Raw genomic sequence first — 57,671 nt, forward strand, 5'->3', positions numbered from 1 at the left:
CCCCCGGGACAAATACGAAGGAGGCCCGGTCTGCGTTTTCCGCAGACACGGGCCTCCTACCTCTGTAGCGGGGACAGGATTTGAACCTGCGACCTCTGGGTTATGAGCCCAGCGAGCTACCGAGCTGCTCCACCCCGCGTCGTGACACCTACCTTACGCCTGCGTTTCGAGCAGGCGCAAAGCAGGTGCCCTTTAGGTAAGCGACGTCACCCTCCAGGCTGGCCGGAGGTCGGGGGCGCACCGGACGCCGGCGGGCTGGCCTTGGCCGACTCATAAGCCTTGGAGGCGGCTTCGAGTGCGGCCAGGGCAGCACCCTGGTCGGCGTAGTTCCCGGATTGCTGGGCCGCGCGGAACTTGACCCAGGCGTCGTGCATGTCGCCCGCGGCCTTGTCGAGCGCCGGGTTTCCGCTGGAGGGCGGCTGCGGCGTCGTCGTGCCCGGCGGCGGAGGCGTCGTGGGTCCGGGGGTGCCGCCGGTCTGCGGCGGTGTGACCCCGGAGCCCGTGCCCGCGCCGAAGACCTGGTCGAGCGCTTCGTTCAGCGTCGGCGCGAACCCGATCTTGGTGCCGTAGGAGACCAGGACCCGCGCCAGCTGCGGATAGCTCAGCTGGTTCCGCTGCCGGATGTAGACCGGTTCCACGTAGAGGAAGCCGTTGGCGACGGGCAGCGTGATCAGGTTCCCGTAGGTGACGGTGACGTTCGGGTTGTTGAACAGCGTCCGGTCCTGCGCGACCCGTGGGTCACTTTGGAATCTGTTCTGGACCTGGACGGGACCGTCCACCTGGGTGGATCCGCTGGCGCCTGTCGGCAGTCTCAGGACGCGCATCTTCCCGTAGTCCTCGGGATCCGAAGACACCGACATCCAGGCCGCCAGATACTGCCGTTGGAGACCGGTCAGCGAACTGGTGAGCTGGAACCGCGACTTGGTGTCGCCCGGCGCGGTGGCCAGGACGTAGTAGCCGGGCTGGTTGGCGATTCCGGAGGCGGACGCGTTCACGCCGCCCTCCTGCGTCGGATCCTGCGGAACGCTCCAGAAGGCCTGCTGGGCGTAGAACTCCGCGGGGTTGTTCACGTGGTACTTCGACAGGAGTTCCCGCTGCACCTTGAAGAGGTCTTCGGGGTAGCGGAAGTGCGACCGCAGGTCCGGCGAGATCTCGCTGCTCGGCTTGACCAGCCCCGGGAAGACCTGCTTCCAGGCGTTGAGCACCGGCTCGTTGTCCTCGACGCCGTACAGGGTCACGGTGCCGTCGAACGCGTCGACGGTGGCCTTGACCGAGTTGCGGATGTAGTTGATCGAGGAGTTCGCCTGACGGGTGGTGCCGCTGAGCGAGTCGTTGGTCGCCTGGCCGAGCTGGGTCTGCTGGGCGTACGGGAAGTTGTTCATCGTCGTGTAGCCGTCGACGATCCACTTGATCTTGCCGTCGACGACCGCCGGGTACGGGTCACCGTCGAGCGTCAGCCACGGGGCGATCTTGGCGACCCGGTCCCGCGGTTCGCGGTTGAACATGATCTTCGATCCGTCGCCGATGGCGTCGGAGAAGAGGATGTTGCGCTCTCCGTACTCGGCGGCGAAAACGAGGCGGTTGAACCAGTTGTCGATCGGCACGCCGCCGGAACCCTTGTAGATGTAGGCGCGGTCGACGGCGGTGTCGTACTCGCCGGGCGCCTGCCCCGCCTTGCCGCCGACGATCGCGTACGCGGCGTCGGTCGCGAGCTCGCCGTAGTAGATACGGGGCTCGTCCACCTTGATGCCCGGCTTGCTCGGGTCGGTCGCCCCCGCGCCCGACGGGTTCTGGGTGTCGCTGGTGGTGGCGATCGGGTAGCCGCCGTCGGAGTTGGCGTCCTTCAGCGCGCGGTCGATCGTGTTGGCCGGCGCGGCGACGAACCCGTTTCCGTGCGTGTAGACGAGGTGCTTGTTGATCCAGTTCGTCTGGTTGCCGGTGAGGCCCTCGGTCTTGATCTCCTTGGCCGCGACGATGTAGTCCTGCGTGACCCCGTTGAGGGTGTAGCGGTCGATGTCCAGCTTGGACGGGAAGCCGTAGAAGTTCTCACGGCCGACGCGCTGGGTGAACGTGTCGCTGAGGACGTTCGGGTCGAGGAGCCGGATGTTCGGGACGGTCCCCTTGTCCGCCTTGATCTCCGCGGAGGTCGCCTCGGACTTGCCGGTGTAGTCCTTGTACTCGACGTTGGTCAGGCCGAACGCCTGACGGGTCGCGTCCATGTTGCGCTGGATCGACGCGGATTCCTTCTCGTTCGCGTTGGGACGCACCGAGAACTGGTCGAGCACCGCGGGCCACGCGACGCCGACGAGCACGTTCGACAGGATCAGCAGCACCAGCGCGATCGCGGGCAGCTGCAGGTTGCGGAGGAACGCGCCGGCGAAGAACGCGACGGCGCAGATCACCGAGATGCACAGGAGGATCAGCTTCGCGGGCAAGACGGCGTTCAGGTCGGTGTAGGTCGCACCGACGAACAGCGGTGCCCCGCGGTCCGAGAGCAGCAGGTTGTAGCGGTCGAAGAAGTACTCGACCGCCTTCAGCAGCACGAAGATGCCGATGGTGATGGCGAGCTGGGCGCGGGTCGGGCCGGCGAGCTGACCGCCCTTACCCGCGAGCCGGATGCCGCCGAAGATGTAGTGCGAGATCAGCGCGCCGAAGAACGCGATGACGACGGAGATGAACAGCCAGCCCAGGAGCCAGTTGTAGAACGGCAGGTCGAAGGCGTAGAAGCCGACGTCGTTGCCGAACTCGGGATCGGTCTGCCCGAACCGGGTGCCGTTCAGGAACAGCTGCACGACCTGCCAGTCGCCCTGCGCGGACGCGCCAGCGATCAGCCCGGTGAGCACCGGGATGCCGATGCCGAACAGGCGGATCCGGCCGACGATCGCCGACCGGTAGCGCGCGAGCGGGTCGTCGTTGCCGGAAATCGGCACGAAGACGGGCCTGGACCGGTACGCGATCATCAAACTGATCGCGAGCGCCCCGCCCACCAGGAGCCCTACGGCGAAGAACAAGATCACACGAGTGATCAACACCGTGCTGAACACCGTGCGGGCGCCGACCTCGCCGAACCACAACCAGTCGACGTAGGTGTCCAGCAGTCTCGCGCCCAGCAGCAGGGCCAGAATGACTACGGCGGCGATGATGAGCAGTATCCGGCTGCGCCGGGACAGCTTCGGCAGGCTCACGGGGGGCCGAGTGGCCACTGCACACGCTCCTGGTTTGGTGAACTTTTCGCGGGGGCGCGCGTCCGCGTGCGTCCCCTGATGCTCTAACTCTACGGATGCCGTCGGAAGTTCCCGGAACCCGCCCAAACCGGACTCGGAAGGCCGCTGCCCGGGCCGCCTGGAACGATGTGCCAATGGCACCGAGTGAGCAGCAGGGCGTGGCCGGCCTGGCCCGCGAAGTCGAGGAGTTCGTCGCCTCCGGAGGATGGGACCAGCCGCCGCAGTTGTTCGCGCTGGTCCCGACCGCGGCGCTGCTGGACGAGCAGCCCGAACTGGCCGGTCAGCTCGACGCGTCGGCCCCGCTGACGCCGGTCGCTCAGGAGGCTCTGCCCGAAGGTGACCTCGGCGAAGCGCTGGCGCAGATCGCGTGGCCCGATCTGGTGCTGGGCTGCGCGCTCGCGCAGGAGATCATCGTGCTGCCGCCGGACGCCGAGGCAGAGCTTCCTGTTGTGCCCGAGACCGACGCCGAACGCCTGCGTCAAGCGGCCGCCGACCACCCGCGCCGGACCGAAGCCCGCCTCGTCGCGGCTGTGCTGCGGGATGGTGCCGGAGCGTGCGTCATGCGGCTTCGCGGTGCCGGCCAGCCCTCCGAACCCGATGACGTCCCCGTCGACGAGATCATCGAGAACCCGGAGCTGGCGCCCAACCTGCTCGAAGCCCTGAAGGCCACCCTGCTGCCCTGACCTGCGGAAAGAGAGCAAGGGACCTTTGCTACCGCCTGCCCAGGCCCGCGGCGAGCGATAGCAAAGGTCCCTTGCTCCCCCGGCGGTCAGCAGGAGGCGGTCGGCCTACCCGCCTTAAGGTTGTCGAGCTGCGCGATCGCCTCGTCCAGCGTGGACACCTTGATCAGATTCAGCCCCTCGGGAGCGGCGGTCTTCGCCTCGGCGCAGTTGTGCGCGGGCACGAGGAAGTCGGTGGCACCGGCCTCGCGAGCGCCGACCACCTTGAACGAGATGCCGCCGATCGCGCCGACGACGCCCTTCTCGGAGATCTCGCCCGTCCCGGCGATATGCCTGCCACCGGCGAGGTCGCCGGGCTCCATCTTGTCGACGATCGCGAGCGCGAACATCAGGCCCGCCGACGGGCCGCCGACGTCCTGCAGCGAGATTTTCACGTCGAAAGGAACGTCGGCACGGTCCACCGCGGTCAGGCCCATGAAGCCTTCCGGCCCATCGGGCCGCTGCGCGAGCGTGAGCGGCACGGTGCGTTCGGCCTGACCATCGGATTTGAAGGTGATCTGGACGGTTTGACCGGGCTTCGTCCCGTTCAGGGCGGCACGCACCTCGGTCGCCTCGGTGACCGTCTTCCCGTTGACCACCAGAAGCCGGTCGCCGGGAGCGAGCACCTTGTCCGCGGGACTGCCGGAGACGATCGTCTTCGCGAGCACCTTCACCGGGAACTTGCGGCGCAGCGCGGCGACCTGGGCAGCGGTCTGCGAGTCCTGCAGCTGCTGGATGTTCTCCTGCCGGACCTGCTCGTTGGTTTCGCCCGGCTTGAAATATTCCTCGCGCGGCGCCAGCGCGTACCGGCCGCTCGCCCAGAGCCCGAGCGCGTTGAACAGCGTGATACCGCCATCGCGCAGGGAGACCGTCGTCATCCGCAGCTCGCCGGAGGTCTGGAAGACCTCGTGCCCGTTGACCTGGATCACGGACTGCCCGGCGGCGTCCTTGCCGAGCGTGTCGTAAGTCGGCCCGGGGCTGATCGCCACATACGGCACGGGGATGAAGAACCCGACCAGCGCGAAGACGACGAACAGCGCGCCGCTGACCAGCAGCGTCCAGCCGCGCCGGGTCAGCCGCCGTTCGGAGCGGTCCTGGTCACCCGCGGAGCCCGCACGGCTCCGCGCTCCTGTGGTCTCCTCCGAGGGCTCTGTCACGCGTGACAGCGTACGGTGACCGTGTTCGCTTCTCGGTGAAGGCCACGCTCATCACTCCACTTGACGAGCTGTGAAACGCGGGACCCGCGTACGGTGGTGCCATGAGCAAACCCCCGTTCGGCTTCGGACCGCCCGATCCCGACAAACGAGGCGAGAACGAGCCGTCGGACTCCGGCGGCCAGCCCTCCGGCGCCGAGGCCTTCAATCAGCTCGGTCAGATGCTCAGCCAGCTGGGCCAGATGCTCAGCCAGGCCGGCAGCTCGACCGGGCCGGTCAACTATGACCTGGCGAAACAGATCGCGTTGCAGAACCTCAGCAGCAGCGGCAGCACCGACGTCCAGCTCGGCTTTTCGTCGTCCAGCGGCGGCGACTCGAGCACGGCCGTCCGTGACGCCGCACACCTGGCGGAGCTGTGGCTCGACGCCGCGACGATCCTGCCCGCCGGAGCCACGACCACGGTCGCCTGGTCCGCGCGTAACTGGGTCGAGAAGACCCTGCCCACCTGGCAGCGCCTCTGCGACCCGGTCGCCCAGCAGGTCTCGGGCGCGTGGGTCCAGGCCCTGCCCGAGGAGGCCAAACAGGCCGCCGGCCCGCTTCTGTCGATGATGGGGCAGATGGGCGGGATGGCCTTCGGCTCCCAGCTCGGCAACGCCCTGGCTCAGTTGGCTTCCGAAGTGCTCACCTCCACCGAGGTCGGTCTCCCGCTCGGCCCCGCGGCCACTTCCGCGCTGCTGCCGGCGAACATCGAGAAGTTCACCGAGGGCTTGGAGCTGCCGACCAGTGAGGTGCTGGTCTTCATCGCCGCTCGCGAGGCCGCCCACCAGCGGCTGTTCGCCCACGTCCCCTGGCTTCGGCAGCGGCTCCTGGCCACCGTCGAGGAGTTCGCGAGCGGGATCTCCGTCGACACGTCGGCGCTGGAGCAGCTCGCGGGCCAGATCGACCCGTCGAACCCGGCCAGCATCGAAGAGGCCATGTCCTCCGGCCTGCTCGAGCCGCAGACCTCGCCCGAGCAGAAGGCGGCGCTGAACCGCCTGGAGACCCTGCTCGCGCTGGTCGAAGGCTGGGTCGACGTCGTGGTGGCCGAGGCCATCGGCGACCGGCTTCCGGGCGCGGACGCGCTCCGGGAGACGCTGCGCCGCCGCCGGGCCACGGGTGGCCCCGCCGAGCAGACCTTCGCCACCTTGGTCGGGCTGGAGCTCCGGCCCAGGCGGATGCGGGCGGCCTCCTCGCTGTGGAAGCTCGTCGGCGACCAGCACGGCATCGAGAAGCGGGACGGCCTCTGGTCCCACCCCGACCTGATGCCGACCGCCGACGACCTCGACGAGCCGCTCGACTTCTCCGAACGCCTCGGCGACGGCGAGTCGACACTCGAAGGCATCGACCCGATCGCCGAGATCGAGCGCACCGAGCGCGAGAAGAACAAGCCCAAGGGCGACGAAGAAGAGAACTGAGGCACGTCAGTCCTCCGCCGCGATGCCCCATCCGGCGGCGGAGGACAGACCCTCCAGGTAGCCGATGGCGCGTTCGGTCTTCGGGTAACGGCGAACGAGCTCCCAGAAGGCCGCGTTGTGGCCTGGCTCCTTCAAATGCGCGAGTTCGTGCACGAGGACGTAGTCCAGCACCCATGCCGGCACCCGGCGCAGACGATCACTGACCCTGATCGTCGCGTCGACCGGTGTGCAGGACGCCCACCTCGTCCTCATCGGCGGTACCCAGCGAACGCTCGCGGGTATCGCCTTCCCATCCAGATACTTCGCCGAGAGCACGGCGCAGCGCGCCAGCAGCGCCTCGTCCGACGCCTTGGGCGGCGCGGCCTGCCGCGGGCCTTTGCGCAGCAGCTTGCGCTGCATCTCGGCAACCCAGTGCTTCTCCTCGGCCCGGGTCATCCGGGCAGGGATCAGCACGACGAGGGTGTCCTCGTCCCAGTACGCGGTGACGGTCCGGTGGCGGCGTTGGCTGCGCCGTACCTCGACCTTGTGTTCGGGAGTGTCCGACGGATTCGTCGTGTCCCGGCCCCTCAATGAGGGCGTCCGTGCTTCGACCACTCGACCACGGTAAGGCCAGTCACCGACAACTCCGAGAGCCGAAAGGTCACAGCCTCCAGTTGTCCACAACGGGGCCAACCTGTGGATAACTCCCGTTTTTCCGGGCGGGTGGACGGCAGCCGGGTGCGATCCTGCGATCATGAACCTTCGCGAACCGGACCTGCGATCGATCATCCTGCCTGCCTTTCCCACCCTGCTTCCGGGGCTGGATGTGCTGGAACGGGGAAACGGCGAGATCCAGATCGGCCTCGACCCCGCACACGCCGTGGTGATCGCCGGCGTCGCCACCGAGGTGGCCGAAGCCCTCCGCGGGCTGGACGGGAAACAGGCCGCGGACGACATCGTGCTCGCGCAGAGCGAACACGACGAACAGCTGCGGGACCTGATGACGGACCTGACGGCCCGAGGTCTCCTGACCGATGCGGGCCAGTCCGACCGGCACCCGAGACCTAGAGTCGAGACAGGGCTCTGGTCGCTTCGCGCCCGCCACCATCAAACGGCCATGACGGCCCGCCGCAAGCGCACCGCGGTGGCGATCCACGGCGACGGCAGGCTGGCGGTGGCCATCGCCGTCCTGCTCGCCAACGGCGGAGTCGGGCACATCGACGTCCGGGCTTCGGGCACGGTTCTCGAAGCCGACCTGGGCTCGGGCTACACCGAAGCCGAAATCGGCTTGCCACGCCGGGACGCGATGGCGCAGGTCGTGCGCCGCGCCAGGGCGAGCACCGTGACGACGCGGCTCTATTCGGACCGCAGGCCGGAACTCGCCCTGCTCACCGACGCCGTGGTGCCCGCTCCCGAAGTGGTCGACGAACTCGTCCGCGACGGGATAAACCACCTGCCGGTCCGCGTCCGGGACGGGGTCGGCATCGTGGGACCTTTGGTGGTGCCCGGCCGCAGCAGCTGCCTGCGCTGCGCCGACCTGCACCGGGCAGGCCGCGACGATTCCTGGCCGAGGGTGGCGAGCCAGCTCGTCGGCCGAGTGCAGCGAGCCGATCTCGGCTCCGTCCAGGCCTGCGCCGCGCTCGCCGCCGCACAGGCGCTCAGGCTCCTGTCCCCGAGCGATCAGGCGCCGCCCGCGTGGAACGCCACGCTGGAGATCGACTTCTTCGACGGCAAGATCCGGCACCGCGACTGGCCGCCGCACACCGCCTGCGGATGCGGCGCTCGTTGATACGGCGAGCGACGTAGCCCACACGCACTCCCTCAACAGGCTGCGCGGGCGCAGTGAATCAAGGCAGAATCGCGAAGGTGACCGACTCCCGCAACGCCGAGGACCGTGAAGCCGCCATCCCCCGCAACGGGGCCGCGCGCACGGCGAAGCTGGCCAGTATCCCGCTCGGCATAGCGGGGCGGGCGGTCGGCGGCTGGGGCAGGCGGCTGACCGGGCAGAGCGCCGAAGAAGTCAACGCGACGCTGTCCGCCAAGGCGGCGGAGCAGCTCTTCGAGGTCCTCGGCACGCTCAAGGGCGGCGCGATGAAGTTCGGCCAGGCGCTGAGCGTCTTCGAGGCCGCGGTGCCGGACGAGATGGCCAAGCCCTATCGCGAGGCCCTGACCAAGCTTCAGGCCGCCGCGCCGCCCATGCCCACCCGGCAGACCCATCGGGTCCTCGCCGAGCAGCTGGGGCGCACCTGGAAGCAGCGATTCGCGGCCTTCGACGACGAGCCCGCCGCTTCGGCGAGCATCGGCCAGGTCCATCGCGCGACCTGGCACGACGGCCGCGAAGTCGCCGTCAAGGTGCAATATCCCGGAGCCGACGACGCCTTGCGGAGCGACCTCCGGCAGCTTCAGCGTTTCAGCAGGTTGTTCCAGGCCTTCGTGCCGGGGACCGAGGTGAAGCCACTCCTGGCGGAGCTCGCCGAGCGGATGAACGAAGAGCTCGACTACCAGGCCGAAGCGCAGAACCAGCGTGCTTTCGTCAAGGCGTTCGAAGGCGTCCCCGGGTTCCTGATCCCTCGCGTGGTCGCCAGCGCGCCGAAGGTCGTCGTCACCGAGTGGGCCACCGGCACCCCGCTGTCGAAGATCATCGCCGGCGGCGACAAGGAGACACGAGACCGCGCCGGCCGCCTGCTCACCGAATTCCATTACTCGTCGCCGGAACGAGCCCGGCTCCTGCATTCGGACCCGCATCCGGGCAATTTCATGCTGACCGCCGACGGCAGGCTGTGCGTCATCGACTTCGGCGGGGTGTCCCGGCTGCCCGAGGGGATCCCGCAGCACCTCGGCGAGATGACCAGGCTGGCGCTCGACGGCGAGTCCGCGAAGCTGATGCGGCTGCTCAGGGAGTCCGGTTTCATCCGGGGCGACGCGGATCTGCAGGCCGACGACGTGCTCGCGTACCTGGCACCGTTCACCGAACCGCTGGCGGGCGACACGTTCCACTTCACCCGCCGCTGGATGCAACGACAGGCAGGCCGGGTCGGCGACACCCGCGGCCGCGACTTCCGGATCGGCCGTTCCCTCAACCTGCCGCCCGAGTACCTGATGATCCACCGGGTGACCGCCGGATCGACCGGCATCCTCTGTCAGCTCGACGCCGAGATCCCCGCCCGCGCGATCGTCGAACGGTGGCAGCCGGGCTTCGCGGCCTGAGAAGTTATCCACAGGGAACGGTGCGACTGAGCCGAAAACGGGTCCGCCCGGGCGAGTTGTCCACAAGTTGGCGGAAGTGGTTCCACCCGGTCGGCCCAGCAGCCATCCTCGAATCATGACCACTACACGAAGCGCCCGACTCATGGCGCTCAGTAACACCAGCGAATCCGGGATCATCACCAGCCGCGAGCTGCGGCAGGCGGGCGTCACCGCACGCTACGCCGCGAAGCTCTGCGGCCCGGGCGGTCCTTGGCGAAGGCTGATGCCGGGCGTCATCCTGTTGCGCGACTCCGCGCCCACCCGGCTTCAGCTGCTGCAAGCCGCTGTCGCGCGGTTCGGGCCGGAGGTCGTCGTGACAGGCGCCGACGCGCTACGCGCACGAGGTGTCGGCTGCCCGCTGACACGGGAGGTCCATCTCCTCGTCCCGGACTATCGGCGCGTGCCGGCGGAACCGGGCATGCTGCCGCGAAGAACCACGCGGATGCCGTCGCCGACCATGATCGACGGCGTCCCGTTCGCCCCAGCGGCCCGGGCGGCGCTCGATCTCGCCCGGCTGGAGCTCGACCCCATGCGAATCGACGAGCTGATCTCGCTGCCGCTGTATTGGGGGCTGTGCACGCTCGACGAACTCAGCGAGGAGCTCGATTCCGGTAACCGGCGAGGTTCGGCCGCGGTACGCGCGGCTCTGCGACGCGTCGATCCCGAGGAGACGTACGCGCATGGGCTGGCGAAGAAGGTCCTCAGCGGCTGCCCGCTGCCCTCGCCGTCGTGGAACACGACGCTCTGCGACAGACGAGGGCGCCCCATCGGCACCGCCGACGCCTGGTGGGACGACATCGGCATGGCGTGGCAATTCCGGCCCCCGAAACAGGGTGCGGCGAATTTTCACCCGCTAGCGCTGACCGCGACGGGGACCGTGCTGGTCCGCTGCACCATCGACCAGCTGAAGAAGGCTCCGCTGGAAGTCGCGGCAGAGCTCGTCAGGGCGTTCGGCGAAGCGACGCGGACGCCGAGACCGAAGGTCCGCACGATCGGCCGGATCGACGCCGCCTGAGGTTCACCAGTACTCGTCCGGCAGCTTTCCTTCGATGTCACGGGTGTGGCGGCGAACGCAGGCGGGGCACATCCAGCGCACGACGTTCTTCTCGCGGGTGGAAACCCAGGCGAGTGTCTGCGCGGGCTCCTCGTCGCCACCGCGGATCCGGCCGCACAACGAGCAAGTGACCTGCTCACTCACGATCGCCGTCCACAATGGATGGTCTTCGCCCCTTGGAGGAACAGATCCCGGCGAGCGCCCAGGAAGGCCGGGTTCGCCGGATCCACCAGCGCGGCCACGGTCTCGTGGTCGTCATCGCCGAGCCGGTCGCCCGCGACCTCGTTCAGCCAGGTCACCCGCTCGATGACGAACTCGCCCAGCAGTTCCGGGCCGGGCGCCGGGTGGTGGATGAGCACCCCGAAGGAATCGACGTCGACGAGGCCGGCTCGCTGCAGCGCGATGTTCCAGCCGTAGGGCATGGAAACCGAGCCGGGGATTCCTGTCCGCATCTCGGCGAACCACTCGCCGCGCGCGGCGAGCAGCCTCTCCTCGAGCCCGGGGCGGCCGATGCCGAGATCCCAGGGGAGGCAGTTGAAGTCCAGGCCGCCCTCCGAGATGGCGACCAGCCCGCCGGGGCGGGCGAGCCGGGCGAGAGTGTCGATGGCCGCCTGCTGATCGGGCAGGTGGTGGACCACGCGGGAAGCCCAGACAAGATCGGCGGCGGGGAGCTTGGCAGGCAACCCCTCGTCAGCCACATCGGCGTGGACCGTCTCGACGATGGCCCTCTCCCCAGCGGCCGCGCTGACGACTCGGCGCGCTTCGGCGAGTAGCTGTTCGGTCGCGTCGACCAGCACAATGTTGGCGCCGGCGGCGGAGAGCTCCTCGGCGAAGAGCACGCTCATCCCGCCCGCGCCGCAGCCGACGTCGAGGATGGTCAGCCCGTCCGGCATCCCCTCCAGCAGCCGCCGAGCCGCTGCCCGCATCGGCTCGGCGTCAAGTGCCTCGGCCATGCGAAGCGAGCGAAGCCGATCTGACCAGTCGATGTCGTCATGCGTGTGTACGGCCATTCATCAAGTGAACACCACGCCGAGCCGCGCCACGTCCCAAAAGGGGAGCGGGGGACCTTTGCTATCGCGGCGCGATAGCAAAGGTCCCCCGCTCCCCCGGAGTGGTCAGGCCTGGAAACGCTCAGCTCGCCGGGTCGCCCACCGGGCGACCTTGGTCCACCTGCGCGCGGCGCGTGGGCCGCTCCGAGCCCGCTGCGCGCGGACTCCCTCCTCGAGGTCTCGTATTCGGGCCCTGGACAGTTCTTCATAAAGCAACATTTCGCTGGTCTCCTCGACCTTGATCTCGTTCAATTCGGTCGGCGCGAGAGTTCCCGTCCGCGCCTCGTAATCCCTGGTGGTGATGAGTTCGACGGTCATGCCGCGGCGCTCCGCTCGACCTTGCGCGCGACCGGGCCAGCCTCGGCGGCGGGCTCGACGACCGCGTTCTTGCGGGGGCGGCCACGGGGCCGCTTCCTCGCGACGACGACGCCGCGCTCGAAGATTTCGCCACCCCAGACACCCCACGGCTCACGCCGCGAAAGGGCGCCCGCGAGGCAGGCGGAACGGACCGGGCAGTCCGCGCAGAACGCCTTCGCTCGCTCGAGCTCTGCCGGCGACTCGGCGAACCACAGGTCCGCGTCGCCCGAGCGGCAGGGAAGCATCGACTCGGGCGAGTCGATGGCGTCGAGCAGGTCGACGACGCCGGCGTCGGCGAAGGGAAGGGCCTCCCCCGGCGCGAAAGCTATGGCCGATGACATAGGTGCACTCCTCTGTGCCGTAACGGATTTCGTACTCACGGTGGAACTGGACAACGCTGAACCCCAATTAGGTTGTGCAGCCAACTTGTTTGTGCAGCAAAAAACACGAAGGCCGCGGATCCGGTAACCGGTTCCGCGGCCTTCGTGAGCCTCTGGTCCTGACTAGGTCAGGAACTTCGCTCCCGTTCGGACAACGGAACACGGAACTGCTTGATGACCGGCAGATCGACGCCACCGTTCACGTACGCCCCACCGAAGGCAGCAGCGTGCGTGAAGGTCTCGTCGGCGGTAACCCAGCGCCGGTTGAGACGCTGAGTGCCGCGGGCGGCAAGGATGCTCACGGGCATGAAGGTGCCCTGGCGCTGTGCCTGCGGGACTTCCGCGACGCAGGACAGACGGGTGCCAGGGTTCGTGAGCTTCATGTTGATCCTCATTTCACTGACACCACCTTTCTCTGTCGCGCGCGAGCCGCCCTGCGGTCTACGCTGTGTTGTAGATGTTCTTCCCCAGACCGGGCGCTTCCCGCCCGGTACCTGCAGGTTATTGCCCCCGGCCGCGCCGGGGCAACTTATTTTCCAGAAAATCCGTCGAAGTTGCGAAGATCGGCTCTGAGCAGCAGGTTCGCCGCGTGGATCAAGCCTGGGACGCGGTCAAGTCTCCACCGAGGCCCGCACGACGTCGAGAACCTCCGCGCCGAAGCGTTCGAGCTTCGTCGCTCCGATCCCGGAGATGGCACACAACGCCGTGTCATCGGTAGGCCGCTGCTCGGCGATGGCGACGAGCGTCGCGTCCGTGAAAACGACGAAGGCCGGCACCTTGAGCTCGCGCGAGCGCTCACCACGCCAGGATTTCAGCTTCTCGAGCAGCTGCTCGTCCACGTTGGACGGGCACCGGGAACACCGGCCGAGCTTGATGTCCAGTGTCTCCAGCAGCGGCCCGCCGCACACGCGGCACCGTGCCTTGTTGCCGGACTGCTTCGGCTGCTGCGATCGGGCGACCCTCGCCGCCGGGTGATCTTCGGGGATGAGGCCGTAGAGGAACCTGCTGCGTCGCCGATTACGGCGATTTCCCGACGTTCTGGCCAAGGCCCACGACAGCGAGAGATGCACTCGAGCACGTGTGACGCCCACATAGAAGAGGCGGCGTTCTTCCTCGATGGCGGCCTCGTCGCCGTCGGCGTGAAGGATCGGCATGGTCCCCTCGGCCAACCCCACGAGGAACACGGCATCCCATTCGAGACCCTTCGCCGCGTGAAGCGAGGCCAGGGTGATGCCCTCCACCGTCGGTGGATGCTGCGCTGACGCCCGCTGTTCGAGCTCCGCCACGAACCGCGGAAGATCCGCGTCTTCGACCGTGGAAGCCAGTTCCTCGGCCAGCTCGACGATCGAAAGAAGCGCGTCCCACCGCTCTTTCGCCGCGCCTCCGGCAGGAGGCTGGTCGGTGAGCCCCACTTTCGCGAGGACCGAGCGGACACGGGTCACCAGCTCGCCGGTGTAAGCGTCGGTCGATGCCATCCGCAGCGCGGACATGGCCTGCCGGACTTCGGCCCTGGCGAAGAACCGCTCGCCGCCGCGGACCAGATACGGGATGCCCATTTCCGCCAGAGCCTGCTCGTAGGCCTCGGACTGGGCATTGACGCGGTAAAGCACCGCGATCTCGCTGGCCGCCACTCCGCTGTCGAGCAGATCACGGATCCTGCGCGCGACAGCCGCGGCCTCGGCGGTCTCGTCGTCATACTCCGCGAACCGGGGGGCCGGACCGGAAGGACGCTGGCCGATCAGCTTCAACCTCGACCCCGCAGGACGGCCGCGTGCGGCGCCGATCACCTGATTGGCCAGTGCCACGACCTCCGGAGTCGACCGGTAGTCCCGCTCGAGCCGCACGACCGTCGCCTCGGGGAACCTGCGTGTGAACTCCAGGAGCGGCCGGGGAGAAGCACCACCGAACGAATAGATGGTCTGGTTGGCGTCGCCGACGACGGTCAAGTCGTCACGGCCGCCGAGCCAGGCGTCGAGCAGCCGCTGCTGAAGCGGAGTGACGTCCTGATACTCGTCGACGACGAAGCAGCGATAACGCTCACGGAACTCCTGGGCCACCACCGTGTGCTCTTCGAGGACGGCCGTGGTGTGCAGGAGCAGGTCGTCGAAGTCGAGGACCTGTGCGGCGTTCTTGACCTTCTCGTAGTTGCGGTAGACCTCCGCGACCTGCGAGGCGGGCGCCGGTGTGTCCCGCTGTGTCCGTGCGGCCACCGCGGGATAGTCGTCCGGCGATACCAAAGAGGCCTTGCTCCACTCGATCTCACTAGCGAGGTCGCGCAGCAGTTCCGTCTCGGTGCCGAGGCCGGCCTTGTTGGCGGCTTGGCTGATGTAGCGGAACTTGTTCTCGAGCAGCTCCCAAGGCCGGTCTCCGACGACCTGAGGCCAGAAATACCGCAACTGGCGGCGGGCGGCGGCGTGGAACGTGAGCGCCTGGGCGGCGTCCACACCCAACCCCCGAAGACGGGTGCGCATCTCCCCCGCGGCGCGGGTCGTGAAGGTGACGGCGAGGACCTGACCAGCGGCGACGTGGCCGGAACGGACCAGGTGGGCGATGCGGTGGGTGATCGTCCGGGTCTTGCCGGTCCCTGCTCCCGCGAGGACGCAGACCGGCCCCCTCGGCGCGCAGGCGGCGGCGCGTTGCTCGGGATCGAGCCCATCGAGCAGGCCTGGACGACTCTTCGGGGACGATGCGCTAACCACGTCCCGATCCTCGCAGAGTGCCCGCCGGGTTCGGCGCAGGGCACGCAGCCGTATCCTGGTCACATGGCGGGAAAGCAGGACAAGGAAGCAGCGAAGCTGGCCAAGAAGGAGAAGCGTGCCGCGAGCAAGGCTCGCCGCGGGCAGATCTTCGAAGCCTTCAAGATGCAGCGCAAGGAAGACAAGGCGCTCATCCCCTGGATGGTCGGATCGCTCCTGGTCATCACCGGTGTCGTGTTCGGCATCGGGTTCATCTTCGACGTCCACTGGGTCTTGCTGCCGCTGGGCATCCTGCTCGGCGCGCTCGCCGCTGTGATCATCTTCGGCAGGCGGGTCCAGAAGACCGTGTACTCGAAGGCCGACGGGCAGCCGGGCGCCGCGGCGTGGGCGCTCGAGAACATGCGAGGCCGCTGGAAGGTGACGCCGACCGTGGCGGCCACCACCCAGCTCGACGCCGTGCACCGCGTTCTCGGTGGTCCTGGTGTCGTGCTCGTCGCCGAGGGTGCGCCGCACCGCGTGAAGTCCCTGCTCGCGCAGGAGAAGAAGCGCGTGTCCCGCCTGATCGGTGAGACACCGATCTACAACGTGATCATCGGCAACGAAGACCAGCAGGTGCCGCTGAAGAAGCTTCAGAGCCACCTGATGAAGCTGCCGCGCAACCTCAAGCCCGCCCAGGTCGACGCGCTCGAAGCGAAGCTGGCCGCGCTCGGCAGCCGCGGCGCCGCCATGCCGAAGGGCCCGATGCCCGCCGGCGCGAAGATGCGCAACGTCCAGCGCACCATTCGTCGCCGCTGACGAAACGAGGATCAGGGGTCCTTTGCTACCGCCGCGTGCGGTAGCAAAGGACCCCTGATCCGTATCTGGGTGAAAATTGTCGGTGGGTGGTCGCATGATCACTGTGTGGACAGAACCTCGAGCGCCCGGCAGAAGGCGCTGGCAGCGATGTTCCCGGACGGTGTGGCCGCCCGGGCGAAACTTGTCGCCCTCGGGCACTCCCACTCCTCGATCTCGCGCCGTTGCCGCGAGGGCGGCCCGTGGCGCCGTCCGATCCCCGGTGTCATCCTCTTGACCAACGCCACGCCGACCAGGCACCAGCTCTTGAAGGTCGCACTGACTCACGCGGGGCCGGAGGCGATGCTCACCGGAGTACAGGCAGCAAGGTTGTACGGGGTCCGAAGACTCCCGCCAGAAAGACGGGCGCACACCCTGATCCCTCACCGGAGCAAGGTCGCCACCTGGGGATTCGCGGTCGTAGAGCGAACAATCCATTTACCGGAGCCGGTGGAGATCGATGGGTTGCCTGTCGCTCCTCTAGCCCGAGCCCTCATCGACGCAGCTCGACGTATGGATGAACTCAAGTCGGTACGGGCGATGATCCACGACGCGGTCCATCGTGGGCTATGCACTCCCGAGGAACTTCGAGACGAGCTGGCCCAGGCCAGCACGATCGGCTCCGCGCTCCCTCGAATAGTCGTCAACGCACTCCAGGACGGCGTCGACTCCGCCGTCGAGCAGTGGCTGAAATCTGCGGTCGAGCGCAGCGGCTTGCCCAAGCCCGTGTGGAAGGCAGAGCTACGGACTCCCGACGGAGTGGTTGTCGGGGTCGCCGATGCCTGGTGGCCGCAGGTCGGCGTCGCACTGCAAGTCCGCTACGACGAGGTCGCTCTCGAAACGGACAAGGTGGCCGAGATGCCGGCCCTCGTCGCTGCAGGCCTCATCGTCGTACAGGTGAGTCCGGGCCGGCTGCGTGACGAGCCGCTGGTGGTGATCCAAGACCTGCGAGCAGCCCACCGCCGCGCCCGACAACGACCGCCTCCAGATCTCGGGAGCGTCCCTGCGGCTCCTGCTGCCTAACCACTGCCAGTCCGGCTGCCGGCTTCTTCCGGCGAGAGCAAAGGTCCCTTGCTCCCCATCGGGGGTCATCGCATACGGATTACAACGGTTCCGGTCAGCTGGTCGAGCCAGCTTCGCCCGTCGATGTTGCGGATCGCGGCTGGAATGATCACGAAGGTCAGCGCTCCCCGCACGACGGCACGCCACACTCCGACCATTTGCGCACCGTCGAGCCTGGCGACGCGGATCCCGACCACTGCCATACCGGGGGTGAACCCGAAGAAGGCTGCGGGAATGATCGTGATCGCCGCCCAGACGCCGACCGACCAGAGGTTGAAGGTCTGCATGACGGCCGGGTCCTGAAGGCTGGGCGTCACGAAGAGGGCGGTGACCAGCGAGGCGAGAACGAGGTCGATGAGCAGCCCGAGAAGGCGCGCGCCGCCGCCCGCTACCGAGCCGACACCCGATTGGGGCAAGCCGAGTCGCTCACCACGCCACCGCTGCGTACCCTCGCCACCGGCCGTCGTCTCGTCGCCGGCTCCGGGCAGCCATTCTCCGGTCCATCTCGCCACCCATCCAGGGTATGCCGGTGGCGCGGGCCACATTCGCCCTGGTCGACTACCCGATATCGCCGCCCCGTTAACACCGGCGAAACATACGGGTGACGGTCGGGCAACACCGCGCTCTTAGCGTGAGCCGAAGAGAGTACTGCCGCCGGCAACGAACGAGAAGGAGTCACCGAGGGTGCCCACTACTCCAGACGACATTCAGCGCCTTATCGCCGACGAGAACGTAGAGGTCGTCGACGTCAGGTTCTGCGACCTGCCCGGCGTTATGCAGCACTTCACCGTTCCGGCGAAGGCGTTCAACGAAGAAGCCTACGAAGAAGGCCTCGCCTTCGACGGCTCCTCGGTGCGTGGTTTCCAGTCGATCCACGAATCCGACATGCTGCTCCTCCCGGACCCCGAGACTGCGCGTATCGACCCGTTCCGCAAGGCGAAGACGCTCTCGCTGAACTTCTTCGTGCACGACCCGTTCACCCGTGAGGCGTACAGCCGCGACCCGCGCAACATCGCGCGCAAGGCCGAGCAGTACATCTCCGAGTACGGCGTCGCGGACAACGTGTTCTTCGGCCCCGAGGCCGAGTTCTACATCTTCGACTCGATCCGGTTCGACTCGGCCGAGCACGCCTCGTTCCACGAGATCGACTCCGTCGAGGGCTGGTGGAACACCGGTGCCGACGTGCCGGGCGGCAACCAGGGTTACAAGACGAAGTTCAAGGGCGGCTACTTCCCCGTCCCGCCGGTCGACCACTTCGCCGACCTGCGCGACGAGATCGTCCGCAACCTGCAGGGCTCCGGTTTCGAGATCGAGCGCGCGCACCACGAGGTGGGCACCGCCGGCCAGACCGAGATCAACTACAAGTTCAACACGCTGCTGCACGCTGCGGACGACCTGCAGCTGTTCAAGTACATCGTGAAGAACACCGTGTTCGCCGCCGGCAAGACCGCGACCTTCATGCCGAAGCCGCTCGCCGGTGACAACGGCTCGGGCATGCACTGCCACCAGTCGCTGTGGAAGGACGGCACGCCGCTGTTCCACGACGAGTCGGGGTACGCGGGTCTGTCCGACACCGCTCGCCACTACATCGGCGGTCTGCTCAAGCACGCGCCGAGCCTGCTGGCCTTCACCAACCCGACCGTCAACTCGTACCACCGGCTCGTACCGGGTTTCGAGGCCCCGGTCAGCCTGGTGTACTCGCAGCGGAACCGGTCGGCTTGCGTCCGTATCCCCATCACGGGCAACAACCCGAAGGCCAAGCGTGCCGAGTTCCGGTGCCCGGACTCGTCCGGCAACCCGTACCTCGCGTTCTCGGCGATGATGATGGCCGGTCTCGACGGCATCAAGAACAAGATCGAGCCGCCGGAGCCCATCGACAAGGACCTCTACGAGCTTCCGCCGGAGGAGGCCCAGAACGTCAAGCTCGTCCCGGGCGACCTCGGTGCGGTTCTCGACACGCTGGAAGCCGACCACGACTACCTGCTCGAGGGTGGCGTGTTCACTCCCGACGTGATCGAAACGTGGATCTCCTACAAGCGTGAGAACGAGATCGACCCGCTGCGGCTGCGTCCGCACCCGTACGAGTTCTCGCTGTACTACGACGTGTGATCGTGCGGTAGGAAACACCAAGAGCACGCCGGTGGTGAGGTGCGGAATCGCCCTCACCACCGGCGTTTCTTGTTTAAGCTAGGTAGTAGGTCTACTCCGAAGTGGAAAGAACCTTCAGGTCGACGCCCGCTCGCTCGATCCGGCCACGCGGGTCGTCCACCAGTTTGCGTCGCTCGAGGTCCATCAACCCCAGCGTGCACGTGATCTCTGCCGAGAGAGTGCCGTCGACCTTGTAGATGTTCGAGTCCATGTGGAACGTCTTGCCGGTGCCGAATTTGGCGTCGCAGGTCACGTCGACGACATCGCCTGCCCGAAGCTCGCGCCGGAAGACGATGTGGGATTCGAGCAGCACGAAGGCAAGATTCGCATCACGCATACCCGCGTTGAGGCCGCCGGCGAGTTCCATCAGCTCAAGTCTGGAGACCTCACCATACGAGTGGTAAACCGCATGGTTGAGGTGGCCGAGGGTGTCCAGCTCGTAATGACGCACCTTGATCCGGGTGCGAAATGGCTCGCGCACAGTCACCGGTCCACTGTAAGCGCCACCCACCATCCGCGACGCCGAGTGTGAGCAAGGGACCTTTGCTACCACCTCGTCCGCTCCTGACAAGCGGTAGCAAAGGTCCCTTGCTCCTTACCGCAGGTCAGAGCAGTCAACCTTGGTAGAAAAGGGTCTCCACGACCGCATGGGCGCGTCGCGTCGTCCGCCGGTAGGCGTCGAGGAATTCGCCTGGATCATCATCGGCCGAGTAGCCGAGCACTCGGGCGACCGCAGCGAGGTCACGACCGGAGCTGGGAATTTCGTCGACCGCCTTACCCCGGACCAGCATCCCGGCGTTACGGACGCGCGTCGCCAGCAACCAGGCCTCGGTCAGGGACTCGATCTCGGCGGGCTCAGCGAGCCCCGCCTCCGCCGCGGCCTTCAGGGCCTCGATCGTCGAAGTGGTCCGGAGCCCCTCGACCTCATGTCCGTGACGCAGCTGCATGAGCTGCACGGTCCACTCCACGTCGGCGAGCCCTCCACGGCCGAGTTTCGTGTGCCGGGTCGGGTCGGCGCCCTTGGGCATCCGTTCCGTTTCCACACGCGCCTTGATCCGCCGGATCTCCCGCACGCGAACCGCGTCGAGGCCCGCCTGCGGGTAGCGAATGGGGTCGATCATCTCGATGAACCGTGCACCGAGATCATCGTCACCGGCGATGAACCGAGCACGGAGCAGCGCCTGCGATTCCCAGACCTCTGCCCACCGCCCGTAGTAGCTGCGGTAGGACTCGAGGGTTCGCACCAACGGCCCGCTCCGCCCCTCCGGACGGAGATCGGCGTCGACAACCAGTGCTGGGTCGGGGCTGGGGGCACCGAGGATCTTGCGGACCGTCTCAGCGACGGAGGAAGCGAACTTCGCTGCTTCGGAGTCCGACACACCCTCGACGGGCTCGCACACAAAGAGAACGTCCGCGTCGGATCCATAGCCGAGTTCGGCCCCGCCCAACCGCCCCATGCCGATGACGGCGATCTTCGCGGGAGTTTGGCCGAGCTCGGCCTGGCGCTGGCGAAAAGCAGCCGCCAAGGCACCTTGAAGCACGGCGACCCACACACTGGACAGCGCCTCGCACACTGCTGGGACATCGAGCAACCCCAGTAGATCCGCCGACGCGATCCGGAGCATCTCGTGCCGGCGCAACGATCTCGCGGCCGCGACCGCGGCGTTCAAACCCGGCTGACGCCGCACGGCGGCTCTCAGTGAAGTGGCCACTTCCGCCGAGGTACGGCCGGCCAGCCGCGCTGGATCACCGAGCAACTGCAGTACTTCCGGCGCTCGGGCCAGCAGGTCGGGAACCAGACGTGACGTGCCGAGCAGGAACGCGAGCCGCTCGACGACTGCGCCCTCGTCCCGAAGAACCCGGAGGTACCAGGGCGTTGCCTCGAGCGCTTCCGAGACCTTTCGGTAGGACAGGAGTCCACGGTCAGGGTCCGGGGTGTCGGCAAGAAGGTCCAACAAGACCGGCAGCAGGGCTTGCTGGATGGCCGCCCGACGGGACATTCCCGCAGTCAGTGCCTTGATGTGCTGCAAGGCCCCATCCGGCGCGGCGTAGCCGAGCGCGGAGAGGCGGCTCTCAGCCTGTTTCGTAGTCAGCCGTAGCGCTTCCGTCGGCACGTTCGCGACCGATTGCAGCAGCGGCCGGTAGAAGAGTTTCTCGTGAAGACGCCGGATGTTCTGCAGATGGCGGCGGAACTCCGCCACCAACACGTCCCCTTCGCTTCTGCCTCGGGCCGGCCGCACGCCGCTCGCCCTCGCGATCGTTCGCAGCTCGCTGACGTCCGAAGCGGCAGGGAACAGGTGCGTACGCCGTAGCCGGCGAAGCTGAAGCCTGTGCTCGATGGTTCGGAGAAACTCGTAAGAAGATGCAAGCTCCGCAGCGTCCTTCCGGCCGACGTAACCGCCGTCTCCCAGGGCAGCGAGTGCGTCCAACGTGGACGGGGAACGCAGCTCGGCGTCGATCCGGCCGTGGACCAGTTGCAGCAACTGCACGGCGAACTCGACGTCGCGCAGGCCGCCGCGCCCCAGTTTGAGTTCCCGTTCGGCGTGCGCGGACGGCACATGGCCTTCGACGCGGCGCCGCATCTTCTGGACCTCGGGAACGAAGTTCTCCCGATCGGCCGCAGCCCACACCTTCGGGGCGACCATCTCCGCGTACTGCCGTCCGAGCTCGGCGTCACCCGCGACCGGCCGCGCTTTGAGCAATGCCTGGAACTCCCAGGTCTTGGCCCACTTCTGATAGTAGGCGGCATGGCCATCGAGGGTCCGGACCAAGGCGCCCGCCTTGCCCTCCGGGCGCAACGCCGCGTCGACCTCGAAACATGCCTTGTCGACCACTCGCATCATCGTGCTGGCCAGTCTCGTGGAGACCGAAAGATCTCCATCTCCGACGAAGATGACATCCACGTCGCTCACATAGTTCAGCTCACGACCACCGCATTTGCCCATCGCGATCACGGACAGGTGACCTTCGGCAGCGGCGCCCACCTCGGCCTCCGCGACCAGCAGCCCAACCGTCAGCGCGGCCTCGGCCAGCATCGTGAGCTGGGCCCCGATCTCGGCATAAGGCGGCTGGTGGAGGCCGGGTTCGACCAGGTGTCCGAGGTCGGCCGCGGCTATTCCGAGCAGCAGTTCGCGATAGCCGACGCGAAGAGCCTGCTCCGACTCGAGCCCTGTGAGCAGATCACCGTCGGGTCGCAGATGGTCGAGAAGACTGCTCACATACTGCTCCGGGGCGATGTTCTTCTCGCCCTGGAGGGTCTTCCAGCAGTCGGTGTTCGCGACCAGGAAGTCCGCGAGCGCACTCGAAGTGCCCAAAACACCAAGCAACCGGCCGCGGAAGGTCCGGTTGGTGCGAAGCGCCTGGTCGAGCTCATTCCAGGTACCAGGGTCGGCTTCCCTGATCCGGTCCAGTCCGCTCAGGGCGAGGTCGGGATCCGCCGCACGGGAAAGTGCCGACATCACGTCGGCGGCGGAGCCGTCCGGGCCGGATTCAGTCCACCAACCGGCAGCACGCAGCTGCCCGTCGGCTCGGGGGTCGGTGAAGCCGTATCTCGCCACGGAAGCGGTCGGCCTGGCGCGCTCAACCATCGGCTTCCACCGTAGTCGCCCTTCCGCCCGAGGCCGGACGGACGCGCAAGGGAGCAAGGGACCTTTGCTACCGCGTGGAGGCGGTAGCAAAGGTCCCTTGCTCTCCTAAGCGGCGATCCTGCCGACTTCCTGTTCGGGAACGGTCGGGACTGGGCTCGCGAAGCTGCCTGCGTTGACAGGACTCCGCCGCGAAAGAAGGTAGATCCCGATGCCGATCGCCAGGCCCGCGACACCGACGGCGATCGTGCCCACCGTGCCCGTCGAAGTCACAAGGCCGGCCGCGGCACCGACGATGGCGGCGGCGGGAAGTGTGAACAGCCAGGCGGCCACCATGCGGCCGGCCGTGCGCCAGCGAACCGGTGATTCGTTCCTGCCCACACCGGAACCGACGATGCCGCCGGAGCAGACGTGGGTCGTCGAAAGCGGGAAGCCGAAATTCGTCGAGGCGAGAATGACCGCGGCCGAACTGGTCTGCGCGGCGAAGCCCTGCGGACCATCGATATCCGTTAAGCCCTTACCCAGCGTGAAGGTGATACGCCAGCCACCCAGGTACGTGCCGAGCGCGATCGCCAGCGCAGCGCTGACGATCACCCAGAGTGGCGGCCCCGCGCCGGCGGGGAGGGTTCCGGCGGTGATCATCGTCAGCGTGATGACGCCCATGGTCTTCTGCGCGTCGTTCGTGCCGTGGGCGAGCGAGACCAGCGAGGCCGAGATGATCTGGCCGACCCGGAAGCCGGCGGTGCGACCGCGGCGGACGAAGATCCGATAAACGAAGTACGTCACGATCATCGCGACGAGACCGGCTAAGACCGGCGACAGTGCCGCTGGGACCAGCACCTTCTCGACGATCTTTCCGAAGTGGACGGAGTCCGTTCCGGCCGACACCCAGGTGGCGCCGATCAGTCCGCCGAACAGCGCGTGGGACGAGCTGGACGGTAGCCCGACGAACCACGTGATCAGGTTCCATACGATCGCCCCGACCAGGCCGCCGAACACGATCGCCGGCCCGATCTTGGAGTCGTCGACGAGTCCATTCGAGATGGTCTTGGCCACCTCGACCGACAGGAAGGCTCCGACCAGGTTCAGGACCGCGGAGATCGTCACCGCGACCTTGGGACGCAACGCCCCGGTGGCGATCGACGTCGCCATCGAGTTGGCCGTGTCGTGGAACCCGTTCGTGAAATCGAAAATTAGGGCCGTGACGACGACGAGCACGACCAAGACTGAGGGCTCCACCCCGACCTCCGAACCCTTCGAAATTCCCTCCGCAAGGTACCTGACGGCACGACCCGGGTGTTAATAACCCATACACATTTGAGACATAGGTCGTTAAGCCATCGGCAATGTACGTTGACGGTCCGCAGCCGGGGCGAGGTCACCGGACACCAGACGGACGAAGCGGTGGGCGAACGGCCGCCAGGTTTCGGTGATGTCAGCATGCACTCGAGCAAGGTTTTCCGGGGTCAGTACGTCCGGCCGGGTGAGTTCTGCCATTTCCGGCGACTGTCGCGCCCATTCGAGGACCACCTCCGGCGTCGTCTCGATATGGAACTGGACACCGTAGGCACAACGGTCGAATCGGAAGGCCTGGTAGGCGTACCGCGGCGAGGAGGCGAGAAGCTCGGCGCCCGCAGGCAACCGGGTAATCGCGTCGTTGTGAAACTGCAGGACGTCCTGCATCAGCGGTAAGTCCGCGAAGAGCGGGTCGGTCCAGGCAGCGTCCTTCTTGGACACAAGGCTGGGACCGACCTCTGGTCCTTGATCACCTGTGGCGACGCTGCCGCCCAGCGCCACAGCCAGGAGCTGGCCACCGAGGCAAATCGCGAGCGTCGGGATACGCGCGCCCGCGGCCTTCGAAAGAAGCTTCCGCACGTCCGCCAGCCACGGGTGTTCGCCGTCGTCGTTGGCGCCCATCCCGCCGCCGAGGCAGACGACACCGGCGTAGCCATCGAGATCGGCGGGGAGCGTCTGATCGGGCAGCAACCGGATGTCGAGCTCGGCGCCGGCCTCGGTGAGCCAGTCACCGAGAGGGCCGATCGGATCTGATGCATCCGGCTGGATGACGAGCAACTTGGGAGCGGTCACGTCCCCCAGCCTACGACCGCTGGGAGAGCGGGGGACCTTTGCTACCGCTCGGGGTGGCGGTAGCAAAGGTCCCCTGCTTTCTTGTCAGCAGGCGCAGCGGGGAGTGGGCGTCGAAGTGATAGCGGGTACCGCGGCGTCCCGGTCGACGGGATAGCCGGCGGCTTGCCAGGCGGTGATGCCACCAGAGAGGCGCTTGACTTTGAAGCCGAGCTGCGCGAGCTTCAGTGCCCCCTTGCTCGCGGCGTTGCAGTGGATGCTCTCGCAATAGCAGACGTAGACGAGTTCGCTGTCCATGCCGCTGACCGACTCGGCGGTCATCTCCCGATACGGGAGGTTGATCGCGCCCGGGATGCGAGCCGACGCGAAGGCTTCAGGGGCCCGGGTTTCGACGACCATGTACCCCTGCCGAGAACCAGAGGTGAGGTCCCGGACCAGGTCATCTGGGTCGACCTCGAGGGCGAGCTCGGCGCGCAGGTGCGCGGCCGCGGTCGCGCTGTCCAAGGCCGGAAACATGAGTACGCGGGGTTCGGTCGTCATGCCTCAATCCTGCTGGCCGGTGATCGTCCACAACATCGGATAATCCAGGTCTTTCCGGCGGCTAGCCTGGAGTTTCCTGGCGGGCACGACGATCAACCTGGAGTTCTGTGAACCTCGACGATCTCGACTGGCAGCTACTCGAACTGCTCCAGTCCGACGGCCGGCTGACCTTCTCGGAACTCGGTCGGCGCGTGTCGCTGTCCGCGCCCGCGGTGACCGAGCGGGTTCGTCGGCTCGAGGAGAAGGGGATCATCACCGGATACTCGGCCAACGTCGACGTGACGAAGCTCGGATTACCGATCGAGGCGATGGTGCGGGCAAAGGTGCGCAGTTTGGACACGTCCCGCTTCCGCGAAACCATCCTCGCGCTTCCCCAGGTGCTCGACGCCGATCACGTCACGGGTGACGAGTGCTGGCTGGTGCGAGTCGCCTGCCGGAGTACTGCGGAGTTGGAGGAGCTTGTAGAGCGGATGCAGCGCTATGGGGAGACGACGACTTCTCTTGTCTTCTCGTCGCCTGTTCGGCGCCGCGCGGTAGGCCGGCGGAACTGCTGAGCGCGGCGCGGGGAGCAAGGGACCTTTGCTACCACTTGGCGAGGCAAACATGAAAAAGGGTCCAGGCCCCGGGAGAACTCGTGGTTCTCGACCGGGGCCTGGACCCTTTTTTTTAAGGTTAGTCCGGCGGTGTCCTACTCTCCCACAACCCTTCGGTTGCAGTACCATCGGCGCTGTCAGGCTTAGCTTCCGGGTTCGGAATGGGACCGGGCGTTTCCCTGACGCTATAACCACCGAAACACTGTGAAACACCCACACACGCTCACACGTTGTGTGTGGTTGTGTGNACCTCAAACGAGGTTCAAATACATAAGCTCTACTGGCTTAGTTCACTAGCACACTGTTGAGTTCTCAAGCAACACGCTTTGCTTCAAGCGATATTCACAAGCTTTTGGTCGAGCATGCCGAATCCTACGTTGTTAGCCGTAGGGGGTCGGCGGCCGCTCGTGGGCCGACGCTGAACATTACCTGGTCCGGTTCGCGGTGTCAACCCGCTCGGCCCTGGTTCCTTGCCTCGGGGCTTTCGGCCCCGGCGGCCCGGTGTTCCTGGCGACGAAGAGAAGATTACATGCCCCGGAACCCCCTGAAAACAGGGGGGTCACTTAACGACATCGCCGCAGGTCAGCCGGTACGTATCACCGTCATCCGACGGTCTTCAGGTAGCGGGGCGGTTTACGGGCGGGCGCGACGCGTTCGAAGTCGGCCGCGTAGGCGAGCACCCGGGCGTCCGTCCACTGCCCCGCCATGAACGAAACACCGACCGGGAGCTCGCCGACGAAGCCGGCGGGCACGGTCACCGCGGGGTAGCCCGAGACGGCGGCCGGCGTCGACGACGGGATCACGTCGTTGTCGCCGGTCTTGCAGTCGGTCTTCCAAGCGGGCGGATTCGTGGGCGCGGCGATCGCGTCGAGGCGGTACTTCGCGAGGGTCTCGTCGATCGAGCGTTTCGCCAGATCGGTGAGCTCGCGGCGCATGGCCTGGTAGCCGGGGTCGGACGGGCCGGGCGCGGCGAGCGCCTGCTCGAAAAGCTCCTGTCCGGCGAAGCAGGTCTGCTCCAGCGGATCGGACCTGTTGTAGGCGATCAGCGCGGCGAGGTCGCGCGGGCCTTCGGGGCGCGTGGCCAGGTAGCGATCGATGTCCCGGTGGAACTCGGTGAGCAGGGCCGGGAACTCCAGTTCGCCGAGCCTGGCCTGATACGGCGGCGTCACCTCGACGACCTCGGCACCCGCTTTGACCAGCGAATTCCTGGTCTTCGTCATCACCGCGTCGACGTCCGGGCCGAGGACCGGCAGGCGCCAGAGACCGATCCGGGAACCCTTCAGCACACCGGGCCGGAGGTACGCGGCGTAGTCGGTCGGCTGATTCGGCGGGTACGCGCCGGTGGCCGGGTCGCTCGGGTCGCGGCCCTGGAGCGCGGACAGGGTCAGCGCGACGTCGACGACGTGCCTGGCCATCGGGCCGGCGGTGTCCTGTTCGGCCGAGATCGGCACCACGCCGGTTCGACTGACCAGGCCGAGGCTCGGTTTGTGCCCCACCGTCGCGGTCATCCCGGCCGGGCAGACGATCGAGCCGTCGGTCTCACTGCCGATCGCGACCTGGGCGAGTGACGCGGCGATACCGGCGGCGGATCCGGCGGACGACCCACAAGGGTTGCGATCGAGCACGTACGGGTTGTTCGTCTGCCCACCGACGCCCGACCACCCGGACGTGGGTTTGGCGGCGCGGAAGTTCGCCCATTCGGACAGGTTCGCCTTGCCGAGGACGACCGCGCCCGCGTCACGCAGACGGCGGATCAGGGCCGCGTCCTTCGCGGGCTTGCCGCGCAGCGCGCGCGAGCCCGCCGTCGTCTGCATGGAGCGGGTGTCGACGTTGTCCTTCACCAGGACGGGGATGCCGTCCAGCGGTCCACGGGTCTTGCCGGCGCGACGCCGGACGTCGCTCTCCACGGCTTGCGCGATCGCGGCCGGATCGACCGTGATGACCGCGTTCACCTTCCGGTCGACCTTGCGGATGCGATCGAGATAAGCCGAGGTCAGACCGACCGCGGTCAGCCGTCCGGCGGACATCCGGGCTTGGAGCGCGGGGATGTCGGCGGAGTCGAGATCGAGTGGCTTCCCGGTGGCGGACGCCGCCGGCGCGGCACTCGCCGCGATGGCCGCGGCGACCAATGTCGTCAGAACTCGGAACACCGGTCGCCGCACCATCAGGTCTCCTTCGTCTAGAGAACCGGAAGCAGGGTCCGCAGCTCGTACGGGGTCACCGCGCTGCGGTAGTTATCCCATTCAACACGTTTGTTGCGAAGGAAGAAGTCGTAAACGTGCTCTCCGAGCGCTTCGGGCAGAAGTTCCGATTTCTCCATCTCCGCCAGCGCCTCCCCGAGGTTCTGCGGGAGCTGGGCGTATCCGGCCGCGCGGCGCTCGGCGTCCGAGAGCTGCCAGATGTTGTCCTCGGCGGGAGGCGGGAGCTCGTAGCCCTTCTCGATGCCCTTGAGCCCCGCGGCCAGGATGACCGAGTACGCCAGGTAGGGGTTGCACGCGGAGTCGAGCGTGCGGATCTCCACACGGCGTGACGACGCCTTGCCCGGCGAGTACATCGGCACCCTGACCAGCGCGGAGCGGTTGGCGCGGCCCCACGAAACGGTCGTCGGGGCCTCACTGCCGCTGATCAGGCGTTTGTAGGAGTTCACCCATTGGTTGGTGACCGCCGAGATCTCCTTCGCGTGGTGCAGCAGCCCCGCCACGAAGGCCTTGCCCGTCGCGGACAGCTCGTACGGGTCTTCCGCGTCGTAGAAGGCGTTGCGATCGCCCTCGAACAGGCTCACGTGGGTGTGCATCCCGGAACCCGGCTGATCGGTGAACGGCTTCGGCATGAAGGTCGCGCGGACGCCTTGGGTGAGCGCGACCTCCTTGACCACGTAGCGGAAGGTCATCACGTTGTCGGCCATGGTCAGCGCGTCGGCGTACCGGAGATCGATCTCCTGCTGACCGGGCGCGCCCTCGTGGTGGCTGAACTCGACCGAGATCCCCATCGCCTCGAGCGTCTCGATGGCGTGGCGGCGGAAGTGCGTCGCGGTCGCGTGGCTGGCCTGGTCGAAGTAGCCACCGTTGTCCGCGGGCTCGGGTTCACTGCCGTCGTCCGGCAGGTTGGAGAGCAGGAAGAATTCGATCTCGGGGTGGACGTAGCAGGTGAAACCCGCTTCGCCCGCCTTCGAGAGCTGCCTGCGCAGGACGTGCCTGGGGTCCGCCCAGGACGGGGAACCATCCGGCATCGCGATGTCGCAGAACATGCGCGCCGAGTACGGGCCGCCGTCCGGGGTCTCCCAGGGGAGGACCTGGAACGTGGCGGGGTCGGGCTTCGCGACCATGTCGGACTCGTAGACCCGCGCGAATCCTTCGATGGCCGACCCGTCGAAGCCGATCCCTTCACTGAAGGCGCCCTCGAGCTCGGCGGGCGCGACCGCGACCGACTTGAGAAACCCCAGCACATCCGTGAACCAGAGCCTGACGAAACGGATGTCGCGCTCTTCCAAGGTACGGAGCACGAACTCCTGCTGGCGATCCATGGCCGCACCCTAACGAGAACGTGTTAACGACATGTTTCGCGACGCGCCGTTCGGCCGGAAGTGATGGATCACCCCACGAGGACCGGTTCGGGTTTGGCCGCCTTGGTGATCGCCAGCGAAGCGACCGAAGCGATCACGGCGAGGCTCGCCGCGATGTACCAAGCGAGCGCGTAGCTGCCCGAGGAATCGCGGATCGCGCCCGCGCCGAAGGCCGCGAGACCGGCGCCGAGCTGGTGGCTGGCGAAGACCCAGCCGAAGACGATCGGCCCGGCTACGCCGTATTGCCGGACACAGAGCGCGACCGTGGGCGGAACCGTCGCCACCCAGTCGAGACCGTAGAAGATGATGAACGCCCACATGCTCGGTTCCACCGTTCCGCTCAGCAGTTGCGGGAGGAGAGCGAGCGAAACACCGCGAAGGGCGTAATAGACGCCGAGGAGGATCCTCGGATCGACGCGGTCGGTGAGCCAGCCGGAGGCGATCGTGCCGACGACGTCGAAGATCCCGACGAGGGCGAGCAGTCCGGCGGCGGTCGTCTGCGGCATGCCGTGGTCGTGCGCCGCGGGCACGAAGTGGGTGCTGACCAGGCCGTTCGTCGTGGCACCGCAGATCGCGAAGCCGACGGCGAGCAGCCAGAACGTCCTCGTGCGCGCCGCCGAGCCCAGCACCGAAAGCGCGCGGCGGACGGAACCACCCGTGCGGGTGGCAGGGGCGACTTCGCCGGGCTCCGCGCCGTAAGCCGTCATTCCGATATCGGACGGGTGATCGCGGACCACCAGGAGAACGACGGGCACGACGGCCAATGCGGCGATGGCGATGACGAGCGACGCCGTCCGCCAGCCTTCGTCGACGGCGAGGTTCGCCACGATCGGGAGGAAGATCAGCTGGCCGGTGGCGCCCGCCGCGGTGAGGACCCCGGTGACGACGCCGCGGCTGCGGACGAACCAGCGGGCGGCGACCGTCGCGGCGAAACTCATCGCCATCGAGCCGGTGCCGACGCCGACCAGGACGCCCCAGCAGAGGATGAGCTGCCAGCTCGCGTTCATGAACACCGTGCCGCCGGCGCCGATCGCGACGACGAACAATGCCGTCGAAGCGACGCGTCGCATGCCGAAGCGCTCCATGAGAGCCGCGGCGAAGGGCGAGAAGAGGCCGTAGAGGACGAGGTTCACGGAGACGGCCGACGCGATCGTCGCGCGCGACCAGCCGAACTCGTTGTGAAGCGGGTCGATGAGCACGCCGGGGGCCGCGCGGAAACCGGCGGCGGCGAGCAGGGCGATGAATGCGGCGGCGGCGACGAACCACGCGCGGTGGAGCCGGGTCTCGGATTGCACGGGTACAGCGTCGTGGGCGGCGGCGCTGCGCGAAAGCGGCCGGAAGGACACTGTGCGAAAGATTCGGGCCAAGCCATAGGCTTCGGTCATGCGCTGCCGTCACCTCGTGCCGGCGCTGCTGCTCACGATCGGGCTCATCGGCGGCTGCGCGGGGTCTCCCCCGCTGCCGCCTGCCCAGGACTATGTGAGCGCGGCGGCCGACTCCCTCGTCTCGTTGCGCAGCGTGCGGTTCACGCTCGGGGTGAACGGTGTCGTCACCGGCCTGCCCGTGCGCGGGCTCGACGGCGAAGTCAGCCTCGACGGTGGCGCGGTCGGTAAGGCCGACCTGCAGGACGACTCCGGGCGGCGGAAGGTCGAGTACCGGCTGTCGGGCTCGGAGATCACGCTCAGCGGGCCTGGCGGGAAGCAGGTGCTGCCGGCTTCGGCGCCGTATACGCCTGAAGCGATGCTCGGGCCCGAAGGCGGGCTTCGGCAGCTGCTGACCGGGGCGACCGACCTGCGGGGCGAGCGGTGGGAGCGGGTGCAGGACACCGAGTCGTTCCGGATCGCCGCGAAGGTGCCGGCCGCGGTGATCGGCGCGATCGTGCCGGAGATCAGGTCGGACGTGTTCGTGAAGCTGTGGATTTCGCGGGACGAGCCACGGCGGCTGGTGCGGGTGTGGCTGCAGGTGCCGCCGACGAGGCCGGAAGAGTTCGCGGTGATGCTGGAACTGGCGTTGACCAGGCACAACGCGGTGGTCGTCGGGCCGGGGCGGTAGCAAAGGTCCCTTACTCCCCGGCTAGGAGCAGCGGGTGTCCGGAGCGGGAAGAGCGCCGTCGATCAGGTAGGCGATGCCCGCTCGGTCGACGCACTCGTTCCCGTCGAGGAACACGGTGTGCTGCGCTCCCTCGAACGTGAGCAAAGCTCCCTTGAGGTCCCGCGCCAGGTTCACCCCGGACGCGTACGGGGTCGCGGGGTCGTCGGTGGTCGAGATGATCAGGGGCTTCGGCAGGCCGGTGATGTCCGGTTTGTGCACCTCCGAGGTGGCGGGCACGGGCCACACCGAGCAGATGTCGAGCTCGCTCATGTCCGGGGTGCCACCGGCGAGGAACGGCGCGCCCTGGAGCATCCGCTGGTGGGCGCCTTCGATGACCTGCCTGTCGGCGATCCGCGTGCTGTCGACGCATCGGACCGCGAAGTACACGTCGAGGATGCCGGTGTACCGGCCGTCCGTCTCGCGGCCGTAGTAGTTGTCCGCGAGCGCGACCAGGGTCTTGCCGCTCCCCCGCTTCAGCTCGGCGAGCCCGTCGTTGAGGAACTTCCACGCGTCCTGCGAGTACAGCGCGGCGCTTGTCCCGGTGATGGCGTCCTCGAAGGAGAGCTTGCGGGTCCCGGCGGGCACCGGTTCGGTTATCAGCGGCCGCACCAGGTCCTGGAACGCCTTCGTCACCGCGCCCGCGTCCCGGCCGAGCGCGCATTCCGCGCGAGCGGCGCACCATTTGCCGAATTCGGCGAAGGTGTTCTGAAACCCGGCCATCTGCGTGACCAGCGACTCGGCGGTGTCGAGTTGGGGATCGACCGCACCGTCGAGAAGCAACGCCCGCACTTTGTCCGGATAGGCCTCGGCGTAGGCGGTCCCGATCTGCGTGCCGTAGGAAAAGCCCAGGTAGCTGAGCTTTTCGTCGCCGAGAGCCGAACGCAGGACGTCGAGATCGCGGACGACGTCCCTGGTCCCGATGTTGGCGAGGAGCTCCGTACCGTGCTTCGTGCGCTCGGCGCACTTCGCGGCGTACGCCTTGGCGTCAGCGAGCTGCTTCGCGACACCGTCGGGCGTCAAGTCGCTTTCCGAGTCCTCCGCTCGGTCCGCGTCGCGTTCGGCATCGGTGAGGCAGACGAGCTTCGGCTCGCTGGTCCCCACTCCACGCGGATCGAAGCCGACGATGTCGAAGCGTTCGGCCAGCGCCGCCGCGGGCCGGGACTTCGCGATCCGCGCCGCGGCCGAGACGCCTGAGCCACCGGGGCCGCCCGGGTTGAGCACGAGGGAGCCGATCCGCCTGCCGGTGTTCTTCGTCTTGTGCCGGAGGACGCCGATCGAGATCGTCTCGCCGTCCGGCTTCAGGTAGTCGAGCGGCACGGTGAGCTTCGCGCAGTCGAACGCCTTGTCCGTGTGGGACGCGCACGCACCCCACGCCAGCTTCTGCTCGGAGTACTTCTCGAGCGCCTTCGGGTCCGGAGTGGGTGAGGCCGTGGTGGTCGGCGACGGCGCCGGCTGCGGCTGTTGAGGCTGCTGCGTCGTGCACGAGGCGACGAGCACGACGGCAACGAGCACGGCCGGGACGCGGCGAAGGCTCATCTCGCGATCTTCGCAGCGTCCCGGCCGCTCATGGGCCCTTCGCGCCGAACTCGTTACTTGGCGGCGCAGCGCGTGCCCTCGTCCGGCAGGGCGCCGTTCACCAGGTAATCGATGCCGATCCGGTCGACGCACGACACGCCCTGGAGGAACACGGTGTGCTGGTTGCCCTCGAACGTGAGCAAAGCTCCCTTGATCGCTTTCGCGAGGTTGACGCCCGCCTGATAGGGGGTCGCCGGGTCGTTCGTCGTCGAGATGACCAGCGTCTTCGGCAGCCCTTCGACATTCGGCTGGTGCGGCTCGGACGTGTTCGGCACCGGCCAGAAGGCACAGGCGTCACGCGCGGAACCGTCCGGCCTGCCGTCGTCGAGGAACGGCGCCGCCTCCGCGTACCGCTTCTGCGCGTCGAGGATCTTCGCCGGATCGGTGACCCGCGGGTCGTCGACGCAGCGGATCGCGACGAACGCGTCCTGCGTCGTCCCGTAGCGGCCGTCGGCGCCGCGTTCGTTGTAGAGATCGGCCAGCTTCTCCAGCCCGTCGCCGCGCTGGCGCTTCAGGTCGTTGAGTGCGGAGTTCAGCGGTTCCCAGAGATCTTCCTGGTAGAGGGCCTGTATCACGCCTGTCGTCGCGTCCTCGTACGACAGCTTCCGGCCGTCGCTGACCGGCACCGGGAAGTCGATCAGCGGGCGCACCAGATCCTGGAACGCCTTCGTCATGCCGGCGGCGTCGCGGCCGAGGGCGCAGTCCTCGCGCGCGGCACACCAGTTCGAGAACTCCCCGAACGCCTTGCCGAAGCCCTGCCCCTGCGCGACCAGCGACTCCACCGCGTCCTGCTCCGGGTCGACGGCTCCGTCGAGCACCAGCGCGCGGACGTTCGCCGGGAACGCCTCGGCGTAGGCGGATCCGATCCGCGTCCCGTAGGAGTAGCCGAGGTAGCTCAGTTTCGGTTCGCCGAGGACCGAGCGCAGGATGTCCATATCCTTGACGACGTCACGCGTGCCCAGGTTCGCGAGCATCGCGGCGCCGTGTTCGGTCCGCTCGGCGCACTTCGCCGCGAAGTCCTGGGACTCGGTCTCCTGCTTTTTCACTCCCTCGGGTGAGCCGTCGGTCTCGCTGTCGTCCGCACGGTCCGCGTCGCGTTCGGCGTCGGAGAGGCAGCGGATCTGGGGCTGGCTCGCGCCGATACCCCGCGGGTCGAAACCGACCATGTCGAAGCGTTTGCCCAGCTCGTTCGTCGCCGTCCGGGAGGCGAGACCGGCCGCGGCCTGCATCCCGGAGGCACCGGGGCCGCCGGGGTTGACCACGAGCGCGCCAATCCTTTCGTCGGTTTCCAGCGCCTTCCGGCGCAGCAGGCCGAGCGTGATCGAGTCGCCTTCGGGTTTCGCGTAGTCGAGCGGGACGGTCAGCCGCGCGCACTGTGCGTCCTTCACTCGAAACGCCGCTTTCGCGTCATCGGATGTCGCGTAGGGTGCACAGTCGGCCCAGGTCAGGCTCTGTCCGTAGAACTTCTCGAGTCCGGCGGGCACCTGCCCGGTCGGGGCGTGCGACTCGGTGGCCGGAGGCGGCGGCTGGGTTCTACCCTCTCCCGACGAGCACGCGGCGACGGTGACCGCGAGCAGGCCGGACAGCGTGATCGCGGCGAATCGACGGGCACGGGACCTGGCGCTGACATGAGTGGACACGGTTGGATCGTGCCATCGGCCGTGGAACTCGGCCGCACCACCACCGCGTTGGTGGTACGGGTGCGGACGGCAGAAGAACAGACGGGAGCACAGGGGTGGCAGCACTGATCAGCCGGGTGGGCAAGAAGCTGCGCCGGATCATCCAGCGGCCGGGCAGCGTCGAGCTGACCCGCTACGAAGCGCTGCTGCCGGCCATCGAGAAGCTCGAGCCCGAGTTGGAGAAGCTCTCCGACGAGGAGCTGACAGAGCGGGCCGGCAAGCTTCGGGAAGCGTCTTCCTTCGGCAACGACCAGCTGATCGAGGTCTGCGCGCTCGGTCGCGAGGCCGCGCGGCGGGCGCTCGGCGAGCGTGCCTTCGACGTCCAGCTGCTGGGCACGATGGGCCTGCTCAGCGGGCATATCGTGCAGATGGAGACCGGTGAGGGCAAGACGCTGGCGGGTGCGCTGGCCGGTGCCGGGTACGCCCTGCGCGGGAAGCACGTCCACGTCGTCACGGTGAACGACTACCTCGCCCGCCGTGACGCGGAGTGGATGGGCCCGATCTACGACCTGCTCGGCGTCTCCGTCGGCTGGGTCGAGCCCGCGCACTCCCGCGACGAGCGCCGCGAGGCGTACGCGAAGGAGGTCACGTACGGCGCCGTCAGCGAGATCGGCTTCGACGTGCTGCGCGACCGGCTGGTGACCCGCGAGGAAGACCTGGTCCAGCGCGAGCCCGAGGTCGCGATCGTCGACGAGGCGGACTCCGTGCTGGTCGACGAGGCCCGGGTGCCGCTGGTGATGGCGGGGTCGATCGACCACACCGACGCCGACGAAGAGGTCGCGAACATCGTGCGGCGGCTGCGGCTCGGGCTGCACTACGAGACCGACGCCGACGGCCGCAACGCGTGGCTGACCAAGGCGGGCGCTTCGGTGGTCGAGAAGGCCCTCGGCGACGACATCAACCTCTACGACGAGACGGGTTCGGACAGGCTGCCCGCGGTGAACGTGGCACTGCACGCGCACGCGCTGCTCACCCGCGACGTCGACTACCTCGTGCGTGACGGCAAGGTGCAGCTCATCAACGCCGCCCGCGGCCGCGTCGCGGAGCTGCAGCGCTGGCCGGACGGCCTCCAGGCGGCCGTCGAGGCGAAGGAGCAGGTCAAGGCGACCGACCGCGGCGAGATCCTCGACTCGATCACCGTGCAGGCGCTGCTCGCGCGGTACCCGGAGGTCGCGGGGATGACCGGTACCGCGGTCGCGGTCGCCGAGCAGCTGCGCGAGTTCTACAAGCTCGAGGTCGCGGTCATCCCGCCGAACACGCCGAACATCCGTGAGGACCAGGAGGACCGGATCTTCGGATCGCCGTCGCAGAAGCTGCGCGCGATCGAGGAGGAGATCCGGCGGGTGCACGAGACCGGGCGGCCGATCCTCGTCGGCACCCAGGACGTCGCCGAATCCGAAGAGCTGGCCGAGAAGCTGGCGAAGGTCGACCTCGAATGCGTCGTCCTCAACGCGCGTAACGACGCCGAGGAAGCCGCGATCATCGCCGACGCCGGAAAGAAGGGCGCGGTCACCGTCTCGACCCAGATGGCAGGCCGAGGCACGGACATCCGGCTGGGTGGCAAGGACGGCGAAGGCCGCGACGAGGTCGTCGAGCTGGGCGGCCTGCACGTGATCGGCACCGCCCGCTACCCGTCGAGCCGGCTGGACGGCCAGCTGCGCGGCCGGTCCGGACGCCAGGGCGACCCGGGCAGCGCGGTGTTCTTCGCCAGCTTGAACGACGAACTCGTGCTGTCGAACGCGCCGGACATCCCCGAGGGCATCAGCTCCGACGTGGGCAGCGGCGAGATCGTCGACCCGGCGGCGCTGCGGCAGATCAACCACGCGCAACGTGTGGCCGAGGGTGTCGACCTGGAGATCCACCGGAACACCTGGCGCTACACGCGGCTGATCGAGCGGCAGCGCGGCGAGCTGCTGGAGCACCGGGACAAGGTGCTTCGGACGAAGCACGCGGCGGAGGTGCTGGAGAAGGCGCACCCGGAGAAGTTCAAGGAGCTTTCGGAGGCCGTCGACGACGAGGCCCGCGTCGAGCAGCTGTGCCGGGAGGTGCTGCTGTTCCACATCGACCAGCTGTGGTCCGACCACCTGGCGTTCCTGACCGACGTGCGGGAGAGCATCCACCTGCGGGCGCTGGCGCGGGAGACGCCGATCGACGAGTTCCACCGCGCGGCGATCCCCGAGTTCCACAAGATCATCCCGGAGGCGGCCGAGCGGGCGGCGAAGACGCTCGAGGAGGCCGAGATCACCGAGAACGGGATCGACCTCGGCGACGCGGGCGTGCGGCGGGCGAACACGACGTGGACCTACCTGGTGCACGACAACCCGTTCGACTCCGACTTCGAGCAGACCATCAAGAAGGTGCGGAGCATGATCAAGCGCAAGTAGCGCGCGGGGAGCGGGGGACCTTTGCTGTCGCTTCTCTCGACGTTGAGAGAAGCGACAGCAAAGGTCCCCCGCTCTCTTTTTCGGCCCGGCCGGACCCAGGTGGGCGATTCGGCACATCCGGTCGTCCCCGCGGACGCCGGTGGGTGAGAATGTCGGCATGCCGNCCCACTCGACGTTGAGAGAAGCGACAGCAAAGGTCCCCCGCTCTCTTTTTCGGCCCGGCCGGACCCAGGTGGGCGATTCGGCACATCCGGTCGTCCCCGCGGACGCCGGTGGGTGAGAATGTCGGCATGCCGCAACTGCGCATCGCACTGGCCCAGGTCAACACCACCGTCGGGGACCTCGAAGGCAACGCCGAGCTCACCGTCGAGTGGACTCGCAAAGCCGCCGAAGCAGGCGCCCACATCGTTGTCTTCCCGGAGATGTCCCTCACCGGTTATCCCGTCGAGGACCTCTCCCTCCGCCCGACTTTCGCCTCCGCCTCGAAGCAGATGGTGGACGTGCTCGCACGGCGGCTCGAAGAAGCCGGCTGCGGTGAGGTGCTCACCTACATCGGCTATCTCGATCTGGACGAGGCCGGCCCGCGTGACGCGGCGGCCGCGCTGTACCGCGGCGAAGTGGTCGCCCGCCAGTTCAAGCACCACCTGCCCAACTACGGCGTCTTCGATGAGCACCGCTGGTTCAAGCCGGGCCACGACCTCGAGGTCGTCCGCTTCCACGGTGTCGACGTCGGCATGGTGATCTGCGAGGACGTCTGGCAGGACGGCGGCCCCATCTCCGCGCTGGGCAAGGCCGGCGTGGACCTCGTGGTCGCTCCCAACGCTTCGCCCTACGAGCGCGCGAAGGACGACATCCGCCTGCCGCTGATCGCGCGCCGCGCGGCCGAGGCCGGGGCGCCGCTGGTGTACACGAACCAGATCGGCGGCCAGGACGACCTCGTCTTCGACGGCGACTCGATCGTGGTCGGCGCGGACGGACGGCTGCTGGCGCGCGCGCCGCAGTTCGTCGAGCACCTGCTCGTCGTCGACACGGACCTCGAGTCGGGCGGGCACACCGCCGAAGGCGAGTTCGAGGGCCTGCGGGTGAAGCGCCGCGTGCTCAGCGAGGAGCCTGTCCCGGCGTACACCCCGCGTACCGAGTCCGCGATCAGCGAGCCGCTGTCGGACGAAGCCGAGGTGTGGCACGCGCTCGTCGTCGGCCTTCGCGACTACGTGCACAAGAACGGCTTCTCGTCAGTGACGTTCGGCTTCTCGGGCGGCATCGACTCCGCGGTCGTGGCGGCGCTGGCCGCCGACGCGCTGGGCGGCGACAACGTCTATGGCGTTTCGATGCCTTCGGAGTACTCCTCGGAGCACTCGAAGGGCGACGCCGAAGACCTCGCGCGCAGGATCGGCGCGCACTATCGCGTCGAGCCGATCGCGGACATGGTCAAGGTCTACGTCGAGCAGCTTCAGCTGACCGGCCTCGCCGAGGAGAACATTCAGGCCCGCGTCCGCGGAATGCTGCTGATGGCACTGTCCAACCAGGACGGTCACCTCGTGCTCGCCACCGGCAACAAGACCGAACTCGCCGTCGGCTACTCGACGATCTACGGCGACGCCGTCGGGGCCTTCGCGCCGATCAAGGACCTGTTCAAGACGCACGTCTGGCACCTGGCCAAGTGGCGCAACGCGGAAGCCGAGAAGAACGGCGAAACCCCGCCGATCCCGGAGAACTCGATCACCAAACCGCCGTCGGCGGAGCTGCGGCCGGGTCAGCTGGACAGCGATTCGCTGCCCGACTACCTGATGCTCGACGACATCCTCGACGACTACATCGAGGGCGACCGCGGTTACGTCGACCTGGTCGACGCGGGCTTCGAACCCGAGACCATCGACCGCGTGGTGCGGATGGTCGACAAGGCCGAATACAAGCGCCGCCAGTACCCGCCGGGCACCAAGATCACCTTCAAGGCGTTCGGGCGGGACCGGCGGCTGCCGATGACCAACGGCTGGCGGGAGGGCACCGTCGTGACCCGCTCAGCTCAGCGCGACCTGCTTCCCCGCTGAGTTCGTCAGCACGGCCACCAGGCCGGGCTTCGTGTCACGCCGGACGAGCATGTCCATCCCGAGCGCGCGGACCGCGGATTCGACCGCGGCGGGCTCGGGGTGGACGCCGGTGACCATGAGCAGCGGGATCGACGGGAGCCCCCGCGTCGTCGGATGCGGGGTGCTCCCCCAGTCGATGAGGAAGGGCGCGAGTCCGTCGAGATTGCCGGCGCCGGTGAGACGCCAGGTCAGCAGTTCGCCGTCGTCGGTGCTCCGCGACATCTCGGACGCTTCGCCCGGGTCGTAACCACGTTCACGCGCTTCGGCTATCGCTTCGTCGATTCCTTCCACCCGTGCGGCCCAGGTGACCAGGGCGGGCGCGGTCAGCTCGTCGATACCGAACGGGCGCGGCCCGATGTGCTCGGGCTGGTCCGGGTCGGGGCCGACCACCTCGAGATAGGCACCGGCGCCCAGATCGGCCAGGTAGTTGGCCGTACCGAACCCGACATGCCTTCCGCCGCGTACCGGCGTGACGCCGGTCAGCTCGGCGACGCGCGCGACGGCCTCTTCGAGGTCCGGCCCGGCGTAGACGAGGTGATCAAGCACGAGGTCGCTCATGTGCATACTCCTACCGCAGCCACGGCTCCGGCGGCACCGCGGCATGGCGGTGAACCCGAAACTGTCGGTCCGCTCTCGTACCCTGGGCACATGACGGCACCGGGCTATTCCGTGTTCGGCACCGCGATCGGCGACTGCGGCATCGCGTGGAGCGAACGCGGGGTCGTCGCGGTCCAGCTCCCCGAGGGCAGTGAAGAGAAGACGAGGGCGCGACTGACCGCGCGCCTTCCCGAAGCGACCGAATCCACACCGCCCGGCGAGATCCAGCGCGCGATCGACGGGATCGTCTCGTTGTTGGACGGCAAGCGCACGGATCTCACCGGCATCGGCCTCGACTACGAAGGAGTACCGGACTTCCACCACCGGGTCTATGAGTTCATCCGCACCATCCCCGCGGGCAAGACCCTGACCTACGGCGACATCGCGAACATCCTCGGCATGCCCGGCGGCGCGCAGGCGGTGGGGCAGGCGATGGGCCGGAACCCGTTCCCGATCATCGTGCCGTGCCACCGCGTGCTCGCCGCGGGCGGCAAGGACGGCGGTTTCTCCGCGCGCGGAGGGGTCGCCACCAAGCGCCGGATGCTGGTCATCGAAGGCGCTTTGGCGGACGAACCGACCTTGTTCTAGTCGCCTTGGGCAGGTGACCAGGGCTTGAGCCATGGCGTCTCCGGCCAGCCTTCCGCGGCGGCCATCAGCGGGATCGCCGTCGCGCCGTCGATGTGCTCGCGGATGATGTCGGCGTGCCCGGCGTGGCGTGCGGTCTCCTCGATGAGGTGGAGCAGCACCCAGCGGACCGACCACGCGTCGACGTCCTGCGGATACCAGGGCACGCCCTTCGGCACCGGGACCGGCTGGCCGAGGTCGGCTATACCGGCGATGACGTCCGCGGTTCGGCGGGCGACCTCGTCGTAGCGCGCGAAAACGTCTTCGAGCGTCTCGCCGTCAGCCATCACGTAGCCGGCTTCGTACTCCTTCATCGCTTCGTCCATCGGCTTCGAGGGCTTCTGGAGCAGGATGTCGATCCAGCCGTCTTCCGTGAACGCGGTGTGTTTGATCAGGCCGCCGACGCTCAGCGAGCTTCTGGTCGGGACGGCTCTGGCCTGTTCTTCGGTGAGGCCGTGCGCCGCGATCCGCAGGACTTGGCGCTGCTGCTCGAGGTAGGCGAGGAGACCTTCGCGCTCGTCGGCGACCGGGGGAACGTTTCCAGCCATGGTGGCTCCTTCCGTTAGGAAGGGGATCATGGCATCCGGCACCGACTTGCTGGGGCGATTCGGCCAGGAAGAGAGCAAGGGACCTTTGCTATCACTTGTCTCGACGTTGAGAGAAGTGATAGCAAAGGTCCCTTGCTCCCCCGCTATCCCTGCGGACGGACGAACGGGAACAGCACCGTCTGCCGGATCGACGCCCCGGTCAGCATCATCAGCAGCCGGTCGACGCCGATCCCGAGACCACCGGTCGGTGGCATGCCGTGTTCGAGCGCGAGCAGGAAGTCCTCGTCCAGCTCCATCGCCTCGACGTCCCCGCTCGCCGCGCGCAGTGACTGGGCCTCCAGCCGCCGCCGTTGTTCGAGCGGGTCGGTCAGCTCGGTGTAGGCCGTGCCGACCTCGGAGCCGAACGCGATCAGATCCCAGCGTTCGGCCAGCCGCGGATCCACGCGATGCTGCCGGGTCAGCGGCGACACGTCTGTCGGGTAGTCGGTGTAGAACGTCGGCAGCACCGTCGCGCCTTCGACCAGGTGCTCGTGCGCCTTGAGCACGAGATCGCCGTGCCCGGCCTCCTCGTTCACCGGCACTCCCGCCGCGCGGCAGAACCGCTGGAGATCGGCGACCGAGGTGCTCGCGTCGATCGTCTCCCCTAGCGCCGCCGAGACGGCTTCGTGCACCGGGATCACCGGCCAGTCGCCGGAGATGTCGTACTCGACGACCGTCCCGTCCGGACCCGGACGGCGAACGACCTGCGCGCCGTACGCGGCCTCCGCGGCACACTGCACGAGTTCGCGCGTCAGCGCCCGCATCGTGTTGTAGTCGGCGTACGCCTGGTACGCCTCCAGCATGGTGAATTCGGGGTTGTGCGTCGCGTCGACGCCTTCGTTGCGGAAGTTCCGGTTCAGTTCGAAAACGCGCTCGACGCCGGCCACGCACAATCGCTTCAAGTAGAGCTCGGGGGCGATCCTGAGGTACATCCGCATGTCGTAGGCGTTGATGTGCGTGATGAACGGACGCGCGTTGGCGCCGCCGTGCACGGTCTGCAGCATCGGCGTTTCGACTTCGAGGTAGTCGCCCTGGTGCAGGCGTTCCCGCACCGCGCGCACCACGGTCGAGCGCATCCGCAGCATCGCCGTCGAGTCCGGGTTCACCGCGAGATCCAGGTAGCGCTGCCGCACCCGCGTCTCCGGGTCGGTGAGGCCCTTTCGTTTGTCCGGCAAAGGATGCAGGCTCTTCGCCGTGACGGTCCATTCGTCGACGAGCACGGAGAGCTCACCGCGCCGGGACGTCACGACCTGCCCGCTCACGCCGACGTGGTCGCCGAGGTCGACGCCACGCCGCCAGCCGCTGGGGTCGAGCACGGAAGCGTCGAGCATCAGCTGGATCTCACCGCTGAAATCCTTGACCCGCGCGAAACACAGCCCGCCGAGATTACGCATCGCGAGCACCCGCCCCGCGACTCGGACCCGATGACCGGTGTGGGTGTCCGGGCCCAGATCACCGAACTTCGACACGACGTCGCCGACCTGGTCCTCCCGGGCGAATCCGACCGGATAGGGGTCGATCCCGGCTTCCCGCAGGCGATCCAGCTTCGCCATCCGCACCCGGACCTGATCGGGGCGCCGCACCTGTTTCGGCGCGGGAGTGGCCGCGTTCGCTTCGATGCGGTGGACCTCGGCGACGAATTCGTCGGTGACGGTCTCCAGTTTCAGCGCACGTCCCGACCGTCCCGTCGGGACGAATCCTTCGAGCGCACCGGCGACGATGCCGACCCGCGGCAGCCGTCGAGCCGAGGAGTAGCACAGGAAACGCGGTTCCCAGCCGGGGCCGTACTTGGCATTCGACCGGTAGAGCGATTCGAGCTGGAAGAAGCGCGACGCCATGCTGAGGACGCCACGCCATGCGCGCAGCACCGGGCCCGCGCCGATCCGCTCCCCCTCGGAGAAGACTGCGCGGAACATCGCGAAGTTCAGCGAAATCCGTTGTGCGCCAAGGCGCGAACTCGCCGCGACGACCTCCGCGACCATGTATTCGTTGAGCCCGTTTTCAGCGTCGCGGTCGCGTCTCATCAGGTCGAGCGACAGGCCGCGACGGCCCCACGGCACGAACGACAGCATGCCGCGAAGTTCGCCCTTGGCGTCGTACGCCTCCACCATCACGCTGCGACCGTCGCTCGGATCACCGAGCCTGCCGAGCGCCATCGAGAAGCCGCGCTCGGTTTCCGCTCCGCGCCACTGCTGCGCGTGCAGCAGGAGCTTGGCCATTTCGTCGGCGGGGATTTCGCTGTGCCGACGGACTTTCGTGGTGTATCCGGCCCGTTCGATCCGTTTGACCGCTTGCCGGACCGAGCGCCTTTCCGGCCCGGCGAGGCTGAAGTCGCGGACGTCGAGGACGGCTTCGTCACCTATTTCCAGCGCGCGCAGGCCCGCGTCTGCGTAGACCTTCGCGCCACGTTCACTCGCGCCGAGCACACCGGGCGTCCAACCGTAGGTGCGCGCTTCGTTCAGCCAGGCGCGGACCGCGTCGGGCCAGGCGTCGGGATCGCCGATGGGGTCCGCGCTCGCGACGCTGGTGCCCGCGAGCACGCGGTAGGCCACGGCGGCGCGGGCGTTGGGCGAGAAGACGACGCTCTTCTCGCGCCTGGTGGCGAAATAGCCCAAAGAGTCGTCTTCGCCGTGTTCGGCAAGAAGACGGCGTACGCGCAGTTCTTCCTCGTCTGTCCTCAAGCGACGGCTACGTACGCCTCGGAAGAGCGTGTACAACGCGGCCGTCGCGACGGCTGTCGCGCTGAGGTCGAGAACGAGGTCGAGCCAGGCCGGGCCTTCGCCGATGCCGACCCTGCGAAGCTGGATGTTCTCGCCGGTCGTGTGGTTGACGACCCAGGCGAAACGCTCCCAGGTGTCGGCGAGACGACCGGGAAAGGCTTCGCTCAAGCCCCAGCCGACGAGGATGACCGCGGCCAGGCCACCGAACAGGACGGTGAGTCCGTCGCGCCACGCGCCGGGCGCCAGCCGGGCGGGGAACGCCGGGCGCAGGCTCCAGAGCAGCGCGATCATGCCGAGGGAGATCAGGTCGGCGATGGCCAGCACCCACACCTGGTGCGGAATGTGCCGGACCTGCCACGGACCGAGTTTCAGCAGTTCGGGCCACCACAGCAGCGCGGCCTGGAAGGCCAGCGTCACCGCCAGCCCACCGACCTGGAACAGCAGCAGCGTGTAAAGCGCGGCGCGTTTGCGGCGGCGGAGCGCGGCGCCGAGGACGACCAGCAGCAGGACGATCACGAGGCTCGCGTTCGTCGGGATGCTCAATGCCGAGAAGGCGATGTCACCCGTCCTGAGCACCGGCCCCTTCACCCCGCCGGCGAGCAGGAGGATCACCGAGAACACGGCCGCGAGCTGCACGAGGGTGGCGACGATCCCGCCCGCCCTCGCCTTCCACGGCGCGACTCGGCGCACTGGGTTTGCCATTCTGGTCCTTCGCGGTACACACAGGAGATCGACAGCTGTACTTACTTGACGTCACACAACCCTGCGTGGTTGTCAACGATCATCATCCTCTGGTCTGAATTTCCTCATTCGCGGGTGTGACGGCGCTGTGTGAAGCTGGTCGCAGGGCCTTGGGACGGTCATATCGGCATGTCAGGCTTGGCCTGTTCAGCTCCACGACCCGGGGACCTCATCGAGGCCTCGAGGGAAGGACGGTCGACAAGGATGTCTGCCACCGAAAAGGATTCCGGCGAGCTCGCGGCTCCGTACGGGACCGGCGCGGCGCCCCAGGCCACTTCTGGGAAGAAGGTCCGCGTACATCATCTTCGTGACATGAAAGAGCGCGGCGAAACGTGGCCGATGCTCACCGCCTACGACATGTACACCGCCGCGCTGTTCGACGAAGTGGGCATTCCCGTGCTGCTCGTCGGGGATTCCGCGGCGAACAACGTCTTCGGTTACGACACTTCGCTTCCGGTGACGGTGGACGAGCTGCTGCCGTTGGTCCGGGCGGTGACCCGATCGGTGAAGCGGGCGCTGGTCGTGGCCGATCTGCCGTTCGGCTCGTACCAGCTCTCGCCGCAGCAGGCGCTGGAAACCTCGGTGCGGTTCATGAAGGAAGGCCGCGCGCACGCGGTGAAACTCGAAGGCGGGCGGAAATTCGCTCCGCACGTCGAGGCGCTGACGTCGGCCGGCGTCCCCGTGATGGGACATATCGGATTCACCCCGCAGAGTGAACACAATCTGGGCGGCTATCGAGTCCAGGGACGCGGCGAAGCGGCCGAAGCGCTGCTCGCTGACGCGCTCGCCCTGGAGGAGGCCGGCGCCTTCGCGGTCGTCATGGAGATGGTGCCGGCCGAAGCGGCGAAGCGGATCACGCACGAACTGAAGATCCCGACCGTCGGCATCGGCGCCGGGCCGGATTGCGACGCGCAGGTGCTCGTCTGGCAGGACATGGCCGGGCTTCGACGCGGCAGGACCCCTCGCTTCGTGAAGAAGTACGCCGACCTCGCCGGCGTACTGACGGGGGCCGCGACGGCGTTCGCGGAGGACGTCCGGCGAGGCGAGTTCCCGGCTCCGGAGCACTCGTTCCACGACTAATCCGCCTCTGACCTGCTAAAAGAGAGCAAGGGACCTTTGCTACCACCCCGCCCGCCGGGGAGCGCGGTAGCAAAGGTCCCTTGCTCCCCCGGCGGTCGCCGTGTGGATTTCAGGTCGTCCAACACACAGCCAGTCAGCACCGCACTCCACGTCCCGTCAGAGGGCGGTAGCAAAGGTCCCTTGCTCTCTTTTCCGGAGGGCCGCGCAGGGCGACCCTCCTTTAGTTGTTCACGTATATGAACTTCAATCATGTCCTTGACGCGCATTCGTAAAGAGGCTTAACGTCTAGCCCGTCGCCGCCACGACCGAGCTTCGATCCCTCGACGAGGAGGACCACGGATGCGTGTTCGTGAGCGGGTTCTGGCCATCGCGACCGGTGCCGCCCTGCTGTCCACGCTGGCGGCGTACCCCGCACAGGCCGCGACGGTCCGCGTAGGGACTTCGGAGCAGCTCACGGCGGCGCTCGCTTCGGTCACTCCAGGAACCGTCATCGAACTCGCGGCCGACAAGACCTTCACGGGCAACTTCAAGGCGGCGAAGAGCGGCACGTCCAGCAGCCGCATCACCCTGAAGGGGCCGCGAAGCGCGGTCATCAAGGCCTCGGCCGGGCGCACGCTGGAGCTGACGGGCAGCTACTGGAACCTGACCGGCTTCACCCTCACCGGTGGCCAGAAGGGCCTGATGGCGACAGGCGTCAAGAACACCGTCGTCGACGGCATCAAGGTCACCGGCGTCGGCCACGAGGGCATCCACTTCCAGTACACGAGCACCGACAACGTCGTGAAGAACTCCGAGGTGACCGACACCGGCCGCGAGTACGCGGGCTACGGCGAAGGCATCTACTTCGGCTCCGCGAAGGGCAACTGGCCCGGCGGCACACCCGACCGGAGCGACCGCAACAAGGCGCTGAACAACAAGATCGGCCCGAACGTGCGAGCCGAGTCGATCGACATCAAGGAAGGCACCACCGGCGGTGAACTGCGCGGCAACGTCTTCGACGGCACCGGGCAGAGCGGTGAGCACTTCGCCGACAGCTGGGTGGACATGAAGGGCAACAACTACGTGGTCGCGGACAACCGGGGCAGCAAGGTCTTCGTGCACGACGCGAATTACGGCGGCTTCGAGGTCCATGTCCAGCTCGACGGCTGGGGCCGCGGCAACACCTTCTCCGGCAACACCGCGGACGTGCAGTCCAGCTACGCGTACGGCTTCTATCTCGTGAAGGCCGCGACGGGGAACAAGGTCTGCGCGAGCAACAAGGTGACCGGTGCCGGGAAGGGATTCGCGAACGTGGCCGCCACGGCGGGCTGCTGACGCGACCGAAGACCGGGGGCCCGCTCAGCCCGGCGGCGGGGGCGGGCCCCCACCCTTCGGACACTCGCCGATTCGGGCAGAGTGTCCTTATGGACGACCTGTACCCGCCGATCCACGTGCGCGCCGAGGGCATGCTCGACGTCGGCGACGGGCACCGGATCTACTGCCAGGAAGCCGGGAACCCGGACGGCAAACCCGTGGTCGTCCTGCACGGCGGCCCTGGTAGCGGCATCTCTTCGATGGCCCGGCGGCATTTCGATCCCGAGGCCTACCGGATCATCCTGTTCGACCAGCGCGGCGCCGGCCGCAGCACTCCGCACATCGGCACACCGGACGTCGACCTGTCGGCCAACACCCTCTGGCATCTCGTGTCGGACATGGAAAAGCTGCGCGAACGGCTGAATCTCGACCAGTGGCAGCTCTTCGGCGGTTCGTGGGGCGTGACTCTCGCCCTCGCCTACGCCGAAACCCACCCGAGCCGCGTCAGCGAGATCATCCTGCGCGGCGTCTTCACCGTCCGCCGCAGTGAACTCGACTGGATCTACAACGGTGGCGCGGCGAACCTCTTCCCCCTGGAGTGGGAAGCGTTCCTCGCCCCGATCCCCGAGGACCGCCGCGACGACCCTCTTTCGGCTTACCGCGAGCTCGTCTATCACCCCGATCGGGCGATCCGGGAGCGCGCCGCCATCGCGTGGAGCGCCTGGGAAGGCGCGATCGTCTGCCTGCGCCCGGATCCGGCCTTCCGCAACCAGTACGCGTCACCGGAGTTCGCGGTCACGTTCGCCCGGCTGGCGCTGCACTACTTCTGCCACGGCGCGTGGCTCGAGGAAGGGCAGCTGATCCGGGAGGCCGGGAAGCTCGCCGGGATTCCCGGTGTCATCGTGCAGGGACGATACGACGCGGTGTGCCCCCCGGCGACGGCCTACGAGCTGCACCGCGCCTGGCCGGACTCGAAGCTGGAGCTGGTGGAGGCGGCCGGGCACGCGGTGACGGATCCGGGGATGCTGGCGGCGCTCAAGGCCGCGACGGATTCCTTTCGGTAGATGCGGCTACAACCGGCCGCCCGAGGTCGTGTCGCCGGAAAGCCGCTGCGCCAGATACACCGGCACCGTCGACGCCAGGATCAGCACCGCAGCCACGACGTTGACGATCGGCGCCTGGTTCGGCCGGAACAGGTTGTTCAGGATCCAGATCGGCAGGGTCTCCAGCCCGGTCCCGAGGGTGAACGTCGTGACGATGATTTCGTCGAACGACAAGGCGAACGCCAGCAGGCCGCCCGCCAGGAGGGCCGAACGCAGCATCGGGAAGGTCACCAGCCGGAACGTCGTGAGCCCGTCCGCGCCGAGGTCCATCGACGCCTCTTCGAGGTTGCCGCCCATCCGCCGCAGGCGCGCGACGACGTTGTTGAACACCACCACGATGCAGAACGTGGCGTGCGCGACGATCGCGGTGAACAGGCCGAGGTCGATGCCGAGGATCGTGCGGAAGGCGTTGTTCAGCGCGATACCGGTGACGATACCGGGCAGCGCGATCGGCAGGATGATCAGCAGCGACACCTGATTGCGGCCGAAGAAGCGGTACTTCTGCAGCGCGAAGGCCGCCATCGTGCCCAGTACCAAGGCGATCGCGGTCGCGGCGAGTCCTGCTCGGACACTCGTCCACAGCGCGTTCAGCGCACCCTGGTTCTCCGCGGCCCGGCCCCACCATTCGAGGGTGAAGCTCGACGGCGGCCAGCCGAAGGTGGTGTCCGCGTTGAACGAATTGAGCAGGACCACCAGCAGCGGGAAGTAGATCACCGCGAGGCCGAGCACCAGCGCCGCGAGCAGAAGGTATTTGGTCGTCCGGGAAAGCCGCATCGCGCGCTCCTACAGGTTGTCCAAGGCGCCCGTGCGGCGCACGGCGGCGAGGTAGGCGAGCATGATCACCACGGGTACGGTCGCGACGGTCGCCGCGAACGGCAGGTTGTTGGCCGCGCCGATGTTGTCGTAGACGACGTTGCCGAGCATCTGCGACGTGCCGCCGACGATCTTCACCGCGATGTAATCGCCCAGCGACAACGAGAACGTGAAGATCGAACCGGCGACGACGGCCGGGAAGGTCACCGGCAGCACCACCGAGCGGAACGTCCGGAACGGCCGGGCGCCGAGGTCACCCGAAGCGTCCACCAGCGAGTTCGGCAGCCGTTCCAGGCCCGCGTAGATCGGCAGGATCATGTACGGCAACCAGAGATACGACAGGGTGATCACGGTCGCGAGCACGCCGTAGCCGGGGGTGTCGAGGCCGAACGGGTTCAGCAGCCAGTGCAGCACCCCGTTGCCGGACAACATGGTCCGCCACGCGTAGGCCTTCACCAGGTAGCTCGCCCACAACGGCGTCATGACGGCGATGACCAGGAGGCGCCGCGCCCGCGGCGAGGCGAATTTGGCCATGTAGAACGCCATCGGGAAGGCGATGATCGCGGTGACCACCGTGACGAGCGCGGCGATCCCGACCGTCCGGAGGGTGATCGTGCGGTACACCGCGTCGCTGAAGAGGGTGACGAAGTTGTTCAGCGACCACTCGGTCACGACCTGGCCGGTGAAGACGTCGGTACTCCAGAACGCCGTCACGAACAACGCGGCCAGCGCGCCGAGGTAGGCGAGGCCGAGCCACAGCATCGGCGCGGAGAGCAGGATCCCCAGTCGCAGCCTGGGTTTGCGGTACAGGAAGGCGGAGGTTCTCCGCCTCGGCGAATCGAGGGTGGTCGTCATCGTCTCCACCAGATGAGGGATGGGACCGGGAGCGGACGGCGTTGGGGGGCACCACCGTCCGCTCCCGGAGTTCGGGAGGTCAGCCCTTGATCTCGGTCCAGGCGCGGGTCCACTCGCCGTAGTCCTTGCACTTGACGTCGGTGCGGCCGTCGAGGCACTGCGCGATCGGCGTCGTCCAGTACTGGATCTTCGAGGCGTACGCGGCGTCACCGGCGTGGAAGGTCTCGCAGTGCGCCTTGTTCTTGGTTTCGGCGCACGCCTTGGGGTTCGACGGCGATTCACCGAAGTACTCGGCCACCTGCGCGTTGGCCTTCGGGCTGACGATGTGGTTCAGCCACTTGTAGGAGCACGTCTTGTGCGGCGACTTCGCGCCCACCATCCAGGTGTCCGACCAGCCGGTCGCGCCTTCGGACGGCAGCACGGATTCGACCGGCGCGCCTTCGCTCTTGGTCAGGTTCACCGTCACCTGCCAGGCGGTGCCGACGACGGCGTCGCCGCTCTTGAGCGCCTGGCTCTCCTTCAGGTAGTCCGACCAGTACTCCGCCACCATCGGGCGCTGCTGCTTGAGCAGGTCGACGGCGGCCTGGAACTGCTTGTCGTCCAAGGCGTACGGGTTCTTGATGCCGAGTTCGGGTTTGTGCGTCTGCAGGTACAGCGCGGCGTCGGCGATGTAGATCGGCGAGTCGTAGGCGGTGATCTTGCCCTTGTACGGGCTGTTCGCGTCGAACATGACCGACCACGACGTCGGCGCCGGGTTCACCTTGTCGGTGCGCCAGGTGAGCAGGTTCGCGCCCCAGCCGTGCGGCACGCCGTAGGACACGTTGTTCACGCTGTTCCACGGACGGTTCTTGAGGAAGTCGAAGACGTCGGCGTAGTTCGGCACGAGCGCGGTGTTCACCGGTTCGACGTCTCCGGACGCGATGAGCCGCAGCGAAGCGTCACCGGAGGCGGAGATGACGTCGTACTGCCCGGTCTTCATCAGGCTCACGGCCTCGTCGGAGGTGCCGAACGCCTTGACGTTGACCTTGCAGCCGGTCTCCTTCTCGAAACCGGTGACCCAGTCGACGGCCGGGTCGTTGGAGCCGTTCTCCGCGTAGCCGGGCCAGGCCAGCACGTTGACCTGGCCTTCCGGCTGGCCGAGCTGCGCGAGCGCGTCGAGCTTCGGCGCGGTGAAGCCCTGCCCGCCGGGCGCGGCCGCGGTCGAACTGGATCCGGAGGTTCCGCAGGCGGCCACGAGCAGGCCGGCGCCGAGCAGGCCGGCGAGCGCGAGTTTCCTGTTCTTCATTGAACAACCTTTCGGTACAGGGGAGGACTAACCGGCTTCGGGGACGCGGAAGCTGTGTTCGTGCCGCCAGCTCAGGCGGACGCGGCCGCCCTCGAAGTCCGCGGGTTCGGCGGTGTTCTGCCGGACCACGGAGAGCTGGCCGCCGGCGTCGAGGGTGACCTCGTAGCGCACGGTCGCGCCGGCGTAGACGGTGTTGGTGACGGTGCCGGTGGCGCTGGTTTCGCCGACCTCGGCGGTTTTCGAGAGATCGGCGTCGATGCGGATCTTTTCGGGGCGGATGCTGAACACACCGGGTTTGCCGATGATGTTTTCGGCGCCGCCGCCGCTGAGCAGGTTCGAGGTGCCGACGAAACCGGCGACGAACGCCGACGCGGGCCGTTCGTAGACCTCGACCGGTGAGCCGACCTGTTCGATCCGGCCGGCGTTGAACACCGCGATGCGGTCGCTCATCGTCAGCGCCTCGTCCTGGTCGTGGGTGACGAAGATGAAGGTGATGCCGACGTCGCGCTGGATCTGTTTCAGCTCGGTCTGCATGGTGTGGCGCAGTTTCAGGTCGAGGGCGCCGAGTGGTTCGTCGAGCAGGAGCACCTTCGGCCGGTTGACCAGTGCCCTGGCGAGCGCGACCCGTTGCCGCTGGCCGCCGGAGAGCTGGTCGGGTTTGCGCTCGCCGAACTCGCCGAGCCGGACGGTGTCGAGGGCGTCCTTCGCGCGTTGACGGCGCTCCGCGCGGGGGACCCGCTTCACCCGGAGGCCGTACTCGACGTTCTGCTGCACGGTCATGTGCGGGAAGAGCGCGTAGTCCTGGAAGACGGTGTTGACGTCGCGGTCGAAGGGCGCGAGACGGCTGACGTCGCGGCCGTGCAGTTCGATCGTGCCCGCCGTCGGGAGCTCGAAGCCGGCGATCATGCGGAGGACCGTCGTCTTGCCCGAACCGGACGGGCCGAGCATCGAGAAGAACTCGCCGGGCGGGATGTCGAGGTCGACGCCGTCGACCGCGTGGACCTGGCCGAACTCCTTGCGCAACCCCCGCAGGCGGATGGCCGGAATGTCGCCTCCACCTGCGGAAGTGATAGCAAAGGTCCCTTGCTCCCCCGCGGCGGTCGCGGGCGCTTGATGCGGCATGGCGTGCCTTTCGGTGGTCGTCACAGCGCACTCATCACGTGCTTGACGCGGGTGTAGTCCTCGAGGCCGTACAGCGAGAGGTCCTTGCCATAGCCGGACTTCTTGAAGCCGCCGTGCGGCATCTCGGCGACCAGCGGGATATGCGTGTTGATCCACACGCAGCCGAAGTCGAGCTTTCGGGCCAGGCGCATCGCCCGCTGGTGGTCGGTGGTCCACACCGACGACGCGAGCGCGTACTCGACGCCGTTGGCCGCGGCGAGCGCTTCGGCCTCGGTCTCGAAGCGCTGCACGGTGATGACCGGGCCGAAGATCTCCGTCTGGCTGATCTCGTCGTCCTGCCGGACGCCGGAGATCACCGTCGGTTCATAGAAGTACCCCTCGTCGCCCTGCCGCTTCCCTCCACAGTGGACTATCGCGTGCTCGGGCAGCCGGTCGACGAACCCGGCGACCCGTTCGAGTTGCGCGGCGTTGTTGAGGGGGCCGTAGGTGACCGACGTGTCGTCGGGCTTGCCGGTGGAGGTCGCCCGCGCCTGCCGGGTGAGGGCGGCGACGAAGGTGTCGTGGACTTCGTCGGCGACAAGGACCCGCGTAGCCGCCGTACAGTCCTGGCCCGCGTTGAAGTACCCGGCGGCGGCGATGCCCTCAGCGGCCGCTTCGATGTCGGCGTCCGCGAAGACCAGTACGGGCGCTTTACCGCCGAGCTCCAGGTGTACGCGCTTCACGTCCTTCGCGGCCGACGCGGCGACCTCGATCCCAGCGCGCACGGAGCCGGTGATGGACACCATCGCGGGGATCTCGTGCTCGACGAGCGCGCGCCCGGTGTCGCGGTCGCCGCAGATCACGTTGAGCACGCCTGGCGGCAGGAATTCGGCGCAGATCTCGGCGAAGAGCAGGGTCGACGCGGGCGTCGTGTCGGCCGGTTTGAGCACCACGGTGTTCCCCGCGGCGAGGGCGGGCGCGATCTTCCAGACCGCCATGAGGAGCGGATAGTTCCACGGCGTAACCTGCGCGCACACGCCGATCGGTTCTCGGCGGACGAAAGAGGTATGCCCTTCCATGTACTCGCCCGCCGACCGTCCTTCGAGGACACGCGCGGCCCCCGCGAAGAACCGCAACTGGTCGACCATCGCCGGCAGTTCTTCGGCCGCGGTGAGCGCGACCGGCTTGCCGGTGTCCGCCGATTCGACGAGCACGATCTCTTCCGCGCGGGCTTCGACGGCGTCCGCGATCTTCAGCAGCGCGAGCTGGCGCTGCGCGGGCGTGGTGTCGCGCCAGGTTTCGAAGGCGGCGGCCGCGACCTGGAGCGCGCGGTCGACGTCTTCGGGGCCGGCGACGGCGGCGGTGCGGTACGGGCGGCCGGTGACGGGATCGACGACGTCGGCGACCTGGCCCGACGCGGATCCGATGTACTCACCGCCGATGAAGTGCTTCAACTGCTGCACGAGAGCTCCTGGCTACTGGGCCTGGGGGCGTGAGGCGATAGCAAAGGTCCCTTGCTCCCTTTTGGGGCGGCGAGGGAGCTAAAACATATAAGTCCAGATGTTAAATGACAAGACGATGGGGCAAGATTGCCTCCATCGGGTAGCGGTACGGGCGAAGGGCCACCATGCGTAAGGGGATGTCGCACAGCGCGCGATCAGCGATGTTCGCTCCGCTCGACCAGATCGGCCGGGCGGAAGCGGTCACCGCGCGGCTGGTCGACGCCATCACTCTCGGGCTGCTGGCCGACTCGGAGCAGCTGCCGAGCGAAGCCGAGCTGGCCGCCCAGTTCGGCGTCTCCACCGTGACGGTGCGCGAAGCGCTCGTGGCCTTGCGACAGCAGGGCCTTGTCGAGACGCGACGCGGCCGAGGCGGCGGAAGCTTCGTGAAGACGCCTGCCAACCCTTCGGCCGCTTCGTGGCGAGAGCGCCTTCGCACGGTTTCGCTGTCCGAGCTTCGCGACGTCGGCGATCACTACCTCGCCATCGCGGGCGCCGCGGCCAAGCTCGCCGCCGAGCGGAGTTCGCCCGAGGACGTCGAGCGGCTCGAACTGGCGACCGAGGACATTCGCACGGCCACCGGCGCGGAGGCGTCGCGCGCCGAGCGCCAGTTCCATCTCGAAGTCGCCGCGGCGGCCCAATCGCCACGGCTGACCAGGGAAGAAGTGCAGTTGCAGAGCGAACGAGGCGGTTTGCTGTGGTTGCCGCTCGAGCCGCACGGCACCCGCGAGAACGCCTACGCCGAACACCGCGCGATCGCCGCCGCCATCGCGCAGGGAGACGGCGAGCTGGCCAGGAAGCTCACAGAGGAGCACATCCTCGAAGCGATAGACCGGCTGGCGGACGTGCATTTAGACCTTCTGGCCCCTTAAGCTGCGGCATCCGCGCATCCGAGGTGAGCATCGTGAACGACACACCGTCCGCCGGTTCCGAGGTCGTGGAACAGGTATCCGCCCTGGTCGAGGACGTCTTCGGCCGGCTGAAGCCGCTACTGGCCGGCGCCGAGGGGCTCCTGGCCGCCTCCACCGATGCCACCGCCGAAGACCTGACCCGCCTCCGGCCGCAGGTCTTCGACGTCCTCGGCGGCCTGGTCGTCGGCGCCGGATTCATCAGCGCGCCGAACGCGCTGGCCGATCAGGAATTCGGCTTCGAATGGTGGACCGAGACCGGGGACGCCGAGCCGGCGCAACTGGTCATCAGCCTCGATCCGGGCAGCGAGAACTTCCTGGACTACACCAGGCAATCGTGGTTCACCGTCCCGCGTGACACCGGCCGCCGCCATATCAACGGCCCGTACGTCGACTACCTCTGCACCGACGAGTACACGCTGACCTTCACCGTCCCGGTCCAGCGCGACGGAGAGTTCGCGGGGGTCGTCGGCGCGGACATCTACGTGCGCGAGGTCGAGCGCCTGCTGCAGCTGAAACTGCGCGCGCTCGGCGGCCGCGCGGCACTGGTCAACGCGCAGGGCCGCGTGATCGTGTCGAACAACGCGCGCCAGGCGACCGGATCGCTGGTCCGCGACGTCGACGTCCCGGCGTGGTGGTCCGCCGGTGCGGAGCCGGTCACGACGGAGACCGGCACGCACCTGCGACGCTGCGGAGACTCGCCGATCGCCCTGGTCAGGTCCGAGCGCTGACCTGCAACGCGAGCCAGAATTCGGCGCGCACCCCGGGGGAATCGAGATCACGGCCGGTCAGTTCGGCGACCTTGCGCATGCGGTTGCGCAAGGTGTGCCGGTGGACGCCGAGCCGCGCGGACGCCAGATCCCAGTGACCGTGGTGTTCGAGCCAGCAGGTCAGCGACGCGACGAGCTCGCCACGGCCGGTCTCGTCATGGTGCCGCAGCGGAGCCAGCAGGCTGTCCGAAAATGCTTGTGCCGCTTGGGAATCGACCATCTCCAGGAAGCCGCGCCTGGCGTGCTCGGCGAACCGGACCAATGGCGAACGCTCGGCCTTCGCCGCTTCCGCCGCCTGTTTCGCCTGCCGGAGCCCCGCCGGGAAGTCCACTGTGGACACCGGATCGGACAGCCCGGCGTGCAGCCCGCCGATCCGGGAAGCCTGCCGGGCGACGGTCTCCACGTCGCCGAGCGCGATCACGAACGTTCCGGACTCGCCGAAGAACACCTTGTCTCCGGAAGTCTCGGCGTCGAGCGCGTCGGCGAGCGAGCGGCGCGCACCCGCGGGGCCTGCGACGGCCAGCACGGACCACGGCGCTTCCGGGACAACGCCCCAGAGTGACTTCATCGTGCGCGTGGCGAGTTCGGCCTGCCCCGCGGCGAGCAGGTCGCACAGTCCCGACCGCAACCGCCGCAAGGCTCCGCTGTGCTCACGGTTCTGCTCCAGGGCAAGGGAAAGCAGCGACACCGCGGTATTGACGATGTGCTGCCCCGCGGCGTCGAGCGGCTCACGGGTGCCGACGGCGAGCACGCCACGCGCCCGAGTGTCGAGCGTCTGCAGGACGACCTCGTACTCCCCCGCCACCGTCACCAGCGTGCCCGCGCGCAGCCGCGCGAAGTCGTTCTGGAGTTCGTCGGCGAAGGGCCGCGCAGAGGGCGAAGCCTCGGTGACCGCACCGGACGAGTCGAGCAGGAGCGCCCAGCCGTCGACCAGCTTCGCGAGTTTGCGCACCACGCCGCCGGGGCCGCCCTTGCCGACGGCGGTCCTGGTCAGTTCCTGCTGTCCCTTGCCGGTGCGCACGAGCGAGGCGTATTCGTCGGCGGCGACCGCGCGGGACACCGCCCGCGTGATCGCGATGAACGGCGTCTTCCTCGGCACTTCGAGCACCGGAAGCCCGACCTCTTCCGCGGTGTCCACAAGCGACTGAGGAATGCTCTCGTGGCTGAGCCCGACCCCGAAGCCGAGACCCGCCACGCCAGCGTCGACGAGCCGCCGGATGTATTCGGGCGAGGTGGTCTCGTCGAGGGCGAGGCCGGTGGTCAGCAGCAGTTCGCCGCCTTCGAGGAAGGCCTGCGGATCGGTCAGTTCGGTGGGGTGCACCCAGCCGATCGCGCGGCCGAGCCCCGCCTCGGCCGCGCGCACCCGCAGGCCGAGTGGACGTTCAGCCACGAGAGCGGCGAGGGTCAGTGCCATGTTGTCCAACTCTACGCCTCGATATCGACAAGATGTCGAGCTGACGCGGGCCGGGCGGGCTCCCATTCTGGAGGGCGACCCCGTCCCTCGCGTCCGCAGGAGTCTGGCCGTGACCGTCACCACCGAAACCCAGCGCAGGCTGCGCACCGAGATCCCCGGCCCCGCCTCGCGCGCCCTGCAGGAGCGACGCGCCGCCGTCGTCGCCGCGGGCGTGAGTTCGGTGCTGCCGGTCTACGTCACCTCGGCCGAAGGCGGCCTGCTCACCGACGCCGACGGCAACGTCCTGATCGACTTCGGTTCCGGCATCGCGGTGACCAACGTCGGCCACGCCGCCCCCGCCGTCGTGGACCGCGTCCGTGAGCAGGTGGGCCGGTTCACGCATACGTGTTTCATGGTCACGCCGTACGAGGGATACGTCGAGGTGTGCGAAGCACTCGACAAGCTGACGCCGGGCACCCACGAGAAGCGTTCGGTGCTGTTCAACTCCGGCGCCGAAGCCGTCGAGAACGCGGTGAAGATCGCCCGCGCCGCGACCGGCCGCCAGGCGGTCGTCGTGTTCGACCACGCCTACCACGGCCGCACCAACCTGACGATGGCGCTGACCGCGAAGTCCATTCCCTACAAGCACGGTTTCGGCCCGTTCGCGCCCGAGGTCTACCGCGTACCCGGCTCGTACCCGTACCGCGACGGCATGTCCGGCCCCGAGGCGGCGCGGATCGCCATCGACCGCATCGAGAAGCAGATCGGC

The 57,671-nt window shown here is 67.9% G+C and carries 48 protein-coding genes, 1 tRNA gene and 1 rRNA gene (1 of these 50 running past the window's edge); 19 read left to right on the forward strand and 31 right to left on the reverse strand.

The window, feature by feature from the left end; genetic code table 11:
- Positions 1 to 65: 65 nt before the first annotated feature.
- Both ACXIZN_RS27035 and ACXIZN_RS27040 read right to left on the reverse strand, forming a co-directional pair.
- A tRNA-Met gene (locus tag ACXIZN_RS27035) sits at positions 66 to 139 on the reverse strand.
- Between the two features lie 67 nt (positions 140 to 206).
- Positions 207 to 3,203, reverse strand: a complete 2,997-nt coding sequence (locus ACXIZN_RS27040) for a UPF0182 family protein (RefSeq protein WP_457957719.1) — start codon at positions 3,201 to 3,203, stop codon at positions 207 to 209.
- A 155-nt stretch (positions 3,204 to 3,358) separates the two neighbouring features.
- On the opposite strand from ACXIZN_RS27040, the gene ACXIZN_RS27045 reads away from it, so the two are divergent.
- A complete protein-coding gene (locus tag ACXIZN_RS27045) occupies positions 3,359 to 3,907 on the forward strand; it encodes a PPA1309 family protein (protein WP_126737729.1) in 549 nt (182 codons plus the stop codon).
- An 86-nt stretch (positions 3,908 to 3,993) separates the two neighbouring features.
- Here the strand turns inward: ACXIZN_RS27045 and ACXIZN_RS27050 are convergent, their stop codons facing one another.
- Positions 3,994 to 4,998, reverse strand: coding sequence for a YlbL family protein (locus ACXIZN_RS27050; RefSeq protein ID WP_457960601.1), 1,005 nt, complete (start codon positions 4,996 to 4,998; stop codon positions 3,994 to 3,996).
- Positions 4,999 to 5,201: 203 nt separating this feature from the next.
- On the opposite strand from ACXIZN_RS27050, the gene ACXIZN_RS27055 reads away from it, so the two are divergent.
- Entirely contained in the window at positions 5,202 to 6,551 is a 1,350-nt protein-coding gene (locus ACXIZN_RS27055; RefSeq protein ID WP_126737727.1) for a zinc-dependent metalloprotease, read from the forward strand.
- Between the two features lie 6 nt (positions 6,552 to 6,557).
- On the opposite strand, the gene ACXIZN_RS27060 is transcribed toward ACXIZN_RS27055, so the two are convergent.
- Positions 6,558 to 7,121, reverse strand: a complete 564-nt coding sequence (locus ACXIZN_RS27060) for a M48 metallopeptidase family protein (RefSeq protein WP_007033866.1) — start codon at positions 7,119 to 7,121, stop codon at positions 6,558 to 6,560.
- A gap of 163 nt (positions 7,122 to 7,284) precedes the next feature.
- Here ACXIZN_RS27060 and ACXIZN_RS27065 point away from each other — a divergent pair, with 163 nt between their 5' ends.
- From ACXIZN_RS27065 to ACXIZN_RS27075, 3 genes are all read left to right on the forward strand, one after another.
- Positions 7,285 to 8,319, forward strand: a complete 1,035-nt coding sequence (locus ACXIZN_RS27065; RefSeq protein WP_457957721.1) for a hypothetical protein — start codon at positions 7,285 to 7,287, stop codon at positions 8,317 to 8,319.
- 77 nt (positions 8,320 to 8,396) lie between these two features.
- Positions 8,397 to 9,737, forward strand: coding sequence for an ABC1 kinase family protein (locus ACXIZN_RS27070; protein WP_457957723.1), 1,341 nt, complete (start codon positions 8,397 to 8,399; stop codon positions 9,735 to 9,737).
- Positions 9,738 to 9,879: 142 nt separating this feature from the next.
- Positions 9,880 to 10,791 carry a hypothetical protein gene (locus tag ACXIZN_RS27075; protein ID WP_457960602.1) on the forward strand — a complete coding sequence of 304 codons (912 nt, stop codon included), beginning with the start codon at positions 9,880 to 9,882 and terminating at the stop codon, positions 10,789 to 10,791.
- Between the two features lie 3 nt (positions 10,792 to 10,794).
- On the opposite strand, the gene ACXIZN_RS27080 is transcribed toward ACXIZN_RS27075, so the two are convergent.
- From ACXIZN_RS27080 to ACXIZN_RS27105, 6 genes are all read right to left on the reverse strand, one after another.
- Positions 10,795 to 10,977, reverse strand: a complete 183-nt coding sequence (locus ACXIZN_RS27080; RefSeq protein ID WP_457960603.1) for a hypothetical protein — start codon at positions 10,975 to 10,977, stop codon at positions 10,795 to 10,797.
- The gene (locus ACXIZN_RS27085) at positions 10,971 to 11,840 is read right to left on the reverse strand and encodes a class I SAM-dependent methyltransferase (protein WP_457957725.1); all 870 of its coding nucleotides are present in this window, start codon (positions 11,838 to 11,840) and stop codon (positions 10,971 to 10,973) included. Before ACXIZN_RS27085 ends, ACXIZN_RS27080 begins: the two co-directional genes overlap by 7 nt.
- A 105-nt stretch (positions 11,841 to 11,945) precedes the next feature.
- Entirely contained in the window at positions 11,946 to 12,197 is a 252-nt protein-coding gene (locus ACXIZN_RS27090) for a hypothetical protein (RefSeq protein ID WP_457957726.1), read from the reverse strand.
- Positions 12,194 to 12,577, reverse strand: a complete 384-nt coding sequence (locus ACXIZN_RS27095) for a WhiB family transcriptional regulator (protein WP_457957728.1) — start codon at positions 12,575 to 12,577, stop codon at positions 12,194 to 12,196. Before ACXIZN_RS27095 ends, ACXIZN_RS27090 begins: the two co-directional genes overlap by 4 nt.
- A 167-nt stretch (positions 12,578 to 12,744) precedes the next feature.
- The gene (locus tag ACXIZN_RS27100; RefSeq protein ID WP_126737720.1) at positions 12,745 to 13,011 is read right to left on the reverse strand and encodes a hypothetical protein; all 267 of its coding nucleotides are present in this window, start codon (positions 13,009 to 13,011) and stop codon (positions 12,745 to 12,747) included.
- Between the two features lie 216 nt (positions 13,012 to 13,227).
- Positions 13,228 to 15,315: an ATP-dependent DNA helicase UvrD2 gene (locus ACXIZN_RS27105; RefSeq protein WP_457957729.1), complete on the reverse strand. Its 2,088-nt coding sequence runs from the start codon at positions 15,313 to 15,315 to the stop codon at positions 13,228 to 13,230.
- A gap of 63 nt (positions 15,316 to 15,378) precedes the next feature.
- Here ACXIZN_RS27105 and ACXIZN_RS27110 point away from each other — a divergent pair, with 63 nt between their 5' ends.
- Together ACXIZN_RS27110 and ACXIZN_RS27115 are read left to right on the forward strand one after the other, a co-directional pair.
- The gene (locus tag ACXIZN_RS27110; protein ID WP_192746453.1) at positions 15,379 to 16,107 is read left to right on the forward strand and encodes a DUF4191 domain-containing protein; all 729 of its coding nucleotides are present in this window, start codon (positions 15,379 to 15,381) and stop codon (positions 16,105 to 16,107) included.
- A gap of 549 nt (positions 16,108 to 16,656) precedes the next feature.
- Positions 16,657 to 17,166 carry a hypothetical protein gene (locus ACXIZN_RS27115; protein WP_457957731.1) on the forward strand — a complete coding sequence of 170 codons (510 nt, stop codon included), beginning with the start codon at positions 16,657 to 16,659 and terminating at the stop codon, positions 17,164 to 17,166.
- Between the two features lie 65 nt (positions 17,167 to 17,231).
- Here the strand turns inward: ACXIZN_RS27115 and ACXIZN_RS27120 are convergent, their stop codons facing one another.
- Positions 17,232 to 17,717: an RDD family protein gene (locus ACXIZN_RS27120; RefSeq protein WP_457957733.1), complete on the reverse strand. Its 486-nt coding sequence runs from the start codon at positions 17,715 to 17,717 to the stop codon at positions 17,232 to 17,234.
- 172 nt (positions 17,718 to 17,889) lie between these two features.
- Here ACXIZN_RS27120 and glnA (ACXIZN_RS27125) point away from each other — a divergent pair, with 172 nt between their 5' ends.
- Complete coding sequence (gene glnA / locus ACXIZN_RS27125; RefSeq protein ID WP_007033879.1) at positions 17,890 to 19,314, forward strand: type I glutamate--ammonia ligase; 1,425 nt, start codon at positions 17,890 to 17,892, stop codon at positions 19,312 to 19,314.
- A gap of 91 nt (positions 19,315 to 19,405) precedes the next feature.
- Here glnA (ACXIZN_RS27125) and ACXIZN_RS27130 read toward each other — a convergent pair whose 3' ends face one another.
- From ACXIZN_RS27130 to ACXIZN_RS27150, 5 genes are all read right to left on the reverse strand, one after another.
- Positions 19,406 to 19,840, reverse strand: a complete 435-nt coding sequence (locus ACXIZN_RS27130) for an acyl-CoA thioesterase (RefSeq protein ID WP_044856402.1) — start codon at positions 19,838 to 19,840, stop codon at positions 19,406 to 19,408.
- Positions 19,841 to 19,967: 127 nt separating this feature from the next.
- A complete protein-coding gene (locus ACXIZN_RS27135; protein ID WP_457957735.1) occupies positions 19,968 to 22,940 on the reverse strand; it encodes a bifunctional [glutamine synthetase] adenylyltransferase/[glutamine synthetase]-adenylyl-L-tyrosine phosphorylase in 2,973 nt (990 codons plus the stop codon).
- Positions 22,941 to 23,045: 105 nt separating this feature from the next.
- Positions 23,046 to 24,176, reverse strand: a complete 1,131-nt coding sequence (locus tag ACXIZN_RS27140) for an anion permease (RefSeq protein ID WP_457957736.1) — start codon at positions 24,174 to 24,176, stop codon at positions 23,046 to 23,048.
- A gap of 93 nt (positions 24,177 to 24,269) precedes the next feature.
- A complete protein-coding gene (locus tag ACXIZN_RS27145; RefSeq protein WP_457957738.1) occupies positions 24,270 to 25,025 on the reverse strand; it encodes a type 1 glutamine amidotransferase in 756 nt (251 codons plus the stop codon).
- 84 nt (positions 25,026 to 25,109) lie between these two features.
- Positions 25,110 to 25,562 (reverse strand): rhodanese-like domain-containing protein, encoded by a 453-nt coding sequence (locus ACXIZN_RS27150; RefSeq protein ID WP_457957740.1) that lies wholly within the window; start codon positions 25,560 to 25,562, stop codon positions 25,110 to 25,112.
- Between the two features lie 107 nt (positions 25,563 to 25,669).
- On the opposite strand from ACXIZN_RS27150, the gene ACXIZN_RS27155 reads away from it, so the two are divergent.
- On the forward strand, positions 25,670 to 26,116 hold the full coding sequence (locus tag ACXIZN_RS27155) for an Lrp/AsnC family transcriptional regulator (RefSeq protein WP_457957742.1): 447 nt from the start codon (positions 25,670 to 25,672) through the stop codon (positions 26,114 to 26,116).
- A gap of 121 nt (positions 26,117 to 26,237) precedes the next feature.
- Here the strand turns inward: ACXIZN_RS27155 and rrf are convergent.
- From rrf to ACXIZN_RS27175, 4 genes are all read right to left on the reverse strand, one after another.
- Positions 26,238 to 26,354 (reverse strand): 5S ribosomal RNA (gene rrf, locus ACXIZN_RS27160).
- Between the two features lie 403 nt (positions 26,355 to 26,757).
- The gene (locus ACXIZN_RS27165; RefSeq protein ID WP_457957743.1) at positions 26,758 to 28,320 is read right to left on the reverse strand and encodes an amidase; all 1,563 of its coding nucleotides are present in this window, start codon (positions 28,318 to 28,320) and stop codon (positions 26,758 to 26,760) included.
- Between the two features lie 14 nt (positions 28,321 to 28,334).
- On the reverse strand, positions 28,335 to 29,678 hold the full coding sequence (gene glnA / locus ACXIZN_RS27170) for a type I glutamate--ammonia ligase (RefSeq protein WP_016331613.1): 1,344 nt from the start codon (positions 29,676 to 29,678) through the stop codon (positions 28,335 to 28,337).
- A 68-nt stretch (positions 29,679 to 29,746) separates the two neighbouring features.
- Positions 29,747 to 31,012 carry an MFS transporter gene (locus ACXIZN_RS27175; protein ID WP_457957745.1) on the reverse strand — a complete coding sequence of 422 codons (1,266 nt, stop codon included), beginning with the start codon at positions 31,010 to 31,012 and terminating at the stop codon, positions 29,747 to 29,749.
- A gap of 88 nt (positions 31,013 to 31,100) precedes the next feature.
- Between ACXIZN_RS27175 and ACXIZN_RS27180 the strand changes: the two genes are divergently transcribed.
- Positions 31,101 to 31,769 carry an LppX_LprAFG lipoprotein gene (locus ACXIZN_RS27180; protein WP_457957746.1) on the forward strand — a complete coding sequence of 223 codons (669 nt, stop codon included), beginning with the start codon at positions 31,101 to 31,103 and terminating at the stop codon, positions 31,767 to 31,769.
- Between the two features lie 21 nt (positions 31,770 to 31,790).
- Here ACXIZN_RS27180 and ACXIZN_RS27185 read toward each other — a convergent pair whose 3' ends face one another.
- A complete protein-coding gene (locus ACXIZN_RS27185; RefSeq protein ID WP_457957748.1) occupies positions 31,791 to 33,344 on the reverse strand; it encodes an alpha/beta hydrolase in 1,554 nt (517 codons plus the stop codon).
- A gap of 53 nt (positions 33,345 to 33,397) precedes the next feature.
- Entirely contained in the window at positions 33,398 to 34,969 is a 1,572-nt protein-coding gene (locus tag ACXIZN_RS27190) for an alpha/beta hydrolase (protein ID WP_185927332.1), read from the reverse strand.
- A gap of 149 nt (positions 34,970 to 35,118) precedes the next feature.
- Between ACXIZN_RS27190 and secA2 the strand changes: the two genes are divergently transcribed.
- Together secA2 and ACXIZN_RS27200 are read left to right on the forward strand one after the other, a co-directional pair.
- On the forward strand, positions 35,119 to 37,446 hold the full coding sequence (secA2, locus tag ACXIZN_RS27195; protein WP_192746464.1) for an accessory Sec system translocase SecA2: 2,328 nt from the start codon (positions 35,119 to 35,121) through the stop codon (positions 37,444 to 37,446).
- Positions 37,447 to 37,736: 290 nt separating this feature from the next.
- A complete protein-coding gene (locus tag ACXIZN_RS27200; protein WP_457957750.1) occupies positions 37,737 to 39,494 on the forward strand; it encodes an NAD+ synthase in 1,758 nt (585 codons plus the stop codon).
- Here the strand turns inward: ACXIZN_RS27200 and ACXIZN_RS27205 are convergent.
- On the reverse strand, positions 39,465 to 40,091 hold the full coding sequence (locus ACXIZN_RS27205) for a VOC family protein (protein WP_457957751.1): 627 nt from the start codon (positions 40,089 to 40,091) through the stop codon (positions 39,465 to 39,467). The two genes, ACXIZN_RS27200 and ACXIZN_RS27205, sit on opposite strands and share 30 nt — an antisense overlap.
- Positions 40,092 to 40,181: 90 nt before the next feature.
- On the opposite strand from ACXIZN_RS27205, the gene ACXIZN_RS27210 reads away from it, so the two are divergent.
- A complete protein-coding gene (locus ACXIZN_RS27210) occupies positions 40,182 to 40,718 on the forward strand; it encodes a methylated-DNA--[protein]-cysteine S-methyltransferase (protein ID WP_457957753.1) in 537 nt (178 codons plus the stop codon).
- On the opposite strand, the gene ACXIZN_RS27215 is transcribed toward ACXIZN_RS27210, so the two are convergent.
- On the reverse strand, positions 40,715 to 41,302 hold the full coding sequence (locus ACXIZN_RS27215; protein WP_457957755.1) for a DinB family protein: 588 nt from the start codon (positions 41,300 to 41,302) through the stop codon (positions 40,715 to 40,717). The genes ACXIZN_RS27210 and ACXIZN_RS27215 overlap by 4 nt on opposite strands.
- A 143-nt stretch (positions 41,303 to 41,445) precedes the next feature.
- Complete coding sequence (gene lysX, locus ACXIZN_RS27220) at positions 41,446 to 44,763, reverse strand: bifunctional lysylphosphatidylglycerol synthetase/lysine--tRNA ligase LysX (protein WP_457957757.1); 3,318 nt, start codon at positions 44,761 to 44,763, stop codon at positions 41,446 to 41,448.
- Between the two features lie 243 nt (positions 44,764 to 45,006).
- Here lysX and panB point away from each other — a divergent pair, with 243 nt between their 5' ends.
- From panB to pip, 3 genes are all read left to right on the forward strand, one after another.
- Positions 45,007 to 45,882 (forward strand): 3-methyl-2-oxobutanoate hydroxymethyltransferase, encoded by an 876-nt coding sequence (panB, locus tag ACXIZN_RS27225; RefSeq protein ID WP_457957759.1) that lies wholly within the window; start codon positions 45,007 to 45,009, stop codon positions 45,880 to 45,882.
- 339 nt (positions 45,883 to 46,221) lie between these two features.
- Positions 46,222 to 47,196 (forward strand): hypothetical protein, encoded by a 975-nt coding sequence (locus ACXIZN_RS27230; RefSeq protein WP_457957761.1) that lies wholly within the window; start codon positions 46,222 to 46,224, stop codon positions 47,194 to 47,196.
- A gap of 89 nt (positions 47,197 to 47,285) precedes the next feature.
- The gene (gene pip, locus ACXIZN_RS27235; RefSeq protein ID WP_457957762.1) at positions 47,286 to 48,239 is read left to right on the forward strand and encodes a prolyl aminopeptidase; all 954 of its coding nucleotides are present in this window, start codon (positions 47,286 to 47,288) and stop codon (positions 48,237 to 48,239) included.
- A 6-nt stretch (positions 48,240 to 48,245) separates the two neighbouring features.
- Here pip and ACXIZN_RS27240 read toward each other — a convergent pair whose 3' ends face one another.
- The 5 genes from ACXIZN_RS27240 to ACXIZN_RS27260 form a co-directional block, all read right to left on the reverse strand.
- Positions 48,246 to 49,052: an ABC transporter permease gene (locus ACXIZN_RS27240; protein WP_457957764.1), complete on the reverse strand. Its 807-nt coding sequence runs from the start codon at positions 49,050 to 49,052 to the stop codon at positions 48,246 to 48,248.
- A 9-nt stretch (positions 49,053 to 49,061) separates the two neighbouring features.
- Positions 49,062 to 49,946 (reverse strand): ABC transporter permease, encoded by an 885-nt coding sequence (locus ACXIZN_RS27245; RefSeq protein ID WP_257488958.1) that lies wholly within the window; start codon positions 49,944 to 49,946, stop codon positions 49,062 to 49,064.
- A gap of 79 nt (positions 49,947 to 50,025) precedes the next feature.
- On the reverse strand, positions 50,026 to 51,231 hold the full coding sequence (locus ACXIZN_RS27250; RefSeq protein WP_257488959.1) for an ABC transporter substrate-binding protein: 1,206 nt from the start codon (positions 51,229 to 51,231) through the stop codon (positions 50,026 to 50,028).
- Positions 51,232 to 51,258: 27 nt separating this feature from the next.
- Positions 51,259 to 52,353 (reverse strand): ABC transporter ATP-binding protein, encoded by a 1,095-nt coding sequence (locus tag ACXIZN_RS27255; RefSeq protein WP_457960604.1) that lies wholly within the window; start codon positions 52,351 to 52,353, stop codon positions 51,259 to 51,261.
- Between the two features lie 20 nt (positions 52,354 to 52,373).
- Entirely contained in the window at positions 52,374 to 53,795 is a 1,422-nt protein-coding gene (locus ACXIZN_RS27260) for a gamma-aminobutyraldehyde dehydrogenase (protein ID WP_457957766.1), read from the reverse strand.
- A gap of 164 nt (positions 53,796 to 53,959) precedes the next feature.
- Between ACXIZN_RS27260 and ACXIZN_RS27265 the strand changes: the two genes are divergently transcribed.
- Complete coding sequence (locus ACXIZN_RS27265; RefSeq protein WP_457957768.1) at positions 53,960 to 54,703, forward strand: FadR/GntR family transcriptional regulator; 744 nt, start codon at positions 53,960 to 53,962, stop codon at positions 54,701 to 54,703.
- 32 nt (positions 54,704 to 54,735) lie between these two features.
- Positions 54,736 to 55,470, forward strand: a complete 735-nt coding sequence (locus ACXIZN_RS27270) for a cache domain-containing protein (RefSeq protein WP_457957769.1) — start codon at positions 54,736 to 54,738, stop codon at positions 55,468 to 55,470.
- On the opposite strand, the gene ACXIZN_RS27275 is transcribed toward ACXIZN_RS27270, so the two are convergent.
- Complete coding sequence (locus ACXIZN_RS27275; protein ID WP_457957770.1) at positions 55,454 to 56,923, reverse strand: PucR family transcriptional regulator; 1,470 nt, start codon at positions 56,921 to 56,923, stop codon at positions 55,454 to 55,456. The two genes, ACXIZN_RS27270 and ACXIZN_RS27275, sit on opposite strands and share 17 nt — an antisense overlap.
- A gap of 109 nt (positions 56,924 to 57,032) precedes the next feature.
- Between ACXIZN_RS27275 and gabT the strand changes: the two genes are divergently transcribed.
- On the forward strand, positions 57,033 to 57,671 hold the beginning of the coding sequence (gene gabT, locus ACXIZN_RS27280; protein ID WP_457957772.1) for a 4-aminobutyrate--2-oxoglutarate transaminase. It continues 693 nt past the right edge of the window; only the first 639 of its 1,332 coding nucleotides appear in the window; the start codon lies at positions 57,033 to 57,035; its stop codon lies off the right edge, out of view.

Source organism: Amycolatopsis sp. TRM77291 (genome assembly GCF_054166285.1).

Coding starts and splice junctions, on each gene's coding strand:
- ACXIZN_RS27045 (WP_126737729.1), top strand. CDS start 3,359: ATGGCACCGAGTGAGCAGCAGGGCGTGGCCGGCCTGGCCCGCGAAGTC.
- ACXIZN_RS27055 (WP_126737727.1), top strand. CDS start 5,202: ATGAGCAAACCCCCGTTCGGCTTCGGACCGCCCGATCCCGACAAACGA.
- ACXIZN_RS27065 (WP_457957721.1), top strand. CDS start 7,285: ATGAACCTTCGCGAACCGGACCTGCGATCGATCATCCTGCCTGCCTTT.
- ACXIZN_RS27075 (WP_457960602.1), top strand. CDS start 9,880: ATGGCGCTCAGTAACACCAGCGAATCCGGGATCATCACCAGCCGCGAG.
- ACXIZN_RS27085 (WP_457957725.1), bottom strand. CDS start 11,840: ATGGCCGTACACACGCATGACGACATCGACTGGTCAGATCGGCTTCGC.
- ACXIZN_RS27090 (WP_457957726.1), bottom strand. CDS start 12,197: ATGACCGTCGAACTCATCACCACCAGGGATTACGAGGCGCGGACGGGA.
- ACXIZN_RS27095 (WP_457957728.1), bottom strand. CDS start 12,577: ATGTCATCGGCCATAGCTTTCGCGCCGGGGGAGGCCCTTCCCTTCGCC.
- ACXIZN_RS27100 (WP_126737720.1), bottom strand. CDS start 13,011: ATGAGGATCAACATGAAGCTCACGAACCCTGGCACCCGTCTGTCCTGC.
- ACXIZN_RS27110 (WP_192746453.1), top strand. CDS start 15,379: ATGGCGGGAAAGCAGGACAAGGAAGCAGCGAAGCTGGCCAAGAAGGAG.
- ACXIZN_RS27115 (WP_457957731.1), top strand. CDS start 16,657: ATGGATGAACTCAAGTCGGTACGGGCGATGATCCACGACGCGGTCCAT.
- ACXIZN_RS27135 (WP_457957735.1), bottom strand. CDS start 22,940: ATGGTTGAGCGCGCCAGGCCGACCGCTTCCGTGGCGAGATACGGCTTC.
- ACXIZN_RS27150 (WP_457957740.1), bottom strand. CDS start 25,562: ATGACGACCGAACCCCGCGTACTCATGTTTCCGGCCTTGGACAGCGCG.
- ACXIZN_RS27165 (WP_457957743.1), bottom strand. CDS start 28,320: ATGGTGCGGCGACCGGTGTTCCGAGTTCTGACGACATTGGTCGCCGCG.
- glnA (WP_016331613.1), bottom strand. CDS start 29,678: ATGGATCGCCAGCAGGAGTTCGTGCTCCGTACCTTGGAAGAGCGCGAC.
- ACXIZN_RS27180 (WP_457957746.1), top strand. CDS start 31,101: ATGCGCTGCCGTCACCTCGTGCCGGCGCTGCTGCTCACGATCGGGCTC.
- ACXIZN_RS27185 (WP_457957748.1), bottom strand. CDS start 33,344: ATGAGCCTTCGCCGCGTCCCGGCCGTGCTCGTTGCCGTCGTGCTCGTC.
- ACXIZN_RS27200 (WP_457957750.1), top strand. CDS start 37,737: ATGCCGCAACTGCGCATCGCACTGGCCCAGGTCAACACCACCGTCGGG.
- ACXIZN_RS27205 (WP_457957751.1), bottom strand. CDS start 40,091: ATGAGCGACCTCGTGCTTGATCACCTCGTCTACGCCGGGCCGGACCTC.
- ACXIZN_RS27210 (WP_457957753.1), top strand. CDS start 40,182: ATGACGGCACCGGGCTATTCCGTGTTCGGCACCGCGATCGGCGACTGC.
- ACXIZN_RS27215 (WP_457957755.1), bottom strand. CDS start 41,302: ATGGCTGGAAACGTTCCCCCGGTCGCCGACGAGCGCGAAGGTCTCCTC.
- lysX (WP_457957757.1), bottom strand. CDS start 44,763: ATGGCAAACCCAGTGCGCCGAGTCGCGCCGTGGAAGGCGAGGGCGGGC.
- panB (WP_457957759.1), top strand. CDS start 45,007: ATGTCTGCCACCGAAAAGGATTCCGGCGAGCTCGCGGCTCCGTACGGG.
- ACXIZN_RS27230 (WP_457957761.1), top strand. CDS start 46,222: ATGCGTGTTCGTGAGCGGGTTCTGGCCATCGCGACCGGTGCCGCCCTG.
- pip (WP_457957762.1), top strand. CDS start 47,286: ATGGACGACCTGTACCCGCCGATCCACGTGCGCGCCGAGGGCATGCTC.
- ACXIZN_RS27240 (WP_457957764.1), bottom strand. CDS start 49,052: ATGCGGCTTTCCCGGACGACCAAATACCTTCTGCTCGCGGCGCTGGTG.
- ACXIZN_RS27245 (WP_257488958.1), bottom strand. CDS start 49,946: ATGACGACCACCCTCGATTCGCCGAGGCGGAGAACCTCCGCCTTCCTG.
- ACXIZN_RS27250 (WP_257488959.1), bottom strand. CDS start 51,231: ATGAAGAACAGGAAACTCGCGCTCGCCGGCCTGCTCGGCGCCGGCCTG.
- ACXIZN_RS27255 (WP_457960604.1), bottom strand. CDS start 52,353: ATGCCGCATCAAGCGCCCGCGACCGCCGCGGGGGAGCAAGGGACCTTT.
- ACXIZN_RS27265 (WP_457957768.1), top strand. CDS start 53,960: ATGCGTAAGGGGATGTCGCACAGCGCGCGATCAGCGATGTTCGCTCCG.
- ACXIZN_RS27275 (WP_457957770.1), bottom strand. CDS start 56,923: ATGGCACTGACCCTCGCCGCTCTCGTGGCTGAACGTCCACTCGGCCTG.